Annotated in this window: 49 protein-coding genes and 2 pseudogenes (2 of these 51 only partly in view); 6 read left to right on the top strand and 45 right to left on the bottom strand. The window is 71.1% G+C overall.

Translation table 11 applies throughout. The features are described from left to right. Positions 1-659 carry the start of a ricin-type beta-trefoil lectin domain protein gene (locus ACWD5Q_RS09555; protein WP_451426441.1) on the bottom strand. The gene continues 7975 nt to the left of window position 1, outside the view, so the window shows 659 of its 8634 coding nt (coding positions 1-659); it begins with the start codon at positions 657-659; the stop codon falls past the left edge of the window. 354 nt (positions 660-1013) lie between these two features. Here ACWD5Q_RS09555 and ACWD5Q_RS09550 point away from each other — a divergent pair, with 354 nt between their 5' ends. Continuing rightward, positions 1014-5396 carry a LamG-like jellyroll fold domain-containing protein gene (locus tag ACWD5Q_RS09550; RefSeq protein WP_451426440.1) on the top strand — a complete coding sequence of 1461 codons (4383 nt, stop codon included), beginning with the start codon at positions 1014-1016 and terminating at the stop codon, positions 5394-5396. Positions 5397-5542: 146 nt separating this feature from the next. Here ACWD5Q_RS09550 and ACWD5Q_RS09545 read toward each other — a convergent pair whose 3' ends face one another. Continuing rightward, entirely contained in the window at positions 5543-6922 is a 1380-nt protein-coding gene (locus tag ACWD5Q_RS09545; protein ID WP_451426439.1) for a uracil-xanthine permease family protein, read from the bottom strand. A 341-nt stretch (positions 6923-7263) separates the two neighbouring features. Between ACWD5Q_RS09545 and ACWD5Q_RS09540 the strand changes: the two genes are divergently transcribed. Continuing rightward, a complete protein-coding gene (locus ACWD5Q_RS09540; RefSeq protein ID WP_451426438.1) occupies positions 7264-7938 on the top strand; it encodes a DUF5995 family protein in 675 nt (224 codons plus the stop codon). 89 nt (positions 7939-8027) lie between these two features. Next, positions 8028-8957: an LLM class F420-dependent oxidoreductase gene (locus ACWD5Q_RS09535; protein ID WP_451426437.1), complete on the top strand. Its 930-nt coding sequence runs from the start codon at positions 8028-8030 to the stop codon at positions 8955-8957. A gap of 88 nt (positions 8958-9045) precedes the next feature. On the opposite strand, the gene ACWD5Q_RS09530 is transcribed toward ACWD5Q_RS09535, so the two are convergent. The 7 genes and pseudogenes from ACWD5Q_RS09530 to ACWD5Q_RS09500 all read right to left on the bottom strand — a co-directional run bounded on the left by ACWD5Q_RS09530 (position 9046) and on the right by ACWD5Q_RS09500 (position 16742). Further along, the gene (locus ACWD5Q_RS09530) at positions 9046-10758 is read right to left on the bottom strand and encodes a flavin monoamine oxidase family protein (RefSeq protein ID WP_451426436.1); all 1713 of its coding nucleotides are present in this window, start codon (positions 10756-10758) and stop codon (positions 9046-9048) included. 49 nt (positions 10759-10807) lie between these two features. Further along, positions 10808-11596, bottom strand: a complete 789-nt coding sequence (locus ACWD5Q_RS09525) for a carbon-nitrogen hydrolase family protein (RefSeq protein ID WP_451426435.1) — start codon at positions 11594-11596, stop codon at positions 10808-10810. 397 nt (positions 11597-11993) lie between these two features. Further along, positions 11994-12742: pseudogene (locus ACWD5Q_RS09520) on the bottom strand (HAD family hydrolase); the annotation flags it as partial. Between the two features lie 52 nt (positions 12743-12794). After that, positions 12795-13892: an ABC transporter ATP-binding protein gene (locus ACWD5Q_RS09515; RefSeq protein WP_451426434.1), complete on the bottom strand. Its 1098-nt coding sequence runs from the start codon at positions 13890-13892 to the stop codon at positions 12795-12797. Continuing rightward, on the bottom strand, positions 13889-14701 hold the full coding sequence (locus ACWD5Q_RS09510; RefSeq protein WP_451426433.1) for an ABC transporter permease: 813 nt from the start codon (positions 14699-14701) through the stop codon (positions 13889-13891). The genes ACWD5Q_RS09515 and ACWD5Q_RS09510 overlap by 4 nt, the downstream gene beginning before the upstream one ends. After that, a complete protein-coding gene (locus tag ACWD5Q_RS09505) occupies positions 14689-15588 on the bottom strand; it encodes an ABC transporter permease (protein WP_451426432.1) in 900 nt (299 codons plus the stop codon). Before ACWD5Q_RS09505 ends, ACWD5Q_RS09510 begins: the two co-directional genes overlap by 13 nt. Next, positions 15585-16742, bottom strand: a complete 1158-nt coding sequence (locus ACWD5Q_RS09500; protein WP_451426431.1) for an ABC transporter substrate-binding protein — start codon at positions 16740-16742, stop codon at positions 15585-15587. The genes ACWD5Q_RS09505 and ACWD5Q_RS09500 overlap by 4 nt, the downstream gene beginning before the upstream one ends. A gap of 224 nt (positions 16743-16966) precedes the next feature. Between ACWD5Q_RS09500 and ACWD5Q_RS09495 the strand changes: the two genes are divergently transcribed. Further along, the gene (locus tag ACWD5Q_RS09495) at positions 16967-17707 is read left to right on the top strand and encodes a GntR family transcriptional regulator (protein ID WP_451426430.1); all 741 of its coding nucleotides are present in this window, start codon (positions 16967-16969) and stop codon (positions 17705-17707) included. Positions 17708-17868: 161 nt separating this feature from the next. Here ACWD5Q_RS09495 and ACWD5Q_RS09490 read toward each other — a convergent pair whose 3' ends face one another. The 8 genes and pseudogenes from ACWD5Q_RS09490 to fmt form a co-directional block, all read right to left on the bottom strand. Continuing rightward, positions 17869-18321, bottom strand: coding sequence for an Lrp/AsnC family transcriptional regulator (locus tag ACWD5Q_RS09490; protein WP_451426429.1), 453 nt, complete (start codon positions 18319-18321; stop codon positions 17869-17871). A 10-nt stretch (positions 18322-18331) separates the two neighbouring features. After that, a pseudogene (locus ACWD5Q_RS09485) lies at positions 18332-18472 on the bottom strand (amino acid permease C-terminal domain-containing protein); the annotation flags it as partial. 26 nt (positions 18473-18498) lie between these two features. Next, positions 18499-19941, bottom strand: a complete 1443-nt coding sequence (locus ACWD5Q_RS09480) for a GuaB1 family IMP dehydrogenase-related protein (RefSeq protein WP_451426452.1) — start codon at positions 19939-19941, stop codon at positions 18499-18501. Between the two features lie 137 nt (positions 19942-20078). Next, positions 20079-20399 carry a barstar family protein gene (locus ACWD5Q_RS09475; protein ID WP_451426428.1) on the bottom strand — a complete coding sequence of 107 codons (321 nt, stop codon included), beginning with the start codon at positions 20397-20399 and terminating at the stop codon, positions 20079-20081. A 254-nt stretch (positions 20400-20653) separates the two neighbouring features. Next, the gene (locus ACWD5Q_RS09470; RefSeq protein ID WP_451426451.1) at positions 20654-21697 is read right to left on the bottom strand and encodes a sugar-binding transcriptional regulator; all 1044 of its coding nucleotides are present in this window, start codon (positions 21695-21697) and stop codon (positions 20654-20656) included. A gap of 78 nt (positions 21698-21775) precedes the next feature. Further along, positions 21776-22462 (bottom strand): ribulose-phosphate 3-epimerase, encoded by a 687-nt coding sequence (gene rpe, locus ACWD5Q_RS09465; protein WP_451426427.1) that lies wholly within the window; start codon positions 22460-22462, stop codon positions 21776-21778. 256 nt (positions 22463-22718) lie between these two features. Beyond that, the gene (locus ACWD5Q_RS09460) at positions 22719-24137 is read right to left on the bottom strand and encodes an RsmB/NOP family class I SAM-dependent RNA methyltransferase (protein ID WP_451426426.1); all 1419 of its coding nucleotides are present in this window, start codon (positions 24135-24137) and stop codon (positions 22719-22721) included. A 74-nt stretch (positions 24138-24211) separates the two neighbouring features. Beyond that, a complete protein-coding gene (fmt, locus tag ACWD5Q_RS09455) occupies positions 24212-25144 on the bottom strand; it encodes a methionyl-tRNA formyltransferase (RefSeq protein WP_451426425.1) in 933 nt (310 codons plus the stop codon). A 297-nt stretch (positions 25145-25441) separates the two neighbouring features. On the opposite strand from fmt, the gene ACWD5Q_RS09450 reads away from it, so the two are divergent. Beyond that, positions 25442-25975 (top strand): hypothetical protein, encoded by a 534-nt coding sequence (locus ACWD5Q_RS09450; protein ID WP_451426424.1) that lies wholly within the window; start codon positions 25442-25444, stop codon positions 25973-25975. 168 nt (positions 25976-26143) lie between these two features. Here the strand turns inward: ACWD5Q_RS09450 and ACWD5Q_RS09445 are convergent, their stop codons facing one another. The 14 genes from ACWD5Q_RS09445 to pyrR all read right to left on the bottom strand — a co-directional run bounded on the left by ACWD5Q_RS09445 (position 26144) and on the right by pyrR (position 42846). Next, complete coding sequence (locus ACWD5Q_RS09445; protein ID WP_451426423.1) at positions 26144-28306, bottom strand: primosomal protein N'; 2163 nt, start codon at positions 28304-28306, stop codon at positions 26144-26146. Positions 28307-28441: 135 nt separating this feature from the next. Continuing rightward, complete coding sequence (gene metK, locus ACWD5Q_RS09440; RefSeq protein ID WP_451426422.1) at positions 28442-29650, bottom strand: methionine adenosyltransferase; 1209 nt, start codon at positions 29648-29650, stop codon at positions 28442-28444. Positions 29651-29901: 251 nt separating this feature from the next. Beyond that, entirely contained in the window at positions 29902-31104 is a 1203-nt protein-coding gene (gene coaBC, locus ACWD5Q_RS09435; RefSeq protein WP_451426421.1) for a bifunctional phosphopantothenoylcysteine decarboxylase/phosphopantothenate--cysteine ligase CoaBC, read from the bottom strand. A 151-nt stretch (positions 31105-31255) separates the two neighbouring features. Next, positions 31256-31528 (bottom strand): DNA-directed RNA polymerase subunit omega, encoded by a 273-nt coding sequence (gene rpoZ, locus ACWD5Q_RS09430; RefSeq protein WP_005319902.1) that lies wholly within the window; start codon positions 31526-31528, stop codon positions 31256-31258. 66 nt (positions 31529-31594) lie between these two features. Further along, positions 31595-32152: a guanylate kinase gene (gene gmk, locus ACWD5Q_RS09425; RefSeq protein WP_451426420.1), complete on the bottom strand. Its 558-nt coding sequence runs from the start codon at positions 32150-32152 to the stop codon at positions 31595-31597. A gap of 37 nt (positions 32153-32189) precedes the next feature. Beyond that, the gene (locus ACWD5Q_RS09420; RefSeq protein ID WP_006607450.1) at positions 32190-32513 is read right to left on the bottom strand and encodes an integration host factor; all 324 of its coding nucleotides are present in this window, start codon (positions 32511-32513) and stop codon (positions 32190-32192) included. A gap of 275 nt (positions 32514-32788) precedes the next feature. Beyond that, a complete protein-coding gene (gene pyrF / locus ACWD5Q_RS09415) occupies positions 32789-33634 on the bottom strand; it encodes an orotidine-5'-phosphate decarboxylase (protein ID WP_451426419.1) in 846 nt (281 codons plus the stop codon). Continuing rightward, entirely contained in the window at positions 33631-34737 is a 1107-nt protein-coding gene (locus ACWD5Q_RS09410; protein WP_451426418.1) for a quinone-dependent dihydroorotate dehydrogenase, read from the bottom strand. Before ACWD5Q_RS09410 ends, pyrF begins: the two co-directional genes overlap by 4 nt. A 101-nt stretch (positions 34738-34838) precedes the next feature. After that, the gene (carB, locus tag ACWD5Q_RS09405; protein ID WP_451426417.1) at positions 34839-38147 is read right to left on the bottom strand and encodes a carbamoyl-phosphate synthase large subunit; all 3309 of its coding nucleotides are present in this window, start codon (positions 38145-38147) and stop codon (positions 34839-34841) included. Next, positions 38140-39282, bottom strand: coding sequence for a glutamine-hydrolyzing carbamoyl-phosphate synthase small subunit (gene carA / locus ACWD5Q_RS09400; protein ID WP_451426416.1), 1143 nt, complete (start codon positions 39280-39282; stop codon positions 38140-38142). Before carA ends, carB begins: the two co-directional genes overlap by 8 nt. After that, complete coding sequence (locus tag ACWD5Q_RS09395) at positions 39279-39887, bottom strand: PH-like domain-containing protein (protein WP_451426415.1); 609 nt, start codon at positions 39885-39887, stop codon at positions 39279-39281. The genes carA and ACWD5Q_RS09395 overlap by 4 nt, the downstream gene beginning before the upstream one ends. Next, the gene (locus tag ACWD5Q_RS09390) at positions 39884-41170 is read right to left on the bottom strand and encodes a dihydroorotase (RefSeq protein ID WP_451426414.1); all 1287 of its coding nucleotides are present in this window, start codon (positions 41168-41170) and stop codon (positions 39884-39886) included. The genes ACWD5Q_RS09395 and ACWD5Q_RS09390 overlap by 4 nt, the downstream gene beginning before the upstream one ends. Positions 41171-41175: 5 nt before the next feature. Further along, positions 41176-42171: an aspartate carbamoyltransferase catalytic subunit gene (locus tag ACWD5Q_RS09385; RefSeq protein ID WP_451426413.1), complete on the bottom strand. Its 996-nt coding sequence runs from the start codon at positions 42169-42171 to the stop codon at positions 41176-41178. Between the two features lie 102 nt (positions 42172-42273). Continuing rightward, positions 42274-42846: a bifunctional pyr operon transcriptional regulator/uracil phosphoribosyltransferase PyrR gene (gene pyrR / locus ACWD5Q_RS09380; protein WP_451426412.1), complete on the bottom strand. Its 573-nt coding sequence runs from the start codon at positions 42844-42846 to the stop codon at positions 42274-42276. Positions 42847-43086: 240 nt separating this feature from the next. On the opposite strand from pyrR, the gene bldD reads away from it, so the two are divergent. Next, on the top strand, positions 43087-43590 hold the full coding sequence (gene bldD / locus ACWD5Q_RS09375) for a transcriptional regulator BldD (RefSeq protein ID WP_451426411.1): 504 nt from the start codon (positions 43087-43089) through the stop codon (positions 43588-43590). Between the two features lie 277 nt (positions 43591-43867). Here the strand turns inward: bldD and nusB are convergent, their stop codons facing one another. The 14 genes from nusB to rpsD all read right to left on the bottom strand — a co-directional run. After that, positions 43868-44299, bottom strand: coding sequence for a transcription antitermination factor NusB (nusB, locus tag ACWD5Q_RS09370; protein ID WP_451426410.1), 432 nt, complete (start codon positions 44297-44299; stop codon positions 43868-43870). A gap of 2 nt (positions 44300-44301) precedes the next feature. Next, entirely contained in the window at positions 44302-44868 is a 567-nt protein-coding gene (gene efp, locus ACWD5Q_RS09365) for an elongation factor P (protein WP_311696020.1), read from the bottom strand. A 44-nt stretch (positions 44869-44912) separates the two neighbouring features. Further along, positions 44913-46019 carry an aminopeptidase P family protein gene (locus tag ACWD5Q_RS09360; RefSeq protein ID WP_451426409.1) on the bottom strand — a complete coding sequence of 369 codons (1107 nt, stop codon included), beginning with the start codon at positions 46017-46019 and terminating at the stop codon, positions 44913-44915. Positions 46020-46259: 240 nt separating this feature from the next. Next, on the bottom strand, positions 46260-47117 hold the full coding sequence (locus tag ACWD5Q_RS09355) for a Pro-rich N-terminal domain-containing protein (RefSeq protein ID WP_451426408.1): 858 nt from the start codon (positions 47115-47117) through the stop codon (positions 46260-46262). A gap of 248 nt (positions 47118-47365) precedes the next feature. Continuing rightward, positions 47366-48457 carry a 3-dehydroquinate synthase gene (aroB, locus tag ACWD5Q_RS09350; RefSeq protein WP_451426407.1) on the bottom strand — a complete coding sequence of 364 codons (1092 nt, stop codon included), beginning with the start codon at positions 48455-48457 and terminating at the stop codon, positions 47366-47368. Then, complete coding sequence (locus ACWD5Q_RS09345; RefSeq protein WP_451426450.1) at positions 48454-48936, bottom strand: shikimate kinase; 483 nt, start codon at positions 48934-48936, stop codon at positions 48454-48456. Before ACWD5Q_RS09345 ends, aroB begins: the two co-directional genes overlap by 4 nt. Positions 48937-48968: 32 nt before the next feature. After that, a complete protein-coding gene (gene aroC, locus ACWD5Q_RS09340) occupies positions 48969-50153 on the bottom strand; it encodes a chorismate synthase (RefSeq protein ID WP_451426406.1) in 1185 nt (394 codons plus the stop codon). 213 nt (positions 50154-50366) lie between these two features. After that, positions 50367-51203, bottom strand: coding sequence for a shikimate dehydrogenase (locus ACWD5Q_RS09335; RefSeq protein ID WP_451426405.1), 837 nt, complete (start codon positions 51201-51203; stop codon positions 50367-50369). After that, complete coding sequence (gene mltG, locus ACWD5Q_RS09330; RefSeq protein WP_451426404.1) at positions 51200-52987, bottom strand: endolytic transglycosylase MltG; 1788 nt, start codon at positions 52985-52987, stop codon at positions 51200-51202. Before mltG ends, ACWD5Q_RS09335 begins: the two co-directional genes overlap by 4 nt. Before the next feature lie 123 nt (positions 52988-53110). After that, a complete protein-coding gene (ruvX, locus tag ACWD5Q_RS09325; protein WP_451426403.1) occupies positions 53111-53575 on the bottom strand; it encodes a Holliday junction resolvase RuvX in 465 nt (154 codons plus the stop codon). Between the two features lie 13 nt (positions 53576-53588). Continuing rightward, positions 53589-56261 (bottom strand): alanine--tRNA ligase, encoded by a 2673-nt coding sequence (gene alaS / locus ACWD5Q_RS09320; RefSeq protein WP_451426402.1) that lies wholly within the window; start codon positions 56259-56261, stop codon positions 53589-53591. Next, positions 56261-56608, bottom strand: coding sequence for a hypothetical protein (locus tag ACWD5Q_RS09315; protein WP_451426401.1), 348 nt, complete (start codon positions 56606-56608; stop codon positions 56261-56263). The genes alaS and ACWD5Q_RS09315 overlap by 1 nt, the downstream gene beginning before the upstream one ends. Positions 56609-56615: 7 nt before the next feature. Then, positions 56616-57083 carry a DUF948 domain-containing protein gene (locus tag ACWD5Q_RS09310; protein WP_451426400.1) on the bottom strand — a complete coding sequence of 156 codons (468 nt, stop codon included), beginning with the start codon at positions 57081-57083 and terminating at the stop codon, positions 56616-56618. Between the two features lie 293 nt (positions 57084-57376). Beyond that, a protein-coding gene (gene rpsD / locus ACWD5Q_RS09305) for a 30S ribosomal protein S4 (protein WP_451426399.1) crosses the window boundary here: on the bottom strand, positions 57377-57671 show its final stretch. The gene runs 320 nt beyond the window's last position; only the last 295 of its 615 coding nucleotides appear in the window; its start codon lies off the right edge, out of view; its stop codon occupies positions 57377-57379.

Genomic DNA, 57671 nt, shown 5'->3' with positions numbered 1-57671 from the left:
GCCCTTTGCGGTGTGGTCAGCGCACAGCCCGGCAGTTGCACCAGCTGCAACCGGGAACCAAAGCCTCCGCCGTACGCCTTGGCTATCGTGGCGTAGTCAATCACCACCTTCACCCGGCCGCGCGCGGCGGTCGGACCGGACGGGGTGATGCCCAGCAGCATGCCGTTGGCGCCGGTCCTGAGCGTCTGGCTGTGAGAGGCGGTTTGTATGCGCACCTCGTCGACGGGGTGTTTTTCGTCGGCGGATGCGATCCAGACCGGCAGTGCGCCCGCTTTGACCGGCTTGGCCGCGCTGCGGGCACCCAGGCCGACGGTGGCCGTGCCGGCCTTCGGCCACTGGGGCGCCTGCGTCCGGTAAGCCGCCAGCGGCTTGTACCCCTTGGGATGCTTGGGCGTCTTCTGCCGCAGGCCGTGATGCCCTACAGCCGGGGTGGCGGCAGGCTTCTTGGGTTTCCAGACCACGCCGTCGAAGTGGAAGCCACCGTGGTGCCCGATCCCGACGTCCGCCTGGCCGGGAAAGAAACCAGGGGTACCCAGGCCCGTGGCGACCGCCACCGGCAGGAGCAGCGCGAAGAGGGCGACGGGAATCGTCCAAAGTCCCAGCCTGCCAAGGAATCTTCGGTGCCACACACCCGCGAACCAGCGCCGGCCGCCACTCACGCGTACCCCCAAGGGCGCGGCCTTGAAAGGCCGTCACATCGTCAGATCACACGTATGAGTGATCGACCGGAGGCTAGGTACGGCCATGATCACCACTCAAGACCCTTTGCCATTTCCATGACAAGCTCGTGCCTGAAGTTGGCAGATCATGTGTATTTTCTCTACCGAAATGATCAAACTTTCGGTCCAACCGGGCTTCCCCACACACCCGTTGCACCTCCTGTCACAGCCAATCAGGCACGCACTGAGCGCCGATCGCCACCCCACGTTCGCGACCCGAAGGAAGCCCGCCACGTGTTGAGACCGCCGATACCCTCAGCCCGCAAACGCGTTGTTCCAGCACGACGCCTGGCCTTGTTGGCCACCGCCCTCGGCCTGTTGATGGCCGTTCCCGTCCTGCCCGCAGCCGCAGAGGACGCACCCGCCCCGTCCGATCCAATGCTGGCCGCGCAGGAGCAGGCCGTGTCCACGGGTCAGCCCGTCCTGGTGGACACGCTGACCACAGAGGTCTCCACCACCGAGGCGCAGCCGGACGGTACGTTCTCTTCCACCACCGATGTCATGCCGGTGCGGGTACGCAAGGACGGTGCCTGGACGCCCGTCGACGCCACACTCGCCACCAACTCGGACGGCACACTCTCGCCCAAAGCCACCCCGAACGACGTCACTCTGTCCGGGGGAGGAAGCGGCCCCCTGGTCACCCTGACCAACGAGGACGGCCACAGCATGGCCCTGACCATGCCCTTCGCCCTCCCCGCACCCACCGTGAGCGACGACACCGCGCTGTACACGTCAGTGCTACCCGGCGTGGACCTGTCCGTCTCCGTCACCAACCAGGGCGGCTTCAGCGACGTACTGATCGTCCACGACGCCACCGCCGCCACCAACCCGGACATCAAGAAGCTCACCGAAGCAGCCTCCACCCAGGGCCTGTCCCTCTCCGCCACGGCCTCGGGCGGCATGAACGCGACCGCCTCCGACGGCACCGTCGACTACACCAGCCCCCGCCCGCTGATGTGGGACTCCAGCACCGTCCCGGACGCGCCGGCGGAGAACCCGAGCGCCGGCTCCACGCCGGTCGGCGACCCCGCGGTGTCCTCCACCGATGGCCCCGGTACCGGCGCGAACGTCGACACCGTGCCGATGACGACCACCGCCAACAGCCTCACGCTGACGCCCGACACCACGGTGCTCAACGACTCGGGCACCACCTACCCGATCTACATAGACCCCTTCAGCAACCCGGTCACCAAGGCCTCCGGCCACTACGACGAGCTCTACTCCAGCTCCAGCTGCTCCAACAGCCCCCAGTACGACAAGCCCCAGACGAACGGCCAGGGTGTTGGCTACCAGCGCTGGGGCGGCAGTTGCGGTACCGGACTGGAACGCTCCTACTACGCCGTCCCCACCGACGGCCTCGACCCGTCCATGGTGGTCAACGACGCCTTCTTCACGGTGTCCTCGACCTACGCGGCAAGCTGGGACTGCTCCCAGAACCAGCCCATCACGCTGCACACCACCAACGCCATCAGCTCCAGTACCGACTGGAACAGCCGGCCGTCCGTCCAAGACGGCACGTACCCGCCTGTGTCGACGACGATCCCCAGCGGCGCGAACTCCGGCAGCAGTTGCAGCAACCACACCGCGACCTTCACCGTCACCGATCAGGCCCAGAAGATGGCCGACACCAACAGCTCCAGCGGCGACTACTGGACCATCGGTCTCTACGGCGACGAGAGCATTTCCTCCAGCAACGACGACTACCTGCGGATGTCCAGCGTCCTCACGCTGACCGTGAAGTTCGACATCCCTCCGAACGTCCCGACCAGCCTCCACACCACACCCGCCGCCTCCGGAGCCAGCGGCGCCTGCGTCACGAGCGGCGACGGCTGGATCGGCGCCACCACCTACTCCGACGCCGGCAGCAACATTCAGCTCCACTCCACCGTCACCACCAACATGTCCGGCGTCAACGTCCAGGCGCATTACCACGTCTGGGACCGCACCGTCCTAGACTCCGGTGGCAACACCCTGGACAAATCCACACCTGACAGCACCTATCAGGCCAGCGGCTCGGACGCCGACATGCCTATCGGGTTCACCCTCAAGGACGGGCACGAATACGGCTGGGACGTCTACGCCCAGGACAACTCCAGCCAGCACCTGGCCTCCGCAACGAGCGGCCACTGCTGGTTCAAGACCGACTTCACCCCACCCGACACGCCCGATATCGCGACCAACCCTTCCTTCCCGCCCGTCGGCACCGGCCCTGCAACCGATCACGCCGCACCCGGCAAGACCACGAGCTTCACAGTGACCGCCGCCGACGGCGCTGCGTCCGACACCAGCTGCACCCCCAACGCATGCCTGTCCAGCGGCGTCGACCACTTCCTCTGGCAGCTCGACAGCCAGCCCACCGCCACCACCGGTACCAAGGCATCCGTCACCAGCACCGACAGCGCCGGCACCGCGACCGGCACCGTCACCGTCCCGCTCACCAACTGGGGCGTACACAACCTCTACGTCGCCGCCGTCGACGCGGCCGGGAACATCTCCCAGGCCCCTGCCAGCTACACTTTCGCCGTTCCCTGGAACCCCGACGCCAAAATCACACCAGGCGACATAAGCGGCGACGGTATCCCCGACCTGCTCGCCACCACCAAGACCGGCGACCTCGAAATGATCCCCGGCAACACCGACCCCGCCCAAAGCGCCACCCCGGCCCAGACCGGACAGGTCACGGACACGCCTCCCCCCATCAACGGCCCCGTGATCGTCTCCACCCCCGCCGACTCTCCTGACGGCAGCAGCTGGAACGACTACCTGATCGCACACCGCGGCAACCTGCACGGAGCTGACGTAGACGACCTATTCGCCTACAACCGCAAGACGGCGCAGCTGTACGTCGTCCCGAACGACCTTGACCCCAAGGACGACAGCGCCTTTCCGCTCGTCCCCTGGTCCGACTTCCCCGGCTACATCGGCCAACGCTCCGGCGACCCCGTGACCAAGGACCCCTGCCAACCGATCGTTCCGGACAGCCGCTGTGCGGGCGCCGGCTACGACCCGACAACGCCCTGGAACATCACCCAGCTCATCGCACCCGGCAATGTCTACGGGAACGAGCAGGGCCACCCCGCCGTCATCACCGTCGAGAACGGCAAGCTGTGGATCTACCAGTCCAACAACGGCAAGCACCTCACTGACCCCGTGCTGCTCGGCGACGGCGACTGGTCCGGCCTGAGCCTGATCGCACCCGGCACCGTCGGCGGAACCCTCAGCAAGGACGCGAACGGCAACGGCACCATCACCGGCGGCACATACACCCTGTGGGCCCGCGACGACGCCTCCGGCACCGTTTACACCTTCCCCCTCAGCCTCGACCAGGGCACCGGCCTGCCCCAGCTCCTGCACGCGCCTGTCCGCACGGCCCTGACCTCCGCCCTCACCACGTCCACCGGCGGGTCACTGTGCCTCGACGACGACCATTCCGGCACCGACAACAACAACAAGATCCAAATCTGGACCTGCAACGGCTCTGCCGCCCAGAAGTGGGCGCTGCTCAGCGACGGCTCCCTGCGCGTGCTGGGCAAGTGCCTCGACGTTCCTGGAGGCGCCACAACCGACGGAACGCTCCTGCAGCTGTACACGTGCAACGGCACCGGCGCCCAGAAATGGACCCCCGGCCCCAACGGCAGCCTGCAGAACTCCCAGTCCGGCAAATGCCTGGACGACCCCCGCAGCAGCAGCACCAACGGCACCCAGGTGCAGATCTACACCTGCAACGGCGGCGCCAACCAGAACTGGACCAACAGCACACCGGCCAACTGGAGCACCAACCCCGGCACCGCACTCTCCCCCGTCCTGGCAGCAATCGGGTACCCGACCGTGGCCTCCTCAGGTGACGTCAACAGCAGCAGCGGCGGTTCCGACGGCAACCCCGACCTCTACGCCACCGACACCAACGGGCAGCTCACCGAGTACCCCGGAAACGCGCCCACCGGCACCACGGCCACCTTCGGCGCCCCCGTCTCTCTCGGCACCGCCACCAACACCGCCACCCACTCATGGACCCTCAACGAAGGCACCGGCACTACAGCGGCTGACTGCGCCAATGCCACGAGTTCCGACTGCAGCACCGGGCTCACCGCATCGCTGACCGGCGCCTACACCTGGGCCAGCGACAGCACACGAGGCAACGTCCTCAACCTCGCCGGCACCACTGGCTACGCCGCCACAAGCGGCCCGGCCGTCGACACCTCGACGAGCTTCACCATCTCCGCCTGGGCCAACCTCAACTCCCTCACCGCCAACTCGACCTTCGTCTCCCAGTCAGACAGCACAGGCAACGCCAACGGTTTCCAGCTCTACTACTCCTCCGGCAAGCAAGCCTGGGCTTTCGGCCGCCACGACGATGACACCACCAGCACCTCCTTCACGGCCACCTACGGCGGAACACCAAAGGTCGGCACGTGGACCCATCTCGTCGGCATCTACGACGCCACTACGAACCAACTCAGCCTCTACGTCAACGGCCGCCTGTCGGGCACCAAGGCCTTCGCCGGAACCTCCTGGAACGCCACCGGCCCCCTCCAGATCGGCCGCCGCCTCTTCCAAGGCACCTACGGCGAGTACACCAACGGTGAGGTCAGCGACATCCACGTCTACGACACCGCCCTGCCCCCAGCCGATGCCGCAGCAACCGGCGACAACCCCTCGGTCACCCAACTCGACTGATGAGCAACCGAAATGCAGGCGCTCGACCGGGATCCCCCGGTCGAGCGCCTGTTCTCATAGGCCGTAACTGCTTGGCGCTCCCCTCGCATATGAAGCCAAGGAACGCCCCACCCACGCCCGATACAGGGCGCTGACGCGGTGATCGCCTACGACGTCTTCTGGTCGTCGTACTCCGTCAGCCCGCCGTCCAAAAGCGCCGGCCGGTGCGTGCCCGCGGCCTTGGAGAGCCACCGGAGACAGTGGTAACCGGTCAGCACCACGAGGGTGCCCAGGGCGATGCCGTTGAGCTCGAAGTTGCCGGTGATCTTCAGGCTCACACCCCCGATGCCCACGATCACGCCGGCCGCAGCCGGGATCAGGTTGAGCGGCTGCGAGAAGTCGACCTTGTTGCGGATCCAGATCTGGGCGCCGAGCAGGCCGATCATGCCGTAAAGGATCACAGTGATGCCGCCCAGGACACCGCCCGGTATCGCGGCCACGACCGCGCCGAACTTCGGGCACAGGCCGAAGAGCAATGCGAAGAACGACGCGCACATGTAGGCGGCCGTCGAGTAGACGCGGGTCGCGGCCATGACGCCGATGTTCTCCGCGTACGTGGTCGTTGCCGGGCCTCCGGCAACCGTCGAGATCATGGTCGCCGCGCCGTCCGCCATGATGGCGGTGCCGAGCTTGTCGTCCAGCGGGTCGCCCGTCATCTCTCCGACCGCCTTGATGTGACCGGCGTTCTCCGCCACCAGTGCGATCAGGACCGGAAGGGCCACGATGATCGCCGATGCGCTGAACGCGGGAGCGTGCAGGTGGGGGAAGCCGATCCAGTCGGCCTCCTTGACCGGGGTCAGGTCCAGGCGCCAGTGATCGACGACCTTGCCGCCCGCGTTCGCCGAGTGGATCTTGCCCGCCGTCAGGTCGAGGATCCACGAGAGTACGTATCCGAAGACGAGACCCAGGAAGATCGCGATACGGGACCAGAAGCCGCGCAGTACGACCAGAGCAAGGCCGGTGAACAGCATCGTGGCGAGCGCCGTCCACTGGTCCTGCGGCCAGTAGACGGAAGCGGTCACGGGGGCGAGGTTGAAGCCGATCAGCATGACGACGGCACCCGTCACCGCAGGCGGCAATACCGCGTGGATGACCCGGGCCCCCAGGAACTGGACCACGAGACCGACCGCGGCAAGGGCGAGACCCACCACGAACAGCGCACCGGTCAGTTCAGCCGGTCCACCGCCCTGGCTTCCGATGACGGCGGCGACACCGACGAAGGAGAGCGACGATCCCAGGTAACTGGGGATCCGGCCGCGAGTGATCACCAGGAACAGCAGGGTCGCGACACCCGAGGCCATGAGGCCGAGGCTCGGATCCAGACCCATGAGCACCGGGGCGACAAAACAGGCGCCGATCATCGAGACGACGTGCTGTGCGCCCAGCCCGATCGTGCGGGCCCAGGAGAGCCGCTCGTCCGGCCGGACTACCTCACCCGGCCCCAGGTTCCGACCGTCTCCATGCAGCTTCCACCCAAAACGCGACATTAATACTCTCAGCTCGCGAACCTACCGAAGGACAGTGCAAGACGTTCAGCCGATCACTCGCACCACCCCATTGTCCCCCACCCGCACGTCGACGTACTGGCCGCAGGACCAGAGGACCGCAAGCACCTCCTCGTACGACGAGGAGAGCGACGGCGTAAGCGACACCACGGCCCCTCGCGACGTCCGCGGGCACACCGGTCCGTAGCCGTGACGCCCGCGGGCGCACCGGTTCGTGAACGCCCCCTTCCGTCCCCCTGACGGCCCACGGGGGCGTCCCCCGTTCCGGGGAAGCCCGCGGGCCGGGGATGCTCCGGTCGGCCCACGGCTGTCACCCTGCCCCCATGGTGCGGTTGGAGCAGTTCACGACCGAGGTGGACACGGTCGTCTCACGCATGCGCGCGCTCGCCGGAGTCTGGCCGGAGCACGATGGCGTCGCGGTCTTCAACCGCGTCTATCTCGCCGTCACCCAGGAGGTCGACCGCCGTCTGGACGCCGGGTACTTCCCGGACCGCCGGCGGGCGATCGCGCTGGACGTTCGGTTCGCCGAGCGGTGTCTGGCCGTGGCCGAGGACGGGCCGTTGCCCGCCTGCTGGCGGCCGTTGTTCCAGTTCCGGCGCCATCCGGGGGTACAGCCGCTGCAGTTCGCGCTCGCGGGCATCAACGCGCACATCGGCCACGATCTGGCCCTGGCCGTCGTGGACACCTGCCGCGCGCTCGACTGCGAACCGGCCGGTCTGGAGGACGACTTCGAGTGTGTCGGCGACCTCCTCGTCTCGCTGGAGGAGCGCATCCGCGAAGACCTGATGCCCGGACCCGATCTGCTCCAGCTCGCCGACCCGCTGACGCATCTGCTCGGCGCGTGGAGCCTGGAGCGGGCCCGGGAGGCCGCGTGGTCGGCGGCGCGGGCGCTGTGGGCGCTGCGGCACCTGCCGGACGTGGCCGAGGAGTTCGGGGGCCGGCTCGACGCGGCGGTGGGATTCGCGAGCCGGATGCTGCTCACACCGCTGCCGCACTGATCCGGCCATCCGCGCCTGTCGCGCCGGGACGTACCCGGCGGCCGCTGTACGTTGACCGGGCGGCCCAACCACGGCGAAGGAGCAAAGGTATGGCGACCCGGCTCGGCCTCGGCCTCCCCCAGAACAAGCAGTACGCCATCGGGCGGGACGTGCCGGACGTCGCGCACGCCGCCGAGGAGATGGGCTACGACAGCCTGTGGGTGTACGAGCGGGCCCTGTTCCCCGAGTCCACGACCCAGGGGCTGTACGGCGTCGAGGGCCTGCCCTGGCCGGACAGCTACCGCGGGGTGGCCGAGCCCCTGGTCACGCTCGCCCTCGCCGTCACCGCCACCCGCCGCGTCCGGCTCGGCACCAGTGTGCTGGTGGCTCCCCTGCACGGCCCCTTCCAGCTCGCCAAGGCGCTCGCCTCCCTGGACGCGGCGAGCGGCGGCCGGGTGGTGGCGGGCCTGGGCACGGGCTGGTCCCTCGACGAGTACGCGGCGGCCGGGGTCCGCCCGTTCGAGGAGCGCGGCCGGGTCATGGACGAGATCATCGATGTCTGCCGTGCCGTCTGGGGCCCGGACCCGGTCTCCTACGAGGGCGGGCTCACGAGGATCTCCTCGGCGGTGGTCGCGCCCAAGCCGGCCCGGCCGATCCCCCTCCTGCTGGCGGCGACCAACAAACGGGCCCTGCGGCGGCTCGTCGACAAGGCCGACGGCTGGATGCCGGTGGGCCTCGGCGCCGAGGCGCTGGCCGGGCAGTGGCGCGCCCTGCGGGACCTGGCCGCCGAGCAGGGCCGTGTCGAGCCGCTGCAGACGGTGCTGCGCGCCAACGCCGTGTACTCGGCGAAGGCGTACGCCGGCCCGGACCGGGGCCCCTTCCAGGGCAGCGTCGATCAGATCGTGGAGGACCTGGCGGCCCACGCCGAGGTGGGCCTCGACGAGATCCTCATCGACCTTCAGGGCTCGGTCCGGGACGCGCAGGAGCTGAAGGACGTGGCCGCCGAGGTCTACACGACAGCGCGGGCGGCCGGCGTCTGACCGGCCGCCCGCCCGCCGTCGGTGCGCCGGGGCCCGGCTCAGAGCTCCGAACGGAGTGCGAGCCGGGCGCCCATTGTGTTCGGAGCTCTCAGTCCTCCGGTAGCTCCACCGGCGCGATCTCGTCGTAGACGTCGCCCGGGCCGGGGTTGGCCGGGTCGGTCGCGCCGCCGAAGTGGTGCATCACACCCCACACGGCGTTGAGCGCGGTCTGCACGGCGCCCTCGGCCCAGCCGGCCGTCCAGGAGATGTCGTCGCCGGCGAGGAAGATGCCCCGCTTGTCGGCGGGCAGCCGGTCCTGCATGAAGTGCGTGAACAGGCGCCGCTGGTAGCGGTAGTGGCCGGGCAGGTTGGCCTTGAACGCGCCCATGAAGTAGGGCTCGCTCTCCCAGGAGACGGTCACCGGGTTGCCGATGATGTGCTTCCTGATGTCGACCGTCGGGTAGATCTCGCCGAGCGACTTCAGCATGACCTCCATCCGCTCGCTCGCGGACAGCGGCAGCCACTTCAGGCTGTCGTCGCACCAGGTGTAGGACAGGCAGATGACGGCGGGCTGGTCCGGGCCGTTGTCCAGCAGGTAGGTGCCGCGGGTCATCCGGTCGGTGAGCGTCATCGACATGACGTCCCGGCCCGTCGGAACGCCCTTGTCGTCGACGGCCTTGTCCCGCCAGAACGGCCGGTCCACCGGCACGAAGAGCTTGCTGGACTCCATGTAGTGGGTGCGCTCGATCGCCGTCCAGTGGTCGATCGGGAACAGCGCGTCGTCACAGTCGATCTTGGACAGCAGCATCCAGGACTGGGCGGTGAAGACCGCCGCCTGGTAGGTGCGGATGTCGCCGTGTGCGTCGGTGACGGTGATCCGGTTGCCGGCGGTGCGGTGCAGCCGGGTGACGGCGGGCCGGGGCTCGCCGCCCTCGTGCAGGGACTTCAGGGACGTCCCGTGGGCCCAGTGCACGATCTTCTCGGGCTCGCGCTCCCACAGGCGCAGCGGGAGCTGCTGGGAGCCGCCGACGATGCCCCGGTGGTGGTCGTCGGCCTCGGTGTAGACGACCCGGAGGATCTCCAGGATGGAGTTCGGGAAGTCGGTGTCCCAGCCGCCGGTGCCGAAGCCGACCTGGCCGAAGATCTCGCGGTGCCGGAACGACGTGAAGGCCTCGGAGTCGCAGAGGAAGCCGTAGAACGTCTGGTTGTCGAGCTTCTCGACGAGCTTCGCCCAGATCTCGCGGATGCGCGGCACATCGCGCTCGCGCATCGCGCGGTTCATGTCGGAGAAGTCGGCGCCCTCCTCCAGGCAGGCGTTCCACGCGTTCGCCACGTCGCGGTAGACCTGCGGCAGGTCGTCGAGGGTCTCGGCGTAGTGGCTCTCGCCCTTGAGGTCCACGACGGTCGAGGGGGTGGCCTCGGCGAGCGGGTTGGGGAACGGCTCGGTCTGCAGACCCACCAGGTCGATGTAGTGCTGGAGCGCCGTGGAGGACGGCGGGAAGCGCATGGCGCCCATCTCGGCGGTCAACGACGGGTCGCAGCCCTCGAAGCCGACGGTGCGCAGCCGGCCGCCGATCTTGTCGGCCTCGTAGACGACGGGCTTGAGGCCCATCTTCATCAGCTCATAGGCGGCCACGATGCCGGACAGGCCACCGCCGATGACGGCGACCTCGGCGCCGTGCTCGGTCGCGGGTATCTGGCCGACGCCCGCCGGGTGGGCGAGGAAGTCGTCGTAGGCGTACGGGAAGTCCGGGCCGAACATGGTGATCGGCGGCTGCTGCTCGTCTGCGTGCTCGACGGCGTTGGGCACCGTGGACGTCATGGGGTACGGACTCCTTGCGCGGAACGTGCTCGGGGGAAGGCTGCGGAGGTCAGACGAGGGACCCGTACAGGCCGGGGCGGCGGTCCTCGAGGTACGGGTTGGCCTCGCGGGAGGCGGCGAGGTGGGCGGGGTCGACGTCGGCGAGGACGAGTTCCTCGACGCGGGCGGCCCGGGCGCGGGCGACCCCGTCGGGCCCGGCGAGGGTGGACAGCCCGACGAACTCGAACTCCCCTTCCTGACCGACCCGGTTGACGTAGGCGATGTACATCTGGCTCTCGAAGGCCCGCACCGGCACGAGGGACTCGGCGACGAACTCGAACGGATGCATCTGGGCCGTCGGCACCACGAGGAGGTCGGTGCCGGCCAGGGCGTGGGCGCGGACGTTCTCCGGGAACTCGACGTCGTAGCAGATCATCAGGCCGATGCGCAGGCCGTCCAGCTCGGCCTGGACGACCGGCTGGTCGCCCGGGGTGAAGTGGTCACGCTCGAAGCGGCCGAAGAGGTGGGTCTTGCGGTAGTTCGCGAGGCGGGTGCCGTCGGCGGAGAGGAGCTGGACGGCGTTGAAGACGGTCCCGCCGTCCCGCTCCGGGTAGCCGTAGGCGATGGCCAGGCCGTGCCGGGAGGCGATGGCCGCGATCGCGTCCGCGGAGTCGCCGTCGGCCGGCTCGGCGAGCCGGGTGATCGCGTCGCCGATCGCGTATCCGGTGAGGAACATCTCCGGCGCGATCAGCAGCCCGGCTCCCGCGGCGGCGGCGCGGCCCGCGGCCTCGTCGAGCACCGTGAGGTTCTCGGGGACCGAGCCGGGGCGGCCGGAGCTCTGGAGCAGGGCGGTGCGCATGCGTGTTCTCCACCGGTGCGGAAGGGTTTGGGGGGCCACTTAGACGGTACGGTCGGCGCCCTCGGCCGGACAAGGAGGAGCTGTTGCGCGCCGGTGAGCGGATCATTGCGTGCACGGCGGGTCGCCCGGCGATTCGTTGCGTGCCACCGGAACCGCCCTGCGGCCGGCGAGGTGCGGGGGGACGGGCGCTACCGCGCGGCGTTCACGCCCGTGCCGGCCCCGGGACTCCCGGGCTCACAGCTCGCGCGGCAGCTGACCGATCTCGCGCGGCAGCTCCGGGGCGGCCGCCGGGGCGCCCTCGGCGCGGCGGCCCGGCGGCAGATGTGTACGGCCCGTACGCGGTGCGGTCCCGGTGGGTCGTCCGGGCGTCGGCCTCGCACCCTGGGGCGACGCCCGCGTCGGCCCCCGTCTCCGGGACGGCCGTGAGCCGCTTGGCCCGGTGGTCGTCGGCCATGCTGCCGCCGCGTCGCAGGTTCAGCTCATCACTCGCAGTTCGTCCGACAGCAGGGACCGCAGTCGCTCCGGTGTGGCCTCCTCCAGGCTGGCCAGCACGGTCCGCCCGGGCGCCGCGTCGATCGGTGCGAGCGACGGTACGGCGAGCACCACGCAACCCGCCGCCTCGGCGGAGGCGACCCCGGTCGGGGTGTCCTCCACGGCCACACAGCCGGCCGGGTCCACGCCGAGCGCACGGCACGCTGCCAGGTACGGGTCGGGGGCGGGCTTGGTGCGCTCGGTGTCGTCGGCGGTGACGCAGACCGCGAAGCGTTCGGCGCCCAGCACGTCGAGGACGGTGTCGGTGACGGCCCTCGGGGAGGCGGTCACCAGCGCGGTGGGGATGCCGTCGCGGGCGAGGGCGTCCAGCAGGCCGAGCGCGCCGGGGCGGGGCACGACGCCGTCCCGGACCCGGTCGGCGAACTCACGGTGCAGCTCGGCGGCGATACCGGCGGCCGGGACGCCGGTGAGCGAGGCCAGCCAGTCGGCCGTGTGCTCGACGGGACGGCCGAGCACCTCCGGCTGGTCGTCGGCGTCCAGCGCGCGGCCGAGTCCGGCCGCGACCCGCTCCACCGCCTCCCACCACAGTCGCTCGGTGTCGACGAGCGTGCCGTCCATGTCGAACAGGACGGCCTGGAGCGGGCATCGGGTCACGGTTCTCTCTTTCCTGTGTGGGGGGAAGGCGTTGATACGGGGAAGGCGGGCGTCAGCGGGCGCGCTCGGCGACCAGCACGGGACGCTCCCCCAGCGTCACCGTCACGGCGGCACCGGCGCTCAGCGCGGCCGCGTCGTACGCGGGCAGGTCGGCCTTCACCTCGGTGGCGTCGGCGAGGCGCACGGTCAGCCGGACCGTGGCGCCGAGGAACGCGGTGGCGGTCACGCGTGCCTCTCCCTTGTCGTCCGCGGTCACCCGGACCGACTCGGGCCGCACCAGCACGTCCACCTCGGTCGCGGCGGGCACGTCCCCGTCGACGGGCAGCCGCTGCCCGAGCACCTCGACGGTGCCCGAGGACAGCCGTCCCGGGATCCGGCTCATCGTGCCGACGAACTCGGCGACGAAGGCGGTGGCCGGGCGGCCGTACAACTCGGCCGGGGCGGCGCACTGTTCGAGCCGTCCGGCGCGCATCACCGCGACCCGGTCCGCCATGGACAGGGCCTCCTCCTGGTCGTGGGTGACGAACAGGGTGGTGATGCCGAGTTCCTGCTGGAGGCGGCGGATCTCCTCGCGGAGGGTGAGCCGCACCTTGGCGTCGAGCGCGGAGAGCGGCTCGTCGAGCAGCAGGACGCGCGGGCGCAGGGCGAGCGCCCGGGCCAGGGCGACGCGCTGCTGCTGTCCGCCGGAGAGCTGGTGCGGGAAGCGCTCGGCCTTGTCGCCGAGGCCGACCAGGTCGAGCAGTTCGGCGGCGCGGGCGCGCCGCTGCGCGGTGCGCACCTTGCGCATGCGCAGCCCGAACGCCACGTTGTCGAGCGCGCTCAGGTGCGGGAAGAGGCTGTACGACTGGAAGACCATCCCGGCGTCGCGGCGGTGCGCCGGGACGCGGGTGACGTCCTCGCCGTCGACGAGTACCGCCCCGGAGTCGGGGTGCTCGAAACCGGCGAGCATGCGCAGCGCGGTGGTCTTGCCGCAGCCGGACGGGCCCAGCAGGGCGAGGAGCTCGCCGGGCCTCACGCTCAGGTCGAGTCCGTCGAGGGCCACGGTGGGGCCGAACTCCCGCCGCAGGGCGCGGAATTCGACGGTCGCGGCGTGGTCGCGGGATACGGCCGCAACGCGCGGGGCGGCCTGGTCGAGGGTCATGTGGGTCATCCCTTGGCGGCGGTTCGGGAGCGCCCGCCGAAGACGGCGAGCGAGAGGAGCAGGGCCCAGGTGACGAACAGGCTGAGCACGGAAACGGCGACGGACAGCTGGGCCTGGGAGCCGCCGACGCTGTAGATCCACACGGCGAAGGGGGTGAAGCCCAGGAGCTGGGCGACGGTGAACTCGCCGAGGACGAGCGCCAGCGTGAGGAAGGAGGCGTTCAGCAGCGCCCCGCGCAGATTGGGCAGCACCGCCTGGACCAGCGCCTGGGTCCGGCTCGCCCCGCAGCTGCGCGCGGCCTCCATGAGGGTGCGCACATCGATGGCCCGCAGGCCCGCGTCCAGGGACCGGTACACGAACGGCAGCGCCATCACGACGTAGGCGAGGACGAGCACGACGGGGAAGTCCTGGTTCTGGATCGCCACGAACGTCTGGAACAGCGGTGTGCGGGAGAGGTGGTCGGGTCCCCACTTCAGGACCGTGGCGATGCCCGCGACGAACGCGATCGGCGGGACGACCAGTGGCAGCGAGCAGACCACCTCGACGACCGGCCGCAGCCGGGGCGCGTCGAGCCGCAGTGCGACGGTGGCGGGCACCATCAGCAGCAGCACCACGACGATGGTGGCGGCGGCCAGCTCCAGCGACAGCAGCAGGCCGGAGCCGAAGCCGGGGGTGGAGAGGATCTGGCGGTAGGCGTCGCCGGTGATGCCCTGGCCGGGCACGTCCACCGTGAAGACCACGGAAGCGGCGAGCGGGACCAGGAAGTACAGACCGGCCAGGGTGAGGACGCCCCAGCGCCACAGGTTCAGGCGAGCCATCGGGCACTCCGTCGTTGCAGGGGCAGGTACACGGCCATGACCAGGCCCGCGACCACGACCATGTCGAGGCTGAGGGCGAGCGCCACGTTCTCCTGGCCGACCAGGACGTTGCCGGAGAGGGCGTCGGCGATCTGCAGGGTGACCAGCGGCACCGCGCTGCCCACCATGGCCGCGGCCGTGGCGTACGCGGAGAAGGCGCTGCCGAAGAGCAGCACGAGTCCGCCGAGCAGCGAGGGCCCCAGCACCGGCAGGGCCACATGGCGCCAGTACTGGACGGTGGTGGCACCGTTGTTCTGCGCGGCCTCCCGCCACTGCGTGCGCAGGCCCTCCAGCGCCGGGGTGATGGTGAGGACCATCAACGGGATCAGGAAGTACAGGTAGACGATGACCAGACCCCAGAAGCTGTAGAGGCTCCAGCCCTTGTCGGCGAGCCCCAGACGGCGGGTCACCACACCGGAGTTGCCGAGGGTGGCGACGAAGGCGAAGGCCAGCGGGACACCGCCGAAGTTGGCGAGGACGCCGGACGCGGTGAGCACGGCCTCGCGCAGGGCGCGGAAGCGGGAGGTCACCACGGCCTGGGCGAGCAGCAACCCGAGGACGGTGCCGAGGGCGGCGCAGACGGCGGACAGCTTCACGCTGCCGAGCAGGGCGGTGAGGTAGGCGCCGTGCAGGGACAGGGTCAGGTTGGCGGTGCCGTAGGACGTGGCGCCCGTCGTCGGGTCCTTGACGCTGAAGGCGCCGTTCAGCATGGCCAGGGCGGGCACCCCGAAGGCGACGGCCGTGAAGACGAGCAGCGGGAGGACGGCGAGCGAGCCGGAGACGCGGCGCCGCCGCTGCTGCGGAGCAGCGGCGGGCGCCACCTCGGCCTCGGTGAGGACGGCGGTCATCCGGAGACGGCCTTGCCCCAGCCCTGCGCGATGACCGTCTTGGCCTTGCTCTGCTGGACCTCCGTCGGGAAGGACGGCGTGCCGGAGACCTTCGGCAGCTTGGCCGCGGCGGTCGCGTCGAGCGTGCCGGCCTTCTCCAGGGCGGGCATCAGCGCGGGGCGGGCGTATCCCTTGAGCCAGAGGTTCTGGCCCTCGGCGCTGTAGAGGTACTCCTGCCACAGGCGGGCGGCCGCCGGGTGGGGGGCGTCCTTGGTGATGGCCTGCGAGTAGTACTGGGCGTACTGGCCGTCGGTGGGAATGGCGACCTTCCAGTCGATGCCCTTGGACTTGAACTCGTCGGCGTAGCCGGCGTTCAGGTAGTCCCAGTCGATGCTGATCGGGGTCTCGCCCTTCTCGATGGTGGCCGGGGTCGACTCGACGGGCGTGTAGTTGCCGTTCTTCTTCAGCTTGGCGAAGAAGTCGAGGCCGGGCTGGATGTCGTCGAAGGAGCCGCCGCCGGCGAGCGCGGCCGCGTAGACGCCGCCGAAGGCCGAACCGGACTTGGTGGGGTTGCCGTTGAGGGCGACCTGGCCCTTGTACTGCGGCTTGAGGAGGTCCTTGAAGGTGGTGGGGCACTCCTTGACGCGCTTGGCGTCGCAGGCGATGGAGATGTAGCCGCCGTAGTCGTTGTACCAGCGGGCCTGCGGGTCCTTCTGGCCCTCGGGGATGTCGGCGTATCCGGTCACCTTGTACGGCGCGAGCAGGCCCTGCTGGGCGGCGCTCAGCGCGAAGGAGCTGCCGAGGTCGAGGACGTCGGGGGCCCGGTCCTGGCCCTTGCGGGAGGTGACGGCGTTGATCTCGTCCTGGCTGGCGCCGTCCGGGTTCTCGACCTGCACCTTGATGCCGTACTTCTGCTGGAAGCCGTCGATCAGGGCGCCGTAGTTGGCCCAGTCGCGGGGCAGGGCGATCGCGTGGAGCGTACCCTCTTTCTTGGCCGCCTTCACGAGGGCGTCGAGGCCGCCGAGGTCCGCGGCTGAGGTCGCGGTGGCCGCGCTCTTGCCGTCCGCGGCGGTCGACGCGTTGTCGGGGGCGGCGCCACAGGCGCTGAGGGCGAGTGCGGCGGCGACGGCGAGGCCACCGGTGAGGACGGCGGTTCTCGGCAGGAACACGGTCACTGTCTCTCCAGGAGTGCGCGCGAGCGGTGAAACTGGGGGCGGGAGAACTTGCTCAACTTGTCTGAACAAGTCACCCCTAGTACGCCCGTCCCCGATGTCCTCTTCGTAAACACCGGCGAAACCCTGAACGCCTCTTGCCTGCACAATCCCGACGAGGGAAGATCGCGCCCAGGCCTCGATTACGCTGGCCACTCTGTGAACACCAGCCGACTCCAAGGGGAAGCATGGCGGCGCGACACGAGGAGATCGCCGACGCATTGCGGCGGGCGATCGACCGCGAGGAGTACACGGTGGGCAGTCTGCTGCCCACGGAGACGGACCTCGCGGCCCACCACGGAGTCTCGCGCGGCACGGTCCGCCAGGCGGTCGCGGCCCTGACCGCCGAGGGGCTCATCGGGTCCCGCCAGGGCGCCCGCCGGGTGGTCCTGGCCAGCCGCCGCAGCCAGAGCTTCGCGGAGCTGCGCAGCTTCGCGCAGTGGGCCCGCGCCATGGGCCGGGAGGCGACCGGACACGTGGTGACGCAGGAGTACCGGCCGGCGACCAAGGAGGACGCGGTACGGCTCCATCTGCCCGAGCGCACACCGGTGTTGCACGTCCTGCGGGTGCGCGGGCTGGACGGCGAGCCCGTGCTGCTGGAGCGCACGGTGTACGCCGACTGGATCTCCCCCGCGGTCGAGTCCATCGAGCCGGACTGCCCCTCCGTCACCCAGCGGCTCTACGAGGACTCGGGCCTGGTGTTCGCCTACGGCGAGCACATCATCGACGCCGTCGCGGCGGGCGCCCAGGACGCCGAACTGCTCGGCGTCCGCCGGGCCGGCCCGCTGCTGCGGGTCCGCCGGGTCACGACCACCCGTGAGGGGCGCCCGGTGGAGTGGTCGGACGACCGCTACCGCTCGGACGCCGTGAGCTTCAGCGTGCACAACTCGATCGGGAACAACGCGCTGGCCCGCAAGACCGCGGGGTGACCGGCCGGGCGGTGGACGCTCAGCCGGAGGCGGCGGCCACGCAGTTGCCCTCCGGGTCGGCCATCAGTGGTGTCCGTGCCGTACTCCGCGCCACTGACACCGACCTCGCGGCTGGGTTCCGCGCGGTCGTGGTCGCGCCACCGGCCGACAGCCGGGCCGCCTCAGGTCGGCGACCCCGCGGAGAACCGGCGCAGCAGCGGCGACAGGACCAGCACCGACTTCGTGCGTTCCACGAACGGCTCCCCTGCGATGCGCTCCAGCACGCGCTCGAAGTGGCGCATGTCCGAGGCGAAGACCTGCGCGATCGCGTCCGCCTCACCGGTGACGGTGGAGGCGGCCACGACCTCCTGGTAGCGCTCCAGGCCCCGCCGGATGGTCTCCGGCGAGGTGTTGCGCCGGCAGTAGATCTCGACGAACCCCTCGGTCTCCCAGCCGAGCGCCGCCGGGTCCACACGGACCGTGAACCCGGTGATCGCACCGGTGGCGCGCAGCCGGTCCACCCGCCGCTTCACGGCGGGCGCGGACAGGCCGACCTGTTGCCCGATGTCCGCGAAGGAGCGGCGGGCGTCCTCGGCGAGGGCGTGGACGATGCGTTCGTCGAGATCGTTCAGCACGGCGGGTGGTTCACTTCTGTGCGGTGACTGCGGGCGCCGCGGGCTCCGCGGCGGCCAGCCGGGAGCGCCGGTGGCCATACACGAAGTAGAACACGAGCCCGACGGCCGTCCAGACTCCGCAGACCACCCAGGTGACGGCCGAGGGGCTGCCCGGCGCGGGCGGCACGGCGACTGACGTCAGTTCCAGCTCGCGTGCAGCGGCTTGCCCTCCGCGTAGCCCGCCGCGCTCTGGATGCCCACGACGGCCCGCTCGGCGAACTCCTCCAGGGAGCCGGCGCCCGCGTAGGTGCAGGAGGAGCGGACGCCCGCGATGATCGAGTCGATCAGGTCCTCGACGCCCGGGCGGCCCGGGTCGAGGAACATACGGGAGGTCGAGATGCCCTCCTCGAACAGCGCCTTGCGGGCCCGGTCGTACGACGACTCCTCCGACGTGCGGTTGCGGACCGCGCGCCCCGACGCCATGCCGAACGACTCCTTGTAGAGCCGGCCGCCCGCGTCCTGCTGCAGGTCGCCCGGGGACTCGTAGGTGCCCGCGAACCACGAACCGATCATCACGTTGGACGCACCGGCCGCCAGTGCCATGGCGACGTCGCGCGGGTGGCGGACACCGCCGTCGGCCCACACGTGCTTGCCGTACTTCCGCGCCTCGGCCGAGCACTCCAGCACCGCCGAGAACTGGGGCCGGCCGACGCCGGTCATCATCCGCGTGGTGCACATGGCGCCGGGACCCACACCGACCTTGACGATGTCCGCGCCGGCCTCGATCAGGTCGCGCACGCCCTCGGCGGCGACGACGTTGCCCGCCACCAGCGGCACCTGCGGGTCCAGTGCCCGCACCGTCCTGATGGCGTTGATCATCGACTCCTGGTGGCCGTGCGCGGTGTCTATCACGAGGGTGTCCACACCCGCGTCGAGCAGCTGCTTGGCCTTCCCGGCGACATCGCCGTTGATGCCGACGGCGGCGGCGATGCGCAGCCTGCCGGTCGCGTCGGTGGCCGGCGTGTAGAGCGTGGCGCGCAGGGCGCCCCTGCGGGTGAGGATGCCGGCGAGCCTGCCCTCCTGGTCCACGGCGGGCGCGTAGCGGCGGTTGGCGCCGTCGAGGACGTTGAACGCCTCACGCGGGTCGATGGCCGCGTCGAGCAGCAGCAGGTCCCTGGACATGACCACTTCGAGCTGGGTGAAGCGGTCCACGCCGGAGAGGTCCGTGTCGGTGACCACACCGATCGGCCGGTGCTCCGCGTCGACGACCACGCCCGCGTTGTGCGCGCGCTTGGGCAGCAGCGCCAGGGCGTCGGCGACGGTCTGGTGCGGGGCGAGCACGATCGGGGTGTCCAGCACCAGATGGCGGCTCTTGACCCAGGAGACGACGTCGGTGACCACGTCGATCGGGATGTCCTGCGGAATGACGACCAGTCCCCCGCGCCGGGCCACGGTCTCCGCCATACGGCGGCCGGCGATCGCGGTCATGTTGGCGACGACCAGCGGGATCGTCGTGCCCGTCCCGTCCGGGGAGGTGAGGTCCACGCCCTGCCGGGAGCCGACCGCGGAACGGCTCGGCACCATGAACACATCGTCGTACGTCAGGTCGTAGGAAGGCTGGATGCCGTTGAGGAAACGCACGTGCTGCACATCCCAGTCGATCAATGGCGGCCCCCGACAGGTCAGCCAGGGGGAAGAGCACGTACTTCATTGTCCCATGCCCGGGAATGTACGGTCCCGGACAGATCATCCAGGCAGGTCACAGGGCCTTCGTGGGATCATCCGAGCGCGAGCGCCACGGTGAGCTCCGGGGTGCCGTCCACGGCCTCGGAGAACAGCCCCTCGGCGATCCGCCACTCCTCGGGCCGCTCGCTCGCGTACGCCCGCCAGCCCCGCACGACGAGCAGCAGACCCCGCTCCGCGGCACCGGCGGGCCAGACGGTGAGGTCGGTCAGTGAGTCGGCGAGGGCGTCCCAGTTGCGGCCGAACCACTCCGGGAGTTCCAGGGCGAGCGCGACCCGCTCCATGAAGGCGGCCTTGTCGGCGACGCCGTCGAGGTCCAGCGTGACCACGAGCCCACCGGCCAGGTCGTCGGTCATCTCAGCACCGCCCTGAACGCGTTGTGGTGATGGTCGATGTGATCGTCGATGTAGTACACCGCGCCGCACCGCCGGTGACAAGCAGCCGGGTGGTGCGTCAGTGTCGTGCCGAACGCATCAGCGCGCGGGGGACGGACGTACCGCGTCGGCGGGGCGCGGCATCGCCACGGCCGTCACCCGCGTCCGGCCGTCGGCCCCGCGGGACCCCGCCCGGGCGTCAGCCCCTGTGGGACCGCGCCCGGCCGACGGACCCGTCAGGGTCCGTCGGGGTCCGCCCGGTGCAGGGCCGGGGTCGGCGTCGGACCCGCCGTCATCAGGTAGTCCGCCGCCGATGTGTCCGTCACCAGGCTGGTGACGAGCCCGGAGCGCAGCACCGCGTCGATGGCGGCCGCCTTGCGCTGCCCGCCCGCGATCGCGACGACCTCGGGGATACGGCGCAACTGGTCCGCCTTGACGGTGATGCACCGCTCCCCCAGGTCCCGTCCGACCCGGCGTCCCTCGGAGTCGAACAGGAGCGCGGACATCTCGGCGGCGACACCGAGGGACGCGTAGTGCGCCCGCTCCTCGTCGCTCAGCATGTCGTGCACCGTCGAGATGCCCGGCTCCCAGGAGCCGATGGAGACACAGGCGACCGTGACCTTGTCGAAGTACTCGAAGGCGCGGGCGATCCCCGTCTGGTTGCGCAGCGCCGCCGCGGTGGCCGCGTCCGGCAGCAGCATCGGCGCGTAGATGGGGTGCGCGTCTCCGCCGGAGACCTGGGCGGCGCGGCGGACGGCCTCCACCGAACCGCGCTCGGCGGTCCCGGCGTCGTACACGCCGGTCAGCTGCACCACCGTGCACGGTGGCAGCCGGTTCAGGGCGGCCGCCATGTGGATGGTCGACCGGCCCCAGGCGAGCCCCAGCACATCGCCCTCGGTCACCAGTTCGCCGAGCAGGTCGGCGGCCACCTCCCCGAGGTTCTCCGGGTCGGGCGACTCCTCGGCCTCGGCCGGGGACTCGACCACGACGGCGTGCCTGAGGCCGTAGCGGGCTCGCAGCGCGTCGGAACGCTCCGCGTCCAGCTCGGCCGGCACCCGGATCTCGATCCGTACGAGATCCCGTTCGAGGGCGGTCTCCAGGACCCGGGCCACCTTGAAGCGGCTGACGCCGAACTCCTCCGCGATCTGGATCTTGGACTTGCCCTCGAGATAGAAGCGACGGGCCATGGCCGCCGCCTGCACCAGCTCAGCGGGTCCCATCCGCATGGCTGACCGGCCCGCCGACATACCCGACACGGCCATCTCCTCACTGCTGTTCACACTCTGCATTCGCCGTTCATCCTTGCAGATCCGGCGGACTCGATCAGCCCGGAAGGTCGGCGTTCAGGTTCCGTTGGCTCAGTCGTCGCACGCCCAGGACGCCCGGGCCGTCGCCGCCTCCGCTTGCGTGCGCAATGCACGTACCGCCGCGGCCGGGTCGGCCGCTCCGTACACCGCCGAGCCGGCCACGAAGACGTCCGCCCCCGCCTCCGCGCAGCGCTCGACGGTGGAGGCGGAGACACCGCCGTCGACCTGCAGCCAGAGTTCGAGGCCGTGCTTGCTGATCAGCTCACGGGTACGGCGGATCTTCGGCAGCATGATGTCGAGGAACGCCTGCCCGCCGAAGCCCGGCTCCACCGTCATGATCAGCACCATGTCCAGCTCGGGCAGCAGGTCCTCGTAGGGTTCGATGGGCGTCGCGGGCTTGAGGGCCATGGAGGCCCGGGCACCCTTGGCCCGGATCTCCCGGGCGAGCCGCACGGGTGCGCCGGCCGCCTCGGCGTGGAACGTGACCGATCCGGCACCCGCTTCTACGTACTGCGGCGCCCACCGATCGGCGTCCTCGATCATCAGATGGCAGTCCAGCGGAGTGTCCGTCGCCCGCGCCAGGGCCTCCACGATCGGCACGCCGAGCGTGAGGTTCGGGACGAAGTGGTTGTCCATGACGTCGACATGAAGCCAGTCGGCTCCGCGCACGGCCTTCGCCTCCTCGGCGAGGCGGGCGAAGTCGGAGGACAAGATGCTGGGGTTGATCTGCACGGCCATGCCCCAAGCCTGCCATGTCCGGCTCCGGCCGCTCTCCCCGGTCCGTCACCGAGGGGCTGCGCCGGTCCCATGACGGGCGACGCGCCGCGAACGGCGGCGCCCCCGTCCCGCGCCGGCACGGCCGCCCCGCCGGACACCGGGAACGCCGCGCCGCACCCTGAGGCACCCGCCGGACACCGGGAACGCCGCGCCCTGACGGACCCGCCGGGCCCCAATACCGCGCCGCGGCACGGGCACGCCGTCCGGTCCCCGCTGGTCAGGCGGTGCGGCGGATCAGTGCCAGATACATCGCGTCGGTGCCGTGCAGATGCGGCCACAGCTGTACGTCGGGGCCGTCGCCGAGGGCGGGTACGCCGGGCAACAGCGGCCGGGCGTCGATGAGTTCGGCGTTCGGGTACTGCTTGAGGACGTCGTCGACCACGGCCCTGGTCTCGGCGAGATGGGGCGAGCAGGTGACGTAGCCCACGACGCCCCCGGCCCGTACCGACTCCAGAGCCGTCCGCAACAGGGCCCGCTGGAGGGGCGCGAACCCCTCGAGGTCCTCGGGCCGGCGCCGCCAGCGGGCCTCGGGCCGACGGCGCAGCGCGCCGAGCCCCGTGCACGGCACGTCCATCAGGACCCGGTCGAAGGCCCCGGGGCGCCACGGCGGCCGGGTCCCGTCGGCGGTGAGGACCTGGTACGGCCCCGGGTTCCCGGCGAGCGCCCTGGCCACCAGACCGGCCCGGTGCGGCTGCTTCTCGGAGGCGAGCAGCGCGGCGCCGCGCTCGGCGGCGAGGGCGGCGAGCAGCGCGGCCTTGCCGCCGGGTCCGGCGCATCCGTCCAGCCATCGCTCGTCGGGCCCGTCCAGGGGTGCGTTCGCGAGGGCGAGCGCGACGAGCTGGCTGCCCTCGTCCTGCACGCCCGCACGGCCCTCCCGCACGGCCTCCACCGCCCCGGGATCGCCGCCCTCGGCGAGCCGGACGGCGAACGGCGACCAGCGGCCGGGCACCGCGGACTCCTCGTGCAGCAGTTCCTCGGTGGTGGAGCGGCCGGGCCGGGCCACGAGCGTGACCTCGGGCCGCTCGTTGTCGGCCTCCAGCAGGTCCTCGATCCCGGCACGCCCGCCGCCGAGGGAGTCCCACAGGGCGGAGACGACCCAGCGCGGGTGCGAGTGCACGACGGCGAGGTGGTCCTCGGGGTCCTCGTCGTAGGGCGGCGCGACCTGCTCCAGCCAGCCGTCGAGGTCGTTCTGGGCGACCTTGCGCAGCACGGCGTTGACGAACTTGGCCCGGCCGTCGCCGAGTACGACACGGGCGAGTTCGACGGTGGCGGACACGGCGGCGTGGCTGGGGATCCGTGTCCCCAGCAACTGGTGCACGCCGAGGCTCAGCACATCGAGCACGGGCGGGTCGACCTCGCGCAACGGCCGGTCGACACAGGCCGCGAGGATGGCGTCGTACGTCCCCTGCCGGCGCAGTGTCCCGTACACCAGCTCGGTGGCGAGCGCCGCGTCCCGTCCGTCCAGGTCGCCCGCCTCGCGCGCCTTGCGCAGCAGCGGCGGCAGCACGAGGTTCGCGTAGGCGTCCCGCTCGTCGACGGCCCGCAGCGCGTCGAAGGCGAGGATGCGGACGGGGTCCTTCTGGGGACGGCGGTAGGGCTTGCCGGGCTTGCGGGGCCGACGGGACTGCTCACTCACGAAAAGGTGCTCCGGGTATGGGACGACAGGCGCCTTCCAGCGTACGTCCGCGGGTGACCATGCAGACGGGGAGGTCAGCCGCCGAGGGTCTCCGAGTCGCCGATACGCACTCCGCGCGCCCAGTTCGCGGCCTGCATCGGCTTCTTGCCCTGGGCCTGCACCCATACCAGCTCGACGGCGTGGGAACCGGTGCCGACGTAGACGTTGTTCTTGCCGGCCAAGAGCTGTCCCGGGGCGAGGTCCGTGCGCTCGGGCACGGGCGCGACCTGGATCAGCTTGAGCCGCTCGCCGCGGAAGGTGGTCCACGCGCCGGGCGCGGGCGTGCAGGCCCGTACCACGCGGTCGACGCGGAGCGCGGGCGTGGCCCAGTTCACCTGCGCGTCCTCGACGGTGATCTTGGGCGCGAGCGTGACGCCGTCGGCGGGCTGCGGCACGGCCTTGAGGGTTCCGTCCTCGATGCCGTCCATGGTGGCGGCGAGCAGTCCGGAACCGGCGAAGGCGAGACGGGTGAGCAGATCGCCGCTCGTGTCGGTGGAGCGGATCTCCTCGGTGACGGTGCCGTAGACGGGCCCTGAGTCCAGTCCTTCCTCGATGAGGAAGGTGGAAGCACCGGTGATCTCGTCGCCCGCCATGAGGGAGTGCTGCACGGGGGCGGCGCCGCGCCAGGCGGGCAGCAGCGAGAAGTGCAGATTGACCCAGCCGTGGGTGGGGATGTCGAGGGCCACCCGGGGCAGCAGCGCCCCGTAGGCGACGACGGGACAGCAGTCGGGCGCGATCTCCCGCAGGCGCGCGAGGAATTCCTCGTCGCGAGGCCTGTTCGGCTTGAGGACCTCGATGCCCGCCTCCTCCGCCCGTTCGGCGACGGGGCTGGCGACGAGCCTGCGCCCACGGCCCGCCGGTGCGTCGGGCCGCGTGACGACGGCCGCCACCTCATGCCGCCCGGACGCGAGCAGGGCGTCCAGCGCGGGAACGGCGACCTCGGGGGTACCTGCGAAGACAAGCCTCATGGGTGGGTGACGGCCTCTCGGGCGGGAGTCGGGACGGGGCCCGGGCGACTGCGGCGGGCGAAGGCGCACGGATAGCGCACCAGTCTATGGGGGGCCGTGGCGCCGCAGACGCGAAGGGCACCCCGATCCAGGGCGAATGCCTCTCACAGCGCACACCACCCGGGGGCGTACATCCATCTCCTTACGCCCCTGCACCGTGACCAGAGCCCCGCATGCGCGTTGGTCAAGAAAGAGTTGACCACATCGGGCCGCGGTCGCGGCCCGATTCCTTTCAACGCCGGTTCGAGAGGCTTGTTCATGGCCGACCACGCAACCCACGACGCCCAGGCCCGGGCCAGCCTGCACTTGCTGGTGCGGGACATCGAGCGGGTCCGACGACAGGTGGACGCGTTGCGCACCCTCACCGCCCAGTTGGGCAATGTCTACCGCCCGCGCCGCTCCGGCCCGTCCACGGGCTTCGTCGTCTACGGACGCGCCCCCGCCCCGACCGTCCGCCTCGCCCAGGAGCTGCGGGACAGCGTCGAGACCCTGGTCACGGCGGCCGTGGACTTCGACCGCTCACTCGGCTTCTCATGGGACGCCGTGGGGTCCGCACTCGGCGTCACCAAGCAGGCGGTGCACCGCCGTTACGGCGCCCGCCGGGCCGCCGCCCAGGCAGCGACCGAGGCCGAACACTCGGCGGAACCGACCGGCACCCGCACCCTGAACGTGGGCGCCGGCCTCCCCACGGTGCCCGCGGCCCGCTCGATGCCGACGCAGCCGACGGCGGGCAGTCCCACACTCCGCGACGAGGTGCGGTCGACGGCCTTCCCAGGCCCGCGCAACGGCTGAGCGGCCCTCCGCCTGCCTCCCGGCCGCACCGGGAGGCAGCCGTGTGGTCACGCCGCGCATCACGGGGCGACCGGAAGGACGGAGGCGGCATCACGCCCGTCCGAAGACGGCTCCCGCCCGCCACACCCCCGAACCCCCGCCCTCACCGCGCCTCCAGCCCGCCGCCGGTCAGCCGATGTCCGGCGGGTCGATCCGAATCCGTACCGTCTCGCTCCCGCCGTTTCCTCCACGAGCCATCCGGGCCGCCAGCGCGGTCTTCAGCGCGGAGGCCAGGACCGCTCCGCTCCCGGGCGGTACCCGGATGAGCGCCCGCTCCCACCGCTCCCCCGGCGGCGGCCCCCCGGTCCGCCGCGGCCGCCCGGACTCGGTGACCGGCACGGGCACCGGTCCGAGCACCTCGGCGTCCGGCGGGAGTCCGGCCGCGGCGAGGAAGCCCGTGACCGCCTCGGCCGGTCCCGACACCGCCGCCATGCGCGACACCGGCGGAAACCCCAGCTCGGCCCGCTCGGCCAGCTCCCGCACCGCGTGTCCGACGGGGTCCCACCGTACGAGCGCCTGCACGGGCCGCAGCGTCGGCTCGGCGACGACCACCACGGTCCCGCCCGCCGACTGCGGCCGGACGAGCGCGCCCGCGCCGATCCACCGCCGCAGCGCCTCCTCGCCCGCCCGCAGGTCCGGCCGCCCGAGCATGGCCCATCCGTCCAGCAGCAGCGCGGCCGCGTAGCCGCCCTCGGCGACCGGCTCGGCCCCCGGGGTGCTGACGACCAGCGCGGGGACGTCCGGAACCGTGTCCAGCACCTGCTCACGCCCCGACGTCCGCACCGGAACGGCCGGAAACGCGCGCCCCAGCTCCTCGGCGGTGCGCCGGGCGCCCACCACCTGGGCACGCAGCCGGAAGCCGCCGCACTCCGGGCAGTGCCAAGCGCTCTCCTCCCGGCCGCACCAGCCGCACCGCAGCTCCCCGGCGTCCTGGGCCGCCAGCGGCCCGGCGCAGTGCCGGCAGCGGGCGGGCGCGCGGCACCGGGCGCAGGCGAGCCGGGGGACGTATCCCCGCCGGGGCACCTGCACCAGCACGGGGCCGTGCCGCAGCCCCTCCCGTACGGCCTCCCAGGCGAGCGTCGGCAGCCGGGCCGCCCTGGCCGCCTCGTCCCGCGCGAGATCCCCGTCCCCCACGGTCCGCACGAGCGGCGCGGCGGACCGCACCTGCTCACGGTCGGCGGCGAGCGCCGCCGCCCAGCCGCTCTCGACGAGTTGCGCGGCCTCGACGGTGCAGCTCCAGCCTCCCAGCAGAAAAGCACACCTGTCGCGCGACGCCCGCAGCTCCAGGACCTCGCGCACGTGCGGGAAGGGGGCGTGGTCGTCGCTGTGGCTGGGGTCCCCGTCGTCCCAGACGACGACGAGGCCGAGGTCGTGGACCGGCGCGAACATGGCGGCCCGCGTCCCGACGACGGCCCGCACGGCCCCGCGCCGTATCGCGAGCCACTCCCGGTACCGCCGCTCCTGCCCGGCGTCGGCGGTCAGGACCGCGTGCTGCCCGTCCCCCATCAGTGCCCGCAGCGCGGCATCGACCCGCGCGGCGGGCCGTCCCGCGGGAACGACGACCAACGCGCCCCGGCCCGAGGCGAGCGTGGCCTGCACGGCCCGCGCGATCTCCTGCGCCCACCGCGGTCCGGGCAGAGCCGTCCACACAGCTCGCGGTGCGCCGCCGGAGGCCAGGGACCGCAGAAACTCCGGCCCCCGCGCATACCGCTGCCAGGATCCGGGATCCGGCGCGGCGGGCGGCGCGGGCGGCGGCCCCGTCTCGATGGCCTCGGCCCGGGCGTGCCGCGGCGGCACGGCGAGCTGGAGCACGTCGGCCACACTGCCCGCGTACCGGTCCGCGACGGCGCGGGCGAGATCCAGCAGCTCGGGCGAGAGGACGGGCTCGGGTGACACGACCTGGGCCAGCGCCGCGAGGGGCCCGGTGTAGTCGGACTCGGCCACCCGCTCGACGAGGTACCCGTCGATGAGGCCGCCGCCTTCGCGCCGTCCCTCGCGCACCGTCCGCGCGCCGGCCCCGAACCGCACCCGGACCCGGACCCCGGGCCGGGCCACGGCGTCCAGCTCCTCCGGCACGGCATAGTCGAAGTACCGGTCCAGATGCAGCACGCCCTTGTCGACCAGGACGCGCGCGACCGGCAGTTCCCCGGCGAGCGCGGCCCCTCGCCAGGTGCGCGGCTTGGCCCGGGGCGCTTTGGCCTGGCGCACGGCCTCACGGATCAGCGCAAGCTGCTCGGGCGGCCCGGCATCGCCCCCGCCCGCCCCGTGCTGCTGCCCGTTCCCGCTGCTCACGCTTGCATTCTTACCAAACCCCACTGACATCGCCGTGCGCGTCTCGGACCGCCCCGGGCGCCGGGGCCCGCCGGTGACGGGCCGAGGCCCGGTCCCTCGAAGGGGGCCGGGCCTCGTGCACGAGCGGGTGAGGGCCTACAGCCCCGTCGCCGCCCGCAGTGCCTCCACGCGGTCGGTGCGCTCCCAGGTGAAGTCGGGAAGCTCCCGGCCGAAGTGGCCGTAGGCGGCGGTCTCGGCGTAGATCGGGCGCAGCAGGTCCAGGTCGCGGATGATCGCGGCCGGGCGGAGGTCGAAGACCTCGGTGATCGCGCGCTCGATCTTCTCGGGGTCGATCTTGGCCGTGCCGAAGGTCTCCACGAACAGACCGACCGGCTCGGCCTTGCCGATCGCGTACGCGACCTGCACCTCGCAGCGGGAGGCCAGGCCCGCCGCCACGACGTTCTTGGCGACCCAGCGCATCGCGTACGCGGCCGAGCGGTCCACCTTGGACGGGTCCTTGCCGGAGAACGCGCCACCGCCGTGCCGCGCCATGCCGCCGTAGGTGTCGATGATGATCTTCCGGCCGGTCAGGCCCGCGTCACCCATCGGACCGCCGATCTCGAACCGGCCCGTGGGGTTGACCAGCAGGCGGTAGCCGTCCGTCTCCAGCTTGATGCCCTCGTCCAGCAGGGCCTTGAGCTCCGGTTCGACCACGAACTCGCGGATGTCGGGGGCGAGCAGCGAATCGAGGTCGATGTCGCTCGCGTGCTGCGAGGAGATGACCACCGTGTCCAGGCGGACCGCCTTGTCACCGTCGTACTCGATGGTGACCTGGGTCTTCCCGTCCGGGCGCAGGTAGGGGATGGTGCCGTTCTTGCGGACGTCGGACAGCCGCTTGGACAGGCGGTGCGCCAGGAAGATGGGCAGCGGCATCAGCGTCGGGGTCTCGTCCGTCGCGTAGCCGAACATCAGGCCCTGGTCACCCGCGCCCTGGCGGTCCAGCTCGTCGTCGTCGCCCTCGACACGGGTCTCGTACGCCGTGTCCACGCCCTGCGCGATGTCCGGGGACTGCGCGCCGATCGACACCGAGACACCGCAGGACGCGCCGTCGAAGCCCTTCTTCGACGAGTCGTAGCCGATCTCGAGGATCTTGTTGCGCACCAGCGTCGCGATGTCCGCGTACGCCTTGGTCGTGACCTCGCCGGCCACGTGCACCAGACCGGTCGTGATCAGCGTCTCCACGGCGACCCGGGACGTCGGGTCCTCACGCAGAAGCGCGTCGAGAATGGTGTCGCTGATCTGGTCAGCGATCTTGTCGGGGTGACCCTCGGTCACGGACTCCGAGGTGAACAGGCGACGGGACACAACGCTCCCTGGGGTTGCAGCGGCTGCTGGCTGATCATGGGCGGACGTGACGGGAGCTGCGCCCGGCGTCGTCCGAGAACAGTTTATCGGTCGCGCTCGACCACCGGCTCACCTGTCTCGCCTCTCGGGAGCCCTGTGACCTGCGGCACGGGCATTCTGCCCAATGCCGCGCGCTCTTTTCCAGGGTCGCCACGCGCGAATGTGCCGAGGTCCGAGCGGGTCTCCCGATGAAGGATGCATTCAGGACAGCTTCAGGACAGACGGCCCGCCACGAGGTCCCACACCGTCTCGGCGAGTGCCTCCTTGGGGCCGTACGGCACGGGGGTCTCACTGCCGTCGGCCCCCAGCACCACTGCCTCGTTCTCCTCGGCGCCGAAGGTCTTGCGCTCCCCCACCTCGTTGACCACGAGCAGGTCGCAGCCCTTGCGCTCCAGTTTCGCGCGGCCGTTCACCAGCACGTTGTCCGTCTCCGCGGCGAAACCGACGACCACTTGGCCGGGGCGGGCCCGGTCGGCTGAGATCTCGGCGAGGATGTCCGGATTCCTGACCAGAACGATGGGCTCCGGATCCTGGCCGTCCTTCTTCTTGATTTTCCCGGAGGCGTAGACCGCCGGCCGGAAGTCCGCCACCGCGGCCGCCATGACCACGGTGTCCGCGTCCGCGGCCGCCTTCAGTACCGCCTCGCGCAGTTGCACGGCCGTGCCCACCCGCACGACGTCCACTCCGGCCGGATCGGGCAGGTCCGTGTTCGCGGCGACCAGGGTGACGCGGGCGCCGCGGGCGGCGGCCGTGCGCGCCAGGGCGTACCCCTGCTTGCCGGAGGAGCGGTTGCCGAGGAACCGGACCGGGTCGAGGGGCTCGCGGGTGCCGCCGGCGGTGACGACGACATGCCGGTCCCTGAGGTCCGGCTCGGTCACTCCCCGGGCCAGCACCCGGCGGCAGACCTCGAATATCTCGGCCGGGTCGGGCAGCCGCCCCTTGCCCGTGTCGACACCGGTGAGCCGGCCGACCGCCGGTTCGATGACGATCGCGCCGCGGCGGCGCAGCGTCGCCACGTTCTCCCGGGTGGCGGGGTGCTCCCACATCTCCGTGTGCATCGCGGGGGCGAAGACGACCGGGCAGCGCGCGGTGAGGAGGGTGTTGGTGAGCAGGTCGTCGGCGAGGCCGTGGGCCGCCTTGGCGAGCATGTCGGCCGTCGCGGGGGCCACGACGACCAGGTCGGCGTGCTGGCCGATACGGACGTGCGGCACCTCGTGGACGTCGTCCCAGACCTCGGTGGAGACCGGATGGCCGGAGAGCGCCGACCAGGTGGGTGCGCCGACGAAGTGCAGAGCGGAGGCGGTCGGCACGACGCGCACATCATGCCCGGACTCGGTCAGTCTGCGCAGCAGCTCGCACGCCTTGTAGGCGGCGATGCCGCCGCTGACCCCCAGAACGACCTTCGGCTTGTCCACCGTCTCTCCCCGGACTCGGATACGTACATCATCACCGCGGGCGACGTCCCCCGCGTCCCCCCGAGCAGACCACAGGCCCGGCAGAAATGCTGCCGGGCCTGTGGAAAAACCTGTCGCGGTATGACGATAGGACATACCGCGTCGTCTGGATCTACTGCGCCGGACCCTCGATGGCCTCGGAGGTCAGCAGACCCGCGTTGATCTCGCGCAGGGCGATCGAGAGCGGCTTCTCGTGGACGTGGGTGTCGACGAGGGGACCGACGTACTCGAGGAGGCCCTCACCGAGCTGTGAGTAGTACGCGTTGATCTGGCGGGCACGCTTGGCCGCGTAGATCACGAGGCTGTACTTCGAGTCGGTGGCCTCGAGGAGCTCGTCGATCGGCGGGTTGATGATGCCCTCGGGCGCGGTGATGGAAGAGGACACGCTCTACCTTCCGAAAGATGGGGAAAGATCAGACCTGATCACACAATCTTGATCACACAATCCTGATCACACAACGTTCATCAAGGTTAGCAGCTCGGACGCCACGTCCTCGACCGCGGTGTTGACCAGGGTCTCGTCGAACTCGGGCTCGGCCGCCAGTTCGATCTTGGCCGCGTCCAGGCGGCGCTCGATCACCTCGGGCGGCTCGGTACCGCGTCCGGTGAGTCTGCGCACCAGCTCCTCCCAGGAGGGCGGAGCCAGGAACACGAGCTGCGCCTCGGGCATGGACCCACAGACCTGCCGGGCGCCCTGGAGGTCGATCTCCAGCAGCACCGGCACGCCGGCCTCCAGGTGCTCCAGCACGGCGGCCCGCGGCGTGCCGTAGCGGTGGCCTGCGAACTCGGCCCACTCCAGCAGTTCGCCGTTGGCGATCAGCTTGTCCATCTCGTCGTCGGTGACGAAGAAGTAGTGGACCCCGTGCCGCTCGCCCGGGCGAGGCTTGCGGGTCGTCGCCGACACCGAGAGCCAGACCTCGGGGTGTTCCTTGCGCATATGGGCGACGACCGTGCTCTTGCCGACCCCCGAGGGGCCGGAGAGCACGGTCAGCCGCGGACGTTCACTCATGCAGCGATTATTCCAGCAAACCCGGAGTGCCCCGGACTCAGCTGGCGGTGCTGCCGAACTCACGCTCCAGGGAAGCGATCTGGTTGGAGCCGAGGCCACGCACACGGCGACTCTCGGAGATCCCGAGTCGCTCCATGATCTGCTTGGCGCGGACCTTGCCCACGCCCGGCAGGGACTCCAGGAGGGCGGAGACCTTCATCTTGCCGATGACGTCGTTTTCCTGGCCCTGCTTGATGACCTCGTGCAGAGAGGCGCCGGAGTGCTTGAGTCGATTCTTGACCTCGGCCCGCTCCCGGCGAGCCGCGGCGGCCTTTTCGAGCGCGGCTGCGCGCTGTTCAGGGGTAAGGGGCGGAAGAGCCACGCCTACGTCACCTCGGATGTCGAACTGTCGGATACGGACCGGTGAGGAACCTAGTCGCCCCACACCTGGGGAGCCACGAGCAACACGCTTGCCCGTTCTCTCGTCGGAGACTAGCGGGCAAGTCCGCCGGAGTCAGCGAGAACAGCGGAAAAGTCCTGGTCAGCCTCTGTCGAGCCGGACTTTTTGGACATATTGCCCCGGATTTGAGGATGTATTCAGATTCGGGAGCCTCCGCGGACACGCCCGGGAGGACCCCCGCGGGGGCCCCGGAGTGTCTAGCCGGCCGCCACCGCGACCCGGATCTCCTCCGCGAAGCGTTCCGCGGCGTCACGGAGCGCGACCACGTCGGGACCGTGCCGCAGCACTCCCCGGCTCACATTCGGCACGACGTTGCGCACGGCCGTGCCGAAGACCCGGGGAAGGTCTGCCGGAGTGGCTCCCTGGGCGCCGATCCCCGGCGCGAGGAGGGGGCCGCCCATGTCGAGGTCGTACGACGACAGATCGCCCAGCGTGGCGCCCACGACGGCCCCGAAGGAGCCGAGGGGCTCCGCTCCCGCGTTCTCGGCCGCGAGGTGGGCGAGCATCGTCGCGCCCACGTTCCGGCCGTCGGGGCGCACGGCGTGCTGCACCTCGCCACCCTCGGGGTTCGAGGTCAGCGCGAGCACGAAGAGCCCGGTGCCGCTCTCGCGCGCGAGGTCCACGGCCGGCTTGAGCGAGCCGTAGCCCAGGTAGGGCGAGACGGTCAGCGCGTCGGAGAACAGCGGAGCGTCCTTGCGGAGGAAGGACTCGGCGTACGCGGCCATGGTCGAGCCGATGTCGCCGCGCTTGGCGTCCATGACGACCAGCGCCCCGGCCGCCCGCGCCTCCTCGACGGTCTTCTCCAGGACGGCGACCCCGCGCGCCCCGAAACGCTCGAAGAAGGCGCTCTGCGGCTTGAGGACGGCGACGCGGTCGGCCATCGCCTCCACGGCCGTGCGGCTGAACCGCTCCAGGCCCGCCACGTCGTCGTTCAGGCCCCACTGCGTCAGCAGCGAGGCGTGCGGGTCGATGCCGACACACAGCGGGCCCCGCTCGTCCATGGCGTGGCGCAGACGCGCGCCGAAGGGTTCCAGACCTGTCATGCGGGCTTCCTCACATCGGCGCCGACCGCGTCGGCGAGGGTGGCGTACGGGCTCGTGCGCAGGCGTGCCGCGAGCCCCTTGTGGAGCGCTCGGCCCCAGAAGGGCCCCTCGTAGACGAAGGCGCTGTAGCCCTGCACCAGCGTGGCACCGGCCAGAATGCGCTGCCAGGCGTCCTCGGCGCTCTCGATGCCGCCGACGCCCACCAGGGTGACGTGGTCGCCCACGCGCGCGTAGAGGCGGCGCAGCACCTCCAGAGAGCGTGTTTTCAGCGGCGCGCCGGACAGTCCGCCGGTCTCCTTCACCAGGGAGGGGTCGCAGGCCAGCCCGAGCCCCTCGCGCGCGATGGTGGTGTTGGTCGCGATGATCCCGTCCAGACCCAGCTCCACGGCGAGGTCGGCGACGGCGTCGACGTCCTCGTCGGCGAGGTCCGGGGCGATCTTGACCAGCAGCGGGACGCGCCGGGTGGTGACCGTGCGGTCGGCGGCCTCGCGGACGGCGCTCAGCAGCGGGCGCAGCGCCTCGGTCGCCTGCAGATCGCGCAGACCCGGGGTGTTCGGCGAGGAGACGTTGACGACCAGGTAGTCGGCGTACGGTGCGAGCCGCTCGGCGGACTTCACGTAGTCCGCGACGGCCTCCGCCTCCGGTACGGCCTTGGTCTTGCCGATGTTGACGCCCACGACGGTCCGGAAGACGGGCGTACGCGAGGCCAGGCGGGCGGCGACGGCCAGGGAGCCCTCGTTGTTGAAGCCCATGCGGTTGATCAGCGCCCGGTCCGCGACGAGCCGGAACAGCCGCTTCCTGGGGTTGCCCGGCTGCGGTTCCCCGGTCACCGTGCCGATCTCGACGTGGTCGAAGCCCATCATCGCCATGCCGTCGACGCCGACGGCGTTCTTGTCGAAGCCGGCGGCGAGCCCGACCGGACCGTGCATGCGCAGCCCGAACGCCTCCGTGCGCAGCTCCTTGTGGCGGGGCGCGAGGACGGCGGCGGCGAAGGTGCGCAGCACGGGGACGCGGGCGGCGCGGCGGATCCAGCGGAAGGCCAGGTGGTGGGCCTGCTCCGGGTCCATCCGGGTGAAAACGAGACGGAAGAAAAGCTTGTACATGTGCCTGTGTCTTGTTCCTGTGTCCTCGTGCCGTGTCGTCCGGGGAACGCCCCCGGATCCCCGAAGCGGGACACCGTTTCCGGTGTCCCCCTCGAAGGCCGCTAGTCGCGGGCCGCGATCAGGTGCTCCGCGTGTTCCTGGAGCGAGCGGACGCCCACGTCACCGCGGTTGAGGGCGTCGATGCCCTGGACGGCGGCGGCAAGCGCCTGGACGGTCGTCAGGCAGGGCACGGAGCGGGCGACCGCGGCCGTGCGGATCTCGTAGCCGTCGAGGCGGCCCCCGGTGCCGTAGGGGGTGTTGACGATGAGGTCGACCTCGCCGTCGTGGATGAGCTGGACGATGGTCCTCTCGCCGTCCGGGCCGGTGCCGTCGGACTGCTTGCGCACGACGGTGGCGTTGATGCCGTTGCGCCTGAGCACCTCGGCCGTGCCGGAGGTGGCGAGCAGCTCGAAGCCATGGGCGACCAGCTCCCGCGCCGGGAAGATCATCGACCGCTTGTCCCGGTTGGCGACCGAGATGAAGGCGCGGCCCTTGGTCGGCAGCGGGCCGTAGGCGCCCGCCTGCGACTTGGCGTACGCCGTGCCGAAGACGGAGTCGATGCCCATGACTTCGCCGGTGGAGCGCATCTCCGGGCCGAGGACCGTGTCCACGCCCCGTCCGTGGATGTCGCGGAACCGCGACCACGGCAGCACGGCCTCCTTGACCGAGATCGGCGCGTCCAGCGGCAGCTCGCCGCTGTCGCCGTGCTTCGGCAGCAGGCCCTCCTCGCGCAGCTGCGCGAGGGTCGCACCCAGCGAGATCCGGGCGGCGGCCTTGGCCAGCGGCACCGCGGTCGCCTTCGAGGTGAAGGGAACGGTGCGGGAGGCCCGCGGATTGGCCTCCAGGACGTAGAGAATGTCACCTGCCATCGCGAACTGGATGTTGATCAGTCCGCGCACCCCGACGCCCCGGGCGATGGCCTCCGTGGAGGCGCGCAGCCGCTTGATGTCGAAGCCGCCCAGTGTGATCGGCGGCAGCGCGCACGCCGAGTCGCCGGAGTGGATGCCGGCTTCCTCGATGTGCTCCATCACACCGCCGAGGTACAGCTCCTCGCCGTCGTACAGGGCGTCGACGTCGATCTCGATCGCGTCGTCGAGGAAGCGGTCGACCAGTACCGGCCGGGACGGGCCGATCTCGGTCGACTCGGCGATGTACGACGCGAGCCGGGTCTCGTCGTAGACGATCTCCATGCCGCGTCCGCCGAGGACGTAGGACGGCCGGACGAGGACCGGGTAGCCGATCTCGTCCGCGATCGCCTTGGCCTCCTCGAACGTGGTGGCCGTGCCGTGCTTGGGCGCCGGGAGCCCGGCCTCGGCGAGCACGCGCCCGAACGCGCCGCGGTCCTCGGCGGCGTGGATCGCCTCGGGCGGGGTGCCCACGATCGGCACGCCGTTGTCCTTCAGCGCCTGTGCCAGGCCCAGCGGAGTCTGGCCGCCGAGCTGGACCACGACGCCCGCGACCGGGCCGGCCTGCTGCTCGGCGTGGACGATCTCCAGCACGTCCTCGAGCGTCAGCGGCTCGAAGTACAGGCGGTCGGAGGTGTCGTAGTCCGTGGAGACCGTCTCGGGGTTGCAGTTGACCATCACGGTCTCGTACCCGGCGTCGCTGAGCGCGAAGGAGGCGTGGACGCAGGAGTAGTCGAACTCGATGCCCTGGCCGATGCGGTTGGGGCCGGAGCCCAGGATGATCACCGCGGGCTTCTCGCGCCGCGCGACCTCGCTCTCCTCGTCGTAGGAGGAGTAGAAGTACGGCGTCTTCGCGGCGAACTCGGCGGCGCAGGTGTCCACCGTCTTGTAGACCGGGCGCACGCCCAGCGCGTGCCGCACCTCGCGCACGACGTCCTCGCGCAGGCCCCGGATCTCGGCGATCTGCTGGTCGGAGAAGCCGTGTCGCTTGGCCTCGGCCAGCAGCTCGGCGTCCAGCCGCTCGGCGGCGGCCAGCTCGTCCGCGATCTCCTTGATGAGGAAGAGCTGGTCGACGAACCAGGGGTCGATCCGGGTGGCCTCGAAGACCTCCTCCTGGGTGGCGCCCGCGCGGATGGCCTCCATGACCGTGTTGATCCGGCCGTCGGTGGGACGGGCGGCCTCGCGCAGCAGTGTCGCCTTGTCGCCGGTCTCACCCGTGAAGGTGAACTGGCTGCCCTTCTTCTCCAGGGAGCGCAGCGCCTTCTGGAACGCCTCGGTGAAGTTGCGGCCGATCGCCATCGCCTCGCCGACCGACTTCATGGTCGTGGTGAGCGTGGAGTCGGCGGACGGGAACTTCTCGAAGGCGAACCGCGGCGCCTTCACGACGACATAGTCCAGGGTCGGCTCGAAGGAGGCCGGGGTCTCCTGGGTGATGTCGTTCGGGATCTCGTCGAGGGTGTAGCCCACGGCCAGCTTGGCGGCGATCTTGGCGATCGGGAAGCCGGTCGCCTTGGAGGCGAGCGCGGAGGAGCGCGAGACGCGCGGGTTCATCTCGATGACGATCACCCGACCGTCCTCGGGGTTCACCGCGAACTGGATGTTGCAGCCGCCGGTGTCCACGCCGACCTCGCGGATGACAGCGATGCCGATGTCGCGCAGGATCTGGTACTCGCGGTCGGTCAGCGTCATCGCCGGGGCGACGGTGATCGAGTCACCGGTGTGCACGCCCATCGGGTCGAAGTTCTCGATGGAGCAGACGACCACGACGTTGTCGTGCTTGTCGCGCATCAGCTCCAGCTCGTACTCCTTCCAGCCGAGGATGGACTCCTCCAGGAGCACCTCGGTGGTCGGCGAGAGGGTGAGGCCCTGTCCGGCGATGCGGCGCAGCTCCTCCTCGTCGTGCGCGAAGCCGGAGCCGGCGCCGCCCATGGTGAAGGAGGGGCGGACGACGACCGGGTAGCCGCCGAGCCACTCGACGCCGGCCAGCACCTCGTCCATGGAGTGGCAGATCACCGACCGGGCGGACTCGCCGTGCCCGATCTTCCCGCGGACCGCCTCCACGACCTCCTTGAACCGGTCGCGGTCCTCGCCCTTGTGGATGGCCTCGACGTTGGCGCCGATCAGCTCGACGCCGTACTTGTCCAGGACGCCGTTCCCGTGCAGCGAGATGGCGGTGTTGAGGGCCGTCTGCCCGCCCAGGGTGGGCAGCAGGGCGTCGGGGCGCTCCTTGGCGATGATCCTCTCGACGAAGTCCGGGGTGATCGGCTCGATGTAGGTGGCGTCGGCGATCTCCGGGTCGGTCATGATCGTCGCCGGGTTCGAGTTCACCAGGATGACCCGCAAGCCCTCGGACCTCAGGACCCGGCACGCCTGGGTGCCGGAGTAGTCGAACTCGGCGGCCTGGCCGATGACGATCGGGCCGGAGCCGATGACCAGGACGGACTGGATATCGGTGCGCTTAGGCACGCTGGCCCTCCATCAGGGATACGAAGCGGTCGAACAGGTAGGCGGCATCGTGCGGCCCTGCCGCCGCTTCGGGGTGGTACTGGACGCTGAAGGCCGGCTGGTCGAGCAGCTGGAGGCCCTCCACCACGTTGTCGTTGAGACAGACGTGGGAGACCTCGGCGCGGCCGTAAGGGGTGTCGGACACCTGGTCGAGCGGGGCGTCGACCGCGAAGCCGTGGTTGTGCGCGGTGACCTCGACCTTGCCGGTCGTACGGTCCTGCACCGGCTGGTTGATGCCACGGTGGCCGTACTTCAGCTTGTAGGTGCCGAAGCCGAGCGCACGGCCGAGGATCTGGTTGCCGAAGCAGATGCCGAACAGGGGCGTCCCGCGCTCCAGGACGGCCTGCATCACGGAGACGGGGTGGTCGGCGGTGGCCGGGTCGCCGGGGCCGTTGGAGAAGAACACACCGTCCGGGTTCACGGCGTACACGTCCTCGACCGTGGCCGTCGCGGGCAGCACGTGCACCTCGATGCCGCGCTCGGCCATGCGGTGCGGGGTCATGCCCTTGATGCCGAGGTCCACCGCGGCGACGGTGAACCGCTTCTCGCCGATCGCGGGGACGACGTAGGCCTCCTTGGTGGCGACCTCGGTGGCGAGGTCCGCGCCCACCATCTCGGGGGCCTGGCGTACCTCGGCGAGCATGGTGCCCTCGTCGGGCAGCGCGTTGCCGGAGAAGATGCCGACGCGCATGGCGCCACGCTCGCGCAGATGGCGGGTGAGCGCGCGGGTGTCGATCCCGGAGATGCCGACGACGCCCTGGTGGCGCAGTTCCTCGTCCAGTGAGCGCTTGGCGCGCCAGTTGGAGGGCACGCGCGCGGGGTCGCGCACGACGTAGCCCGCGACCCAGATCCGCTGCGACTCGGGGTCCTCGTCGTTGACACCGGTGTTGCCGACGTGGGGGGCGGTCATCACGACGACCTGGCGGTGGTACGACGGGTCGGTGAGGGTCTCCTGGTAGCCGGTCATGCCGGTCGAGAACACGGCCTCGCCGAAGGTCACCCCCACGGCCCCGTAGGCACGGCCGCGGAAGGTCCGGCCGTCCTCCAGGACGAGTACGGCGGGAGTCCTCAAGGCTCCCCTGGTGGAGGTCGTCATCGTGCGCCTTCCGTCTTGTTGATCATGTGGTTCAGGGTTTCGACCCAGTCGTTGTGCTCGGCCGCGCGGTCGGAGCGGAACCCGGAGTCGAGCAGCTTGCCGCCGTGCTCCCAGGTCACGATCAGCAGTCCGCCCTCGGTGAGGACCTTGCCCGCGATGCCCTTGTCGAGCCGGGCCCCGCGCAGCCGCTCGGCGGGCACGAAGAAGTCGGTCGCGCCGGGGCGTACGACGTCGAGGCCGGCGTCCGTCAGCGTGAGCTCGACCCGGCTGCGCGTCCCCAGGCCGTGGGCCACGATGCGGTCCAGCCACTGCCCGGCGGTCGTGGAGCCGTGGTAGCGGCCGCTCATGCTCAGTTTCGCCGGACCGGGCTCCTCGGGCATTCCGGGCAGCGGCGGCTCGCCTCCGTCGAGGGTGGTGGGCGACGGGCGGGCGGGCAGCTCCGGCAGGTCGCTCTGGAGGGTGGCGCGCCACTTCCAGCCCTCGCGCATCAGCCAGTAGACGAGCGCGACGAACAGGGCGAGCCCCACGAGCCAGCCGATACGAGCGGACCAGTCGGTCACGTGCGCCGATTGCTTCTCGGCGGCGAGCAGGATGTCAGGAGTCACGCGAGCTTCCCGTCGACGAGGGTGGCCTTGCCCCGGAGCCAGGTGTGGGTGATACGGCCCGGCAGCTCACGGCCCTCGTACGGAGTGTTGCGGCTGCGCGAGGCGAAGCCCGCGGGGTCCACCAGCCCACGGTATGCGGTGTCGACGAGGGTGAGGTTGGCGGGCTCGCCCGCCGAGACGGGGCGGCCGTGGCCCGCGGCCCGGCCGATCTTCGCGGGCTGGAAGGACATGCGGTCGGCGACCCCCGCCCAGTCGAGCAGCCCGGTGTCGACCATGGTCTCCTGCACCACGGACAGCGCCGTCTCCAGGCCCACCATGCCCATGGCGGCGGCGGCCCACTCGCAGTCCTTGTCCTCGTGCGGATGGGGGGCGTGGTCGGTGGCGACGATGTCGATCGTGCCGTCGGCGAGCGCCTCGCGCAGCGCCATGACGTCGCGCTCGGTGCGCAGCGGCGGGTTCACCTTGTAGACCGGGTTGTAGCTGCGCACCAGCTCGTCGGTGAGGAGCAGGTGGTGCGGGGTGACCTCGGCGGTGACGTCGATGCCGCGGGACTTCGCCCAGCGCACGATCTCGACGGACCCGGCGGTCGACAGATGGCAGATGTGCACGCGCGAGCCGACGTGGTCGGCGAGCAGCACGTCCCGGGCGATGACCGACTCCTCGGCGACCGCCGGCCAGCCGCCGAGCCCCAGCTCCGCGGAGACGACGCCCTCGTTCATCTGGGCGCCCTCGGTCAGCCGCGGCTCCTGTGCGTGCTGGGCGACGACGCCGCCGAAGGCCTTCACGTACTCCAGCGCCCGGCGCATGATCACCGCGTCGTCGACGCACTTGCCGTCGTCGGAGAAGACGGTGACGCCGGCCGCCGACTCGTGCATGGCGCCGAGCTCGGCGAGTTTCCTGCCCTCCAGGCCGACGGTGACGGCACCGACGGGGTGGACGTCGCAGTAGCCGTGTTCCCGGCCCAGCCGCCATACCTGCTCGACGACACCGGCGGTGTCGGCGACCGGGAAGGTGTTGGCCATGGCGAACACGGCCGTGTAGCCGCCGCTCGCGGCGGCCCGGGTGCCGGTCAGGACGGTCTCGGAGTCCTCGCGGCCGGGCTCGCGCAGATGGGTGTGCAGATCGACGAGGCCCGGGAGCAGCACCTTGCCGTCGGCCTCGACGACCTGTGCGCCCTCGGCGGACAGCCCCGTGCCGACCGCTTCGACGACCTCACCGTCGATCAGGACGTCCTGTGGCTCACCGCCGAGCACCTTCGCACCACGGATCAGGGTCTTGCTCATCTGTCTTACTTCTCCTCGGTACGGGTGTGGGGGTGGGCGGACGCGTCCCGGGTTTCGAACACGGCCCCGCCGAGCAGCAGGTACAGGACCGCCATCCGGATCGAGACACCGTTCGCCACCTGCTCCACGGCGGTGCAGCGCCGGGAATCGGCGACCTCGGCGGTGATCTCCATGCCGCGCACCATCGGGCCGGGGTGCATGACGATGGCGTGTTCGGGCATCCTCGCCATCCGGTCGCCGTCCAGGCCGTAGCGTCGCGCGTATTCGCGCTCGGTCGGGAAGAAGGCGGCGTTCATGCGCTCGCGCTGGACGCGCAGCATCATCACGGCGTCCGACTTGGGCAGCGTCCCGTCGAGGTCGTAGGAGATCTCGCAGGGCCAGGACCCGACGCCGACCGGCACCAGGGTGGGCGGGGCGACCAGGGTGACCTCGGCGCCCAGGGTGTGCAGCAGGTCGACGTTGGAGCGGGCGACCCGGCTGTGCAGCACGTCACCGACGATGGTGATGCGCTTCCCGGCCAGGTCGTGGCCGAGCCCCGTGTCCCGGCCCACCAGGCGGCGGCGCATGGTGAAGGCGTCGAGCAGGGCCTGGGTGGGGTGCTGGTGGGTGCCGTCGCCGGCGTTGATCACGGCGGCGTCGATCCAGCCGGAGTTGGCCAGGCGGTAGGGGGCTCCGGAGGCACCGTGCCGGATGACGACGGCGTCGACGCCCATCGCCTCCAGGGTCTGGGCGGTGTCCTTGAGGGACTCGCCCTTGGACACGCTGGATCCCTTGGCGGAGAAGTTGATCACGTCCGCGGACAGCCGCTTCTCGGCGGCCTCGAAGGAGATCCGGGTGCGGGTGGAGTCCTCGAAGAAGAGGTTGACGACGGTGCGGCCGCGCAGGGTCGGCAGCTTCTTGATCGGCCGGTCCGCGACCCGGGCCATCTCCTCGGCAGTGTCGAGGATCAGGACGGCGTCGTCACGGGTGAGGTCGGCGGCCGAGATGAGATGGCGCTGCATCTGTCAGGCTCCGTAAGGCAGTTCATCAATCGGGAGGATTCGGGCAGGCGCGCGCGTGCGGAGGCGCACTCGCGGGGCGTGCGGCAGGGGTACGCCGCAGTGCTACTGCTGCGCGCTCGCCACGGTCTGCTTCACGCCGAGCAGCACGGTGTCGCGACCGTCCTCCTCGGTGAGCAGGACCTTGACCGTCTCCCGCAGCGACGTGGGGAGGTTCTTGCCGACGTAGTCGGCGCGGATCGGGAGTTCGCGGTGGCCGCGGTCGACGAGGACCGCGAGCTGGACCGCGCGCGGACGCCCGATGTCGTTCAGGGCGTCGAGGGCGGCGCGGATGGTGCGGCCGGAGAAGAGCACGTCGTCGACGAGGACGACGAGACGGCCGTCGAGCCCGTCACCGGGGATCTCCGTGCGGGCCAGGGCACGGGGCGGCTGCAGGCGCAGGTCGTCGCGGTACATGGTGATGTCGAGGGAGCCGACCGGGATCGTGCGGCCGGTGATCTGCTCGAGCTTGACGGCGAGCCGACGGGCGAGGAAGACGCCCCGGGTCGGGATGCCGAGGAGCACCACGTCGTCGGCGCCCTTGGCGCGCTCGACGATCTCGTGGGCGATGCGGGTGAGCACCCGCGCGATGTCAGGACCCTCGAGGACGGGTCGCGCATCGGAATGCTGCGTGTCCATACGAAACGGACCCCCTTCTCCGTCTCACGGGACGGACCTTAAAGGACGTCGTAATTGCGCCATACAGACTACCAGCCCGCCAGGAGCGGCCGATCACCCCTCTGGCGTCCCGTGTCACCCATCCGGCGTCACCGCACGTCGCCGCGCACGGACGGGTCGGTGCGAACCGTTCGGCTTGACGGGGCAGAGTCACGCTGCGTAACCTCACAGTGAGTCACCAGCCTTCGTCCGGGGAGCTATATGTCCAGCGAATACGCCAAACAGCTCGGGGCCAAGCTCCGGGCCATCCGCACCCAGCAGGGCCTTTCCCTCCACGGTGTGGAGGAGAAGTCCCAGGGACGCTGGAAGGCGGTCGTGGTCGGGTCGTACGAGCGCGGAGACCGCGCCGTCACCGTGCAGCGCCTCGCCGAGCTGGCGGATTTCTACGGAGTTCCGGTTCAGGAACTGCTGCCCGGGACCACTCCGGGCGGTGCCGCGGAGCCGCCGCCGAAGCTCGTCCTGGATCTGGAGCGTCTGGCCGGCGTGCCGACCGAGAAGGCGGGTCCGCTCCAGCGGTACGCGGCGACGATCCAGTCCCAGCGCGGTGACTACAACGGCAAGGTGCTGTCGATCCGCCAGGACGACCTGCGCACCCTCGCGGTGATCTACGACCAGTCGCCCTCGGTGCTGACCGAGCAGCTGATCAGCTGGGGCGTCCTGGACGCGGACGCGCGCCGGGCCGTGGCGTCACACGAGGAGAGCTGACCCCCTTCCAGCCTCAGCAGAAACGTGCCGCCGGGGTGGCCGGACCAGAACGGTCGGGCCACCCCGGCGGCCGTTCTCGCGGGCGGCGGCACGTGACCCGGCGGTCGGCGCTCACCCGTGCGGCCGGGCTCGCGCGGCCCGCACCCGGGGCTCGCCTACGCCGCAGGGCCCGCAGCACGCGTGCTGCGGGCCCTGCGGCGTAGGGAGGGCGTCGTCGTGCCCGAAGGGACGCCGGGACGCACACGGCCGGACGCTCCGCGGCGCGTCCGCGGAGCTCTCAGTCGCGGCGGCGCAGCGACGGCTTCAGTTCCTTCAGCCGGCCGAGCAGCCCGTTGACGAACGCGGGCGACTCGTCCGTGGAGAACTCCTTGGCGAGCTGCACCATCTCGTCGAGCACCACGGCGTCCGGTGTCTCATCGACCCAGATCAGCTCGTGGGCACCGAGGCGCAGGATGTTGCGGTCGACGACCGGCATCCGGTCGATGGTCCAGCCCACCGCGTACTGCGCGATCAGCTCGTCGATGCGCTTCGCGTGCTCCGCGTAGCCCTCGACCAGCTGCATCGTGTACTCGCTCACCGGCGGCTGCCGGGTGTCGGTCCGCGAGAGCCGGATCCAGTCCGCGAGGACCGTGAGGACGTCGGCTCCGCGCTGGTCACCCTCGAAGAGGATCTGGAAGGCGCGCTTACGGGCCGTGTTACGAGCAGCCACGGTTAGCTGTTCACCCGGCCGAGGTAGTCGCTGGTACGGGTGTCGACCTTGATCTTCTCACCGGTGGTGATGAAGAGCGGGACCTGGATCTGGTGACCGGTCTCCAGGGTGGCGGGCTTGGTGCCACCGGTGGAGCGGTCGCCCTGGACGCCCGGCTCCGTCTCGGCGATGGTCAGCTCGACAGCGGCGGGCAGCTCGACGAAGAGCACCTCGCCCTCGTGCTGCGCGACGACGGCCGTGAAGCCCTCGATGAGGAAGTTCGCGGCGTCGCCGACGGCCTTCGGGTCGATGTGCAGCTGGTCGTACGTCTCCATGTCCATGAAGACGAAGTACTCGCCGTCCTTGTACGAGAACTGCATGTCGCGCTTGTCGACGGTGGCCGTCTCGACCTTGACACCGGCGTTGAACGTCTTGTCGACGACCTTGCCGGAGAGCACGTTCTTGAGCTTGGTGCGCACGAAGGCCGGGCCCTTGCCGGGCTTGACGTGCTGGAACTCGACGACGGACCAGAGCTGGCCGCCTTCGAGCTTGAGCACCAGGCCGTTCTTGAGGTCGTTCGTGGAAGCCACGGTTGCGGAATCTCCTGGACTGACGTACGACCCCGGGGCGCGCGCTACAGCGCGAGCAGCTCCTTGGTCGTGATGGTGAGTAGCTCGGGTCCGCCGTCCGCCTCGGGGCGCACGACGAGCGTGTCATCGATCCGGACACCGCCCCGGCCCGGGAGGTGAACCCCGGGTTCGACAGTGACCGGCACGCAAGCGTCCAGTTTACCCATGGCGGCCGGGGCCAGCTGCGGGTCCTCGTCGATTTCGAGTCCCACACCGTGCCCGGTCCCCGGCGCGAGGCCGCCGCCGTACCCCGCGGAGTCCAGAACCTGACGTGCGGCGCGGTCCACATCCCGGTAGGCGACACCGGGTGCCAGGGCCTGGCGTCCGGCGCGCTGCGCGGCGAAGACGAGATCATACAACTCGATCTGCCAGTCGGCGGGCGAGGTGCCGATGACAAAGGTACGGCCGATCTCGCAGCGGTAGCCGCGATAGGTGGCCCCGAGGCAGACGGAGAGGAAATCGCCCTCCTCCACCCGCCGGTCGGTGGGGCGGTGACCGGGACGGCCGGAGTTCGGGCCGGTGCCGACGGAGGTGCTGAACGCGGGCCCGTCGGCGCCGTGGTCGATCAGACGGCGTTCCAGTTCGAGGGCGAGGTGCCGCTCGGTGCGGCCGACGAGGATCGACTCCAGCAACTCGCTCAGCGCCTGGTCCACGATCTCCGCCCCGATGCGCAGCAGGGAGATCTCGTCCTCGTCCTTGATCAGACGAAGCTGCTCGACCGCGCCGCCGAGATCGGTCAGCCGCAGCCGGGGGGCGACCGACGTCAGGGCCCGGTGCCGGGCCACCGTGAGGTGGTGCTCCTCCACCGCCAGGGAGTCGGCGCCCTGCGCGGCCGCCAGGTCGGCCCCGGCCACGGCGGGGTCGCCGCCGGACACCGGCAGTACCTGCACCCGCACCACCTCGTCGGGCCGTCCGTCGATCAGCTCGTCGTCCGGCGGTCCGGCGCACAGCAGCACGTCCTGCCCCGCGCCGACCAGCAGGACGGCGCCCTGGGGCGCGGCGCCCGCGAGATAGCGGACATTGGCGGGGCGGGTGACCAGCGCCGCCGCACTGCCACCCGCGCTGCAGCGATCCCTCAGCCGCTCCCGGCGGGCCGCGTACACCTCTGGCATGACCCGAGCCTACGAGCGGTGGCCGGATGTCGCCGGTCCAACGGGGCCGGACGGGCGGCCGGGCAGTCAGCGGAGGCGGCCCCGGGGCTCGGGGGCCGGGCCGGGGACACCTCTCGGCGCAAGGGCCGGCTCAGGTCCCCGGGCGGCCGTCGAGCGGCCACCCCGACGCGCCACCGCCGTCGCGGGCCACATCTCCACGACGGCGGGCCGGCCCTGTCACCCCTACGGCGGCCCCGCCCCTCACCACTGCGGCGGGCTTGCGATCGAGCGGGCCAGAGCCTCGTCCAGCGCCCGGGCCGTTCCCGCCACGTCGAGCTGTGAGTTGTCGATGATCGGCAGTCCGGAGCCGTACCAGCCGGCCATGCGGCCGTGGATGCGGGCGACCTCCTCGTCGGTGAGGCGGCGGTTGCCCGTGCGCTCCGCGTTGCGCTCCAGGACTATGTCCAGGCCGGGCAGCAGGACGACCGGGAGCAGACCCGGTCCCACATGCCGTTTCCAGCCACCGAGGCCGACGACCGGACGGTCCGGGAAGACGGCGTCGTCGAGGATGCACGAAATGCCGTTGGCCAGGAAGTTGCGGGCCGCGAAGCCGCAGGTGCGGCGGGCGAGACGATACTGCGCCTCCGAGTGGTCGTTCCACCCCGACTGCGGGTCGGCGAAGCCCGAGCGCACCCATTCGCGTACATCGTCGAGGCTGATGTGGGCCGTGGGAACGCGGCGGTGGTCGGCCCAGTACTTCGCGACGCTCGTCTTGCCCGCACCCGCCGGACCGATGAGCAGCACCGCGAGCGGGGTGCCCGCGGGGTCCGGCGTGCTCGCGGCGGGGGGCGTGACCGGCAGACCGTCCGGGGCGCCGGGTGGAAGCCGGACCTGGCCCGTGGCGTCCGGCGCGGGCGCGTGGTACGGGGCGAGGTGGGGGTGCGGAGGCCCGGGCGGCACCGGGGGGCCCGGGAAGCCGGGCACGGGCGGGAGGTACGGTGCGGGACCCGGGTGGGCGCCCGGCTGTCCCGGCTGATGTGCGGCCGGTGACCAGGCGGTCGCCGGATTCTGCCCCGGCTGGTGGGGCGGCGGCAGCGGGGCTCCCACTGCGTGCTGCATCCGGTGCCACTCCGTCTCGTCGTCTCAGGCTCGGTCGCCACCCCGGCGCACCCCTCCGGCTCACTCGCGGCAGGCGACGGACCCCGGCGGCGGGGCGCGGCACCCCGCTCCCCACCGAACGGTACCCTCCCCGGCCGTCGTTGTGTGAACGGCCGGGGGCGGCCCGAAGTGCCGGTCGCCGCAGGCGAATCGAGGCAGCCGACGCCCGGCGGAACCAGTCGCCCGACGCTCGGGCCCGACAGCGCGGGCTACTGGCCCACTTCGCCGTACGCGGCGAGCAGCACCGCCGGGTCCGGGCCCTCCAGCACGGTCGGCTTGGCCAGACCGTCCAGCACGATGAAGCGGAGCAGGTCGCCGCGGGACTTCTTGTCGACCTTCATGGTCTGAAGCAGCTTGGGCCACTGGTCGTAGCGGTAGTGCAGCGGCAGCCCGACGGCCTCCAGTACCGTACGGTGGCGATCGGCCGTGGCGTCGTCCAACCGGCCTGCCAGCCGCCCGAGTTCGGCGGCGAAGTGCATGCCGACGGCGACGGCGGCGCCGTGCCGCCACTGGTACCGCTCGTTCTTCTCGATCGCGTGGCCGAGCGTGTGCCCGTAGTTGAGGATCTCCCGGAGGCCGGACTCCTTCAGGTCCGCGGAGACCACCTCGGCCTTGACCCTGATGGAGCGCTCGATCAGCTCGGCGGTGTGCGGGCCGGCCGGGGTCCGGGCGGCACCCGGGTCCTCCTCGATCAGGTCCAGGATCACCGGGTCGGCGATGAAACCGGCCTTGATGACCTCGGCGAGCCCGGAGACGTAGTCGTTGACCGGCAGGGAGTCCAGGGCGGCGAGGTCGCACAGCACACCCGCGGGCGGGTGGAAGGCACCGACCAGGTTCTTGCCCTCGGCGGTGTTGATGCCGGTCTTGCCGCCGACCGCCGCGTCCACCATGGCCAGCACGGTGGTCGGGACGGCGATCCAGCGCACTCCGCGCAGCCAGGTCGCGGCCACGAACCCGGCCAGGTCGGTGGTCGCGCCGCCGCCCACGCCGACGATGACGTCGGTGCGGGTGAAGCCGGACTGGCCGAGCGCCTTCCAGCAGTAGGCGGCGACCTCGGCGGTCTTGGCCTCCTCGGCGTTCGGGATCTGGATGGCGATCGCCTCGAAGCCCTGCCCGGCGAGGTCGGCACGCAGCGCCTCGCCCGTCTCGGTCAGCGCCTCCGGGTGGATCACGGCGACCCGCTTGGCCCGGTCACCGATCGAACCGGCCAGCTCGCCCAGGAGCTGACGGCCGACCAGGACCTCATAGGGGTCGGTGCCCGCGGTGCCGCCGATCCGGATCCGCGTCAGGGCCTCGCTCATGCTTCCTTCAACTCCACTGCGTCCAGGACGGCTTGGGTCACCTCTTCGGGGCTGCGCGCGTCGGTGGGCACGACAGCCGTGGCGACCTCTTCGTACAGATGACGGCGCGCCTCCATGAGTTCGCGCCACTGGCGGCGCGGATTGATCGCGAGCAGCGGGCGGGCCGCGTTGAGGCCGGTGCGCCGTACCGCCTCCTCGACGTCCATGGAGAGGTAGACCACGCGCTGTCCGGCGAGCAGCGCGCGGATGTCCTCGTCGAGGACCGCGCCGCCGCCCAGGGCCAGCACCCCGTCGTGTTCGCCGACCGCCCGCCGCACGGCCCGCTTCTCGAGCGCGCGGAAGACGGGCTCGCCCTCGTCCACGAAGATGTCCGCGATGCTCCGGCCCTGCTCGGCCACGATGTCGTCGTCCGTGTCGCGGTAGCCGACCCCGAGCCGCTCGGCCAGCAGCCGCCCGACGGTGGACTTTCCCACCCCCATCGGGCCGACGAGGACGACCGCGGGCGCCGCGCTCACCGGATCTCCAGGGTGTCGAGGTAGGACCGCACGTTGCGGCGGGTCTCGGGCACGCTGTCGCCGCCGAACTTCTCCGCCACCGCGTCCGCGAGGACGAGCGCGACCATCGCCTCGGCGACGATGCCGGCCGCGGGGACCGCGGAGACGTCCGAGCGCTGGTGGTGCGCCTGCGCCGGCTCGCCCGTGGACACGTCGACGGTCCGCAGCGCGCGGGGCACGGTCGCGATGGGCTTCATCGCCGCGCGCACGCGCAGCAGTTCACCGGTGGACAGACCGCCCTCGGTGCCGCCGGAGCGGCCCGTCGCCCGCTTGATGCCCTCGGGCGTCGTGATGATCTCGTCATGGGCCTGGGAGCCCGGCACCCGCGCCAGCTCGAAACCGTCGCCGACCTCGACGCCCTTGATCGCCTGGATGCCCATCAGCGCGGCGGCGAGCCGGGCGTCGAGCCGGCGGTCCCAGTGCACATGCGAGCCGAGGCCGACGGGCACCCCGTAGGCCAGGACCTCGACCACGCCCCCGAGGGTGTCGCCGTCCTTGTGTGCCTGGTCGATCTCCGCGACCATCGCCTTCGACGCGTCCGCGTCCAGGCAGCGCACGGGGTCGGCGTCCAGCCGCTCCACATCGGCCGGGGTCGGGTACACGCCGTACGGCGCCTTCACCGACGCCACTTCGACGACGTGCGAGACGATCTCGATGCCCGTGGTCTCCTTCAGGTACGACCGGGCCACCGCGCCCAGCGCCACCCGGGCCGCGGTCTCCCGGGCCGATGCGCGCTCCAGGATCGGCCGCGCCTCGTCGAATCCGTACTTCTGCATACCGGCGAGGTCGGCGTGCCCGGGCCGCGGCCGGGTCAGCGGCGCGTTGCGGGCCAGTCCCGCGAGCACCTCGGGGTCCACCGGGTCGGCCGCCATGACCTGTTCCCACTTGGGCCACTCGGTGTTGCCGACCATGATCGCCACCGGGGAGCCCAGTGTGAGGCCGTGCCGGACACCGCCCAAAAAGGTGACCTCGTCGCGCTCGAACTTCATCCGCGCACCGCGCCCATAGCCCAGTCGCCGCCGCGCCAGGTGATCCGCCACCATCTCCGTGGTGATCGGCACGCCGGCGGGAAGGCCCTCCAGCGTCGCGACAAGTGCGGGACCGTGGGACTCCCCCGCGGTCAGCCAGCGCAACCTGCTCAACGGTGCTCCTCAGTGCTCGCGCCTGGTACTGCCCTGCGCACGCGTGTCCTCGCGTACGGCGACAGCGCGACCGGGTGCGCGGCCCCGGCCCGCCACCACCGATCCTCCCACGTCCGGTGGCGTGAACCGGTCCCAGGTCCATCAGGCGGACGCCGGCGAAGGGGGCCTGCGCGCTCGGGCGCACACCGGAGTGGGGGGCGGAACGAGTCGTTCCTACCGGGCCGCCAGAGCGTGTTCCCCCGCCGTGCGTATGACGTCCACCGGGGCCGGAGAGCGGCCCGTCATCTGCTCGACCTGGAGCACCGCCTGGTGCACCAGCAGGTCGAGGCCGCTGACGACGGCACCGCCGTGCGCGGACCAGCGCGCCGCGAGGGCGGTGGGCCAGGGGTCGTACAGCACGTCGAAGAGGGTCGCGGGGCGCTCCGGGACGGCGGCGGTGAGCGCGTCCGTCGTCCCGGCCGGGGTCGTGGCGACGACCAGCGGCGCGCGCAGCGCCCGGCCGGCATGGGACCAGTCGGCTGTCCGGACGTCGACGCCGATCCGCTCGCCCCACCGGCGCATCTCGGCGGCCCGTTCCTCGCTGCGGACGTAGGCGACGATCTCGCCGGTGCAGACGCGGGCGAGGGCGGCCAGCGCGGAGGACGCGGTCGCGCCGGCGCCGAGGATCGCGGCGGAGTCGACCTGCTCGACGCCCCGCTCGCGCAGCGCGGCGACCATCCCGGGGATGTCGGTGTTGTCACCGACGCGCCGCCCGTCCTCGGTGAACACGACCGTGTTCACCGCCTCGACACAGGCCGCGGTGTCGCTGATCGAGTCGAGCAGGGGGATGACGGCCCGCTTGAGCGGCATGGTCAGCGAGAGTCCGGCCCATTCGGGTCCGAGGTCCGCGAAGAACCCCGGCAGCGCGGCCTCGTCGATCTCGAACCGGTCGTAGGACCAGTTCGTCAGTCCCAAGGCGTCGTACGCGGCGCGGTGCAGCACCGGGGAGAGGGAGTGGGCGATCGGGGAGCCGAGAACGGCGGCCCGGTGCTTGCCGGCGGTGCCCGTCATTGTCCCTTCTTCTGCTCTTCGAGGTACTTCTCGCGGTTGCGGTTCTGCTCTGCGTTGGTCTCGGCGAACAGCGTCTCGTTGTCGTTGATCGAGACGAAGTAGTACCAGTTGCCCTTGGCCGGGTTGAGCGCGGCCTTGATCGCCACTTCCCCGGGGTTGTCGATCGGGCCGGGGGGCAGGCCCTGGACCCGGTAGGTGTTGTACGGATTGTCGATCTTCCGGAGGTCGTCGACGGAACCGGTCGCGAGCTTGGACTCGCCGCGCAGGTAGTTCACCGTCGAGTCGAAGTCGAGCCGGCCGGCGGTCTCGGTGTTGCTCGGCTTGAGCCGGTTGTAGACGACCGTGGCGACCTTCTCGAAGTCGCGCTTGGACTTGCCCTCGGCCTGGACGAGGCTCGCGACCGTCAGGACCTGGAGCGGGTTGTCCAGGTTGAGGCTCTTCGCCTTGGCCTGGAGGCCGTACTCCGCGTACTTCTCCTTGGCCATGTCGACCATCTGTTTGAGGACGTCCTCGGGCTTCATGCCCTTGGCGACCGGATAGCTGGACGGGTAGAGGAACCCCTCCAGCGGGTCCTTGATGCTGCTGTTGGTGTCGGCCCAGTCGGGCAGACCGAAGCTCTTCCACTCCTTCAGGGCGAGGGCCTGGGTGGTGCCCGCCTTGAGCTGCAGACGGCCGTCGATCGCCGCGTAGATCTTCGTGTTGCGCCAGCCCTCGGCGATGATCAGGTTGTTCTTGCTGTTCGGGCTGAGCATCAACTGCACGGCAGCCGCCGCGGACATGTGCTTCTTCAGCGTGTACGTGCCCGCCTGGAGGGTCTTGCCGTTCGGGTTCTGCTCCTGCGCCGCGACGAACGCGTCGACGCTCTTGACGACACCGGCCTGCTTGAGCACCTGGCCGATGGCGTACCCGCCGGATCCCTTGGGGATGGTGACCGTGACCTGTTCGCTGGTGCCCTCGCCTGCGTAGTCGGGCGCCGCACCGAAACGGTTCTGGTAGTACTGGTACCCGAAGTAGCACACTCCGCCGAGACCGCCGCCGAGCACCAGGACGACGATCAGGCAGGCGCATCCGTTGCGGCGCTTCTTGCCCTTGCCGCCGCGCCCCCGGCGGTCGCCGCGGCCACCGCCGTCCTCGTCATCGTCGATGTCGTCGTCGGCGTCGTCGCCCGCGAAGAAGGCGTGTTCGCCCTGGTCGGGGCCCGGGTCCCAGTCGGTCTTCGGCTCCGGCTCGGCCTGCCTGCGGTGCGGCGGCTCGGGCGGCGGATAGGCGTCCGGCGTCTGGTAGTGGTCCGGCTGTTCACCGCCGTACACACCGGGCTGGGCACCGTACGGGTCTCCGGGGACCCCGGGGTCGCCGGCGTAGGGGACGTGGCCCTGGTCCTGGCCCTGCCCGCCGCCCCAGCCCTCGTTGCCGTAGCCCGGCTGCGGCTGGCCGGGATAGGGCCCCGTGTTCTGCTGCGGCCCCTGCTGGTACTGCTGCCCGTCCGGCCCGTGTTGCTGGTACTGCTGCTGCCCGCCCTGCTGCTGATACTGGTCCGGGTACTCCTGCCCGTCGTGGCCGGGGTACTGCTGGTAGCCCTGCTGTCCCTGGCCGTATGAGGCGTCCTGCGGGCCGCCGTCCCAGCCGCCGTAGTGCTGCTGTGCCTGCTCCGGGTGCTGCTGCGGTCGGCCACCGTGAGGAGCCTGGCCCGGGTGGGCCTGCTGTCCTCTCCATCCGCCGTCCCCGTACAACGGGTCCTCCGGATGCCACGGTGCGGAGCCTGGGCCCCGGCCATACTCAGTCATCGATCCCCTAGAGCCGCGAGTCGGCGGTCGCGGGCTCCGGTGGCCCGGCTTCCGTTCCGCCTCTTTGCTGTGCGATGGCTGTTCGAACACCAACGCATCGCGCGGAACGTTACCGTATCGCGATCAGATGACCACTTCGACGCCCTCGCCGGGTGCCTTGCCTGACACTCGTTCGGATTCCAGGGCCTGCTGGAGGATGATGACGGCCGCCGCCTGGTCGATCACGGACCGGCCCTTCTTGGCTTTCACGCCGGAGGCGCGCAGTCCCTGACCGGCCGTCACCGTCGTCATCCGCTCGTCCACGAGCCGCACGGGCACGGGTGCGATCGCACGGGCCAGCTCCTGCGTGAAGCCGCGGACCTTGACGGCGGCCGGGCCCTCGCCCCCCTTGAGGGAGCGAGGCAGGCCGACGACGACCTCGATCGGCTCGTACTCCTCGACGAGCTGCTTCAGCCGGCGGTGGGCCGCCGGAACGTCCCGTCCCGGGACCGTCTCCACCGGGGTGGCGAGAATCCCGTCGGGGTCGCACGAGGCGACCCCGATACGGGCGTCACCGACGTCGATCGCGAGTCGGCGTCCTCTTCTCATCTGTGCGGCCGTCCTACTTGGCGGTCTCGGCGACCAGGCGCTCGACGGCCTCGACGGCCTCGCCGACGGCGGCCGGGTTCTGGCCGCCGCCCTGGGCGACATCCGGCTTGCCGCCACCGCCGCCGCCGAGGGTCTTGGCGGCTGTACGGACCAGGTCGCCGGCCTTCAGACCGCGCTCACGGGCGGCCTCGTTGGTGGCGATGACCGTGAGCGGCTTGCCGTTGTTCACGGTGAACAGGGCGACCACGGCGGCGCGTCCGCCGCGGATCCGGCCGCGCACGTCGAGGACCAGCTTGCGCAGGTCGTCCGGGGTGGTGCCGTCCGGGACCTGCCCGGTGACGACGGCGATCCCGCGGACGTCCTTGGCGGACTCGGCGAGCCCGGCGGCGGCCTGCAGCACCTTCTCGGCGCGGAACTTCTCGATCTCCTTCTCGGCGTCCTTCAGTTTGCCGAGCATTCCGGCGACCTTCTCCGGCAGTTCCTCCGGACGGCCCTTGAGCAGCTCGGTGAGCTGGTTGACGACCGTGTGCTCGCGGGCGAGGAAGGTGTAGGCGTCGACGCCGACCAGGGCCTCGATACGGCGGACACCGGAGCCGATCGAGGACTCGCCGAGCAGCTTCACCAGACCCAGCTGGGCGGTGTTGTGCACGTGCGTGCCGCCGCACAGCTCCTTGGAGAAGTCGCCGATGGTCACGACGCGGACCCGGTCGCCGTACTTCTCGCCGAACTCGGCGATGGCGCCCTGCTTCTTGGCCTCGCCGATGCCCATGATCTCGGCGCGCACGTCGAGATCACGGGCGAGCACCTCGTTGATCTTCTGCTCGACGTCGGTCATCACGGCTGTCGGGACGGCCGACGGGGAGCCGAAGTCGAAGCGGAAGCGGCCGGGCTGGTTCTCGGAGCCGGCCTGGGCGGCCGTCGGGCCGAGGGCGTCGCGCAGGGCCTGGTGGGTGAGGTGGGTGGCCGAGTGGGCACGGGCGATGGCCTTGCGGCGGTGGGCGTCGATCGAGGTGTGGGCCTTGGCCCCGACGGTGACCTCGCCGACCTGGACGACGCCCTTGTGGACGTACACGCCCGGGACCGGCTTCTGTGTGTCACGGACCTCGATCACGGCACCGGAGTCCACCTTGATGCGGCCGGTGTCACCGATCTGGCCGCCGCCCTCGGCGTAGAACGGGGTGCGGTCGAGCACGATCTCGACCTCGTCGCCCTCCGTGGCGGCCGGGGAGGAGACGCCGTCGACGAGGATGCCGACGATCGTGGACTCGCCCTCGGTGTCCGTGTAGCCGATGAAGTCGGTCTCGCCGGCGCTGTCGGCGATCTCGCGGTAGGCGCCGAGGTCGGCGTGACCGGTCTTCTTGGCCTGGGCGTCGGCCTTGGCGCGCTCCCGCTGCTCCTTCATCAGGCGGCGGAAGCCGTCCTCGTCCACGGAGAGGCCCTGCTCGGCGGCCATCTCGAGGGTGAGGTCGATCGGGAAGCCCCAGGTGTCGTGGAGCAGGAAGGCCTTGTCGCCGGAGAGGACGGTGCCGCCGGTGGCCTTGGTCTCGGTCACGGCGGTGTCGAGGATGTTGGTGCCGGCCTTCAGCGTCTTGAGGAAGGCGGCCTCCTCGGCGAGGGCGACCTTCTCGATCCGCTCGCGCTCGGTGACCAGCTCGGGGTACTGCCGGCCCATCATCTCGATCACCATGTCGATCAGGTCCCTGACGACCAGACCGGTGGCGCCGAGCAGGCGCATGTTGCGGATGGCCCGGCGCATGATGCGGCGCAGGACGTAGCCGCGGCCCTCGTTGCCGGGGGTCACACCGTCGCCGATGAGCATGGTGGCGGTGCGCATATGGTCGGTGACCACACGCAGGGCGACGTCCGAGGCGTGGGCCTCGCCGTAGGCGACACCGGTCAGCTCGGTGGCCCTCTTGATGACGGCCATGGAGGTGTCGATCTCGTACATGTTCTGCACGCCCTGCAGAATCATGGCGAGACGCTCGAGCCCCAGGCCCGTGTCGATGTTCTTGCTCGGCAGGTCGCCGAGGATCTCGAAGTTGTCCTTGCCGATGCCCTCGCCCCGCTCGTACTGCATGAAGACGAGGTTCCAGATCTCCACGTACCGCTCGTCGTTGACGGCGGGGCCGCCCTCGACGCCGAACTCCGGACCGCGGTCGTAGTTGATCTCCGAACACGGGCCGCAGGGGCCGGGGACGCCCATGGACCAGAAGTTGTCCTTCATGCCCAGGCGCTGGATGCGCTCTGCGGGAACACCGACGACGTCGCGCCAGATCTGCTCGGCCTCGTCGTCGTCCTTGTAGACGGTGATCCACAGGCGCTCGGGGTCGAGGCCGTAACCGCCCTTGTCCTGGGAGGTGGTGAGCAGCTCCCAGGCGAACTTGATGGCGCCTTCCTTGAAGTAGTCGCCGAAGGAGAAGTTGCCGCACATCTGGAAGAACGTGCCGTGGCGCGTGGTCTTGCCGACCTCTTCGATGTCGGGCGTGCGCACGCACTTCTGCACGCTGGTGGCACGCGGGAACGGCGGCTTGACCTCACCCAGGAAGTAGGGCTTGAAGGGCACCATGCCGGCCGGGACGAGCAGCAGAGTCGGGTCGTCCGCGATGAGCGACGCCGAAGGGACGACGGTGTGACCGCGCTCCTCGAAGAAGCTCAACCAGCGGCGGCGGATTTCAGCCGACTCCATCAGTGGTCCTCATTCCGGTTGTACGAGTACGTCGTGGTCTCGACGTACTTCGAGCTGGTGCGGTTCTCGATGGCGGCGTGCCGCCGGGGTCCGGGGAGCTCGTCGACGGGTGCGGTCAGGCCGAGCGCGTCGCCGAGTTCCGCCTCCCGCTGGGCCATGCCGGCGCGGACGTCGAGCGCGAAGTCCAGCGCGCGGTCCTTGAGCCGGTGACCGGCCACGAGCGCCTTGTTCGCCGCCTGCGCGGCCAGGCTTTCGGGGGTCAGCTGCCTCAGCTTGCGGTTGACCTTGGTGGTGGCCCACACACCGGCGGCGACGCCGGTGGTGAACCAGAACGTACGGCGGACCATCGCTCGGTCAGAGCCCCTCTTCCCGGTTGTCTCCCCGCTTGTTCCGCTTCCCCCGTCGCGGAGACGGGACGGTGCGGCCCACGATCACGGTACGCCGGGGCGCCTTGGCGGGCACGTCCTCACGGCGGCCGGCGATCGCCCGGCGTACGCCGTAGCCGAACGCCGCGACCTTCACCAAAGGGCCGCCGAAGGTAGAGGCGACGGTCGTCGACAGCGCCGAGGCGTTCGACGTGACCTCCTGGACGTCCGTCGCGATCGCGTCGACCCGGTCGATCTGGGTCTGCGCGGAGCGCACCGCCACGGAGGCGTCGGACAGCAGGGGGACGGCCTGGTCGGTCACGTCCGCCACCAGCTTGGTGGTCGCCTTGAGCGTCTGGGCCAGCCTCGCCAGTGCGACGGCGAGGAAGGAGACCAGGATCGCCCAGAAGACGGCCACCAGGATCCCGGCCACCTCTCCACCGGACACCGTGTGCACCCGCTCCCTAGAACGTGCCTGAACATCGAAAAGTCGTCTCCCGAGCCTATCGCGCCGGGGCGAGCGATCCGTACTGGATTAGAGGCCGAGCGCACCGGAGTTGTGCACAGGGTGCACGCCGCCGACCCCACGGGGACCGCACGCACCGTGTCCACGCGTGTGCGCACCGCGTCAACTCCCGTTCCCCGCCGGTGCGTCCGGTCCGGACATGCGACGGCCCGCCGTCCCGGCCGCCCGGAGGGGCGGAGGACGACGGGCCGATGCGCTGGGGTGCTACGTCCGCCGGAAAAGGATCAACGGGCGTAGTACTCGACGACGAGCTGCTCGTCGCAGATCACCGGGATCTCCTTGCGGTTCGGCTCACGGTCCAGGCGGAACGCCAGGGCCTTGAGGTTCACCTGGAGGTAGCGCGGGGTCTCGCCGTCGGGGGCGAAGCCACCCTCGCGGGCGACCTGGAAGAGCGTCTTCTCACGGCTGCGCTCGCGGACCATCACGACGTCGTCGGGACGGACGCGGAACGACGGCTTGTCGACCTTCTGGCCGTTGACCTCGATGTGGCCGTGGACGACCATCTGGCGGGCCTGGTAG

The sequence above is a fragment of the Streptomyces sp. NPDC002513 genome (assembly GCF_053595355.1).
This window is presented reverse-complemented; position numbering and strand designations above follow the sequence as displayed.

Coding starts and splice junctions, on each gene's coding strand:
- ACWD5Q_RS09545 (WP_451426439.1), bottom strand. CDS start 6,922: ATGTCGCGTTTTGGGTGGAAGCTGCATGGAGACGGTCGGAACCTGGGG.
- ACWD5Q_RS09540 (WP_451426438.1), top strand. CDS start 7,264: ATGGTGCGGTTGGAGCAGTTCACGACCGAGGTGGACACGGTCGTCTCA.
- ACWD5Q_RS09535 (WP_451426437.1), top strand. CDS start 8,028: ATGGCGACCCGGCTCGGCCTCGGCCTCCCCCAGAACAAGCAGTACGCC.
- ACWD5Q_RS09530 (WP_451426436.1), bottom strand. CDS start 10,758: ATGACGTCCACGGTGCCCAACGCCGTCGAGCACGCAGACGAGCAGCAG.
- ACWD5Q_RS09525 (WP_451426435.1), bottom strand. CDS start 11,596: ATGCGCACCGCCCTGCTCCAGAGCTCCGGCCGCCCCGGCTCGGTCCCC.
- ACWD5Q_RS09515 (WP_451426434.1), bottom strand. CDS start 13,892: ATGACCCACATGACCCTCGACCAGGCCGCCCCGCGCGTTGCGGCCGTA.
- ACWD5Q_RS09510 (WP_451426433.1), bottom strand. CDS start 14,701: ATGGCTCGCCTGAACCTGTGGCGCTGGGGCGTCCTCACCCTGGCCGGT.
- ACWD5Q_RS09505 (WP_451426432.1), bottom strand. CDS start 15,588: ATGACCGCCGTCCTCACCGAGGCCGAGGTGGCGCCCGCCGCTGCTCCG.
- ACWD5Q_RS09495 (WP_451426430.1), top strand. CDS start 16,967: ATGGCGGCGCGACACGAGGAGATCGCCGACGCATTGCGGCGGGCGATC.
- ACWD5Q_RS09475 (WP_451426428.1), bottom strand. CDS start 20,399: ATGACCGACGACCTGGCCGGTGGGCTCGTGGTCACGCTGGACCTCGAC.
- rpe (WP_451426427.1), bottom strand. CDS start 22,462: ATGGCCGTGCAGATCAACCCCAGCATCTTGTCCTCCGACTTCGCCCGC.
- fmt (WP_451426425.1), bottom strand. CDS start 25,144: ATGAGGCTTGTCTTCGCAGGTACCCCCGAGGTCGCCGTTCCCGCGCTG.
- ACWD5Q_RS09450 (WP_451426424.1), top strand. CDS start 25,442: ATGGCCGACCACGCAACCCACGACGCCCAGGCCCGGGCCAGCCTGCAC.
- gmk (WP_451426420.1), bottom strand. CDS start 32,152: ATGAGTGAACGTCCGCGGCTGACCGTGCTCTCCGGCCCCTCGGGGGTC.
- pyrF (WP_451426419.1), bottom strand. CDS start 33,634: ATGACAGGTCTGGAACCCTTCGGCGCGCGTCTGCGCCACGCCATGGAC.
- ACWD5Q_RS09410 (WP_451426418.1), bottom strand. CDS start 34,737: ATGTACAAGCTTTTCTTCCGTCTCGTTTTCACCCGGATGGACCCGGAG.
- carA (WP_451426416.1), bottom strand. CDS start 39,282: ATGACGACCTCCACCAGGGGAGCCTTGAGGACTCCCGCCGTACTCGTC.
- ACWD5Q_RS09390 (WP_451426414.1), bottom strand. CDS start 41,170: ATGAGCAAGACCCTGATCCGTGGTGCGAAGGTGCTCGGCGGTGAGCCA.
- ACWD5Q_RS09385 (WP_451426413.1), bottom strand. CDS start 42,171: ATGCAGCGCCATCTCATCTCGGCCGCCGACCTCACCCGTGACGACGCC.
- pyrR (WP_451426412.1), bottom strand. CDS start 42,846: ATGGACACGCAGCATTCCGATGCGCGACCCGTCCTCGAGGGTCCTGAC.
- bldD (WP_451426411.1), top strand. CDS start 43,087: ATGTCCAGCGAATACGCCAAACAGCTCGGGGCCAAGCTCCGGGCCATC.
- ACWD5Q_RS09360 (WP_451426409.1), bottom strand. CDS start 46,019: ATGCCAGAGGTGTACGCGGCCCGCCGGGAGCGGCTGAGGGATCGCTGC.
- ACWD5Q_RS09355 (WP_451426408.1), bottom strand. CDS start 47,117: ATGCAGCACGCAGTGGGAGCCCCGCTGCCGCCGCCCCACCAGCCGGGG.
- aroB (WP_451426407.1), bottom strand. CDS start 48,457: ATGAGCGAGGCCCTGACGCGGATCCGGATCGGCGGCACCGCGGGCACC.
- ACWD5Q_RS09345 (WP_451426450.1), bottom strand. CDS start 48,936: ATGGGGGTGGGAAAGTCCACCGTCGGGCGGCTGCTGGCCGAGCGGCTC.
- ACWD5Q_RS09335 (WP_451426405.1), bottom strand. CDS start 51,203: ATGACGGGCACCGCCGGCAAGCACCGGGCCGCCGTTCTCGGCTCCCCG.
- mltG (WP_451426404.1), bottom strand. CDS start 52,987: ATGACTGAGTATGGCCGGGGCCCAGGCTCCGCACCGTGGCATCCGGAG.
- ruvX (WP_451426403.1), bottom strand. CDS start 53,575: ATGAGAAGAGGACGCCGACTCGCGATCGACGTCGGTGACGCCCGTATC.
- alaS (WP_451426402.1), bottom strand. CDS start 56,261: ATGGAGTCGGCTGAAATCCGCCGCCGCTGGTTGAGCTTCTTCGAGGAG.
- ACWD5Q_RS09315 (WP_451426401.1), bottom strand. CDS start 56,608: ATGGTCCGCCGTACGTTCTGGTTCACCACCGGCGTCGCCGCCGGTGTG.